Source organism: Pseudomonas umsongensis, from assembly GCF_012647205.1.
Lineage (GTDB): Bacteria > Pseudomonadota > Gammaproteobacteria > Pseudomonadales > Pseudomonadaceae > Aquipseudomonas > Aquipseudomonas umsongensis.
In genome coordinates this window covers 415,221-472,891 of sequence record NZ_CP051487.1, presented here as the reverse complement: position 1 = coordinate 472,891, position 57,671 = coordinate 415,221, and the positions used below count along the sequence as shown (strand labels likewise).

The 57,671-nt window shown below is 59.7% G+C and carries 50 protein-coding genes, 1 tRNA gene and 1 pseudogene (2 of these 52 cut by a window edge); 19 read left to right on the top strand and 33 right to left on the bottom strand.

The features are described 5' to 3' along the window. The 12 genes from pip to hutC form a co-directional block, all read right to left on the bottom strand. A protein-coding gene (pip, locus tag HGP31_RS02110; protein ID WP_033042745.1) for a prolyl aminopeptidase crosses the window boundary here: on the bottom strand, positions 1 to 536 show its 5' portion. The gene continues 436 nt to the left of window position 1, outside the view; 536 of the gene's 972 nt are visible here — the first part of the coding sequence; the start codon lies at positions 534 to 536; its stop codon lies off the left edge, out of view. 221 nt (positions 537 to 757) lie between these two features. Then, a complete protein-coding gene (hutG, locus tag HGP31_RS02105; protein WP_033042748.1) occupies positions 758 to 1,561 on the bottom strand; it encodes an N-formylglutamate deformylase in 804 nt (267 codons plus the stop codon). A gap of 10 nt (positions 1,562 to 1,571) precedes the next feature. After that, on the bottom strand, positions 1,572 to 2,777 hold the full coding sequence (gene hutI / locus HGP31_RS02100; RefSeq protein ID WP_020798512.1) for an imidazolonepropionase: 1,206 nt from the start codon (positions 2,775 to 2,777) through the stop codon (positions 1,572 to 1,574). A 133-nt stretch (positions 2,778 to 2,910) separates the two neighbouring features. Next, positions 2,911 to 4,443 carry a histidine ammonia-lyase gene (gene hutH, locus HGP31_RS02095; RefSeq protein ID WP_020798511.1) on the bottom strand — a complete coding sequence of 511 codons (1,533 nt, stop codon included), beginning with the start codon at positions 4,441 to 4,443 and terminating at the stop codon, positions 2,911 to 2,913. Between the two features lie 118 nt (positions 4,444 to 4,561). Further along, positions 4,562 to 6,085 carry a histidine ammonia-lyase gene (hutH, locus tag HGP31_RS02090; RefSeq protein ID WP_033042749.1) on the bottom strand — a complete coding sequence of 508 codons (1,524 nt, stop codon included), beginning with the start codon at positions 6,083 to 6,085 and terminating at the stop codon, positions 4,562 to 4,564. Positions 6,086 to 6,242: 157 nt separating this feature from the next. Continuing rightward, entirely contained in the window at positions 6,243 to 7,073 is an 831-nt protein-coding gene (locus tag HGP31_RS02085; protein WP_020798509.1) for a quaternary amine ABC transporter ATP-binding protein, read from the bottom strand. Then, positions 7,070 to 7,921: an ABC transporter permease gene (locus tag HGP31_RS02080; protein ID WP_008058061.1), complete on the bottom strand. Its 852-nt coding sequence runs from the start codon at positions 7,919 to 7,921 to the stop codon at positions 7,070 to 7,072. Before HGP31_RS02080 ends, HGP31_RS02085 begins: the two co-directional genes overlap by 4 nt. 70 nt (positions 7,922 to 7,991) lie before the next feature. Then, a complete protein-coding gene (locus HGP31_RS02075) occupies positions 7,992 to 8,960 on the bottom strand; it encodes an ABC transporter substrate-binding protein (protein ID WP_020798508.1) in 969 nt (322 codons plus the stop codon). A gap of 69 nt (positions 8,961 to 9,029) precedes the next feature. Further along, on the bottom strand, positions 9,030 to 10,502 hold the full coding sequence (locus HGP31_RS02070) for a purine-cytosine permease family protein (RefSeq protein ID WP_168757095.1): 1,473 nt from the start codon (positions 10,500 to 10,502) through the stop codon (positions 9,030 to 9,032). A gap of 169 nt (positions 10,503 to 10,671) precedes the next feature. After that, on the bottom strand, positions 10,672 to 12,354 hold the full coding sequence (hutU, locus tag HGP31_RS02065) for a urocanate hydratase (protein ID WP_083350018.1): 1,683 nt from the start codon (positions 12,352 to 12,354) through the stop codon (positions 10,672 to 10,674). Positions 12,355 to 12,799: 445 nt separating this feature from the next. Continuing rightward, positions 12,800 to 13,369, bottom strand: a complete 570-nt coding sequence (locus HGP31_RS02060; protein WP_020797441.1) for a HutD/Ves family protein — start codon at positions 13,367 to 13,369, stop codon at positions 12,800 to 12,802. Next, complete coding sequence (hutC, locus tag HGP31_RS02055) at positions 13,366 to 14,076, bottom strand: histidine utilization repressor (protein WP_162135916.1); 711 nt, start codon at positions 14,074 to 14,076, stop codon at positions 13,366 to 13,368. The genes HGP31_RS02060 and hutC overlap by 4 nt, the downstream gene beginning before the upstream one ends. 146 nt (positions 14,077 to 14,222) lie before the next feature. Between hutC and HGP31_RS02050 the strand changes: the two genes are divergently transcribed. Further along, the gene (locus HGP31_RS02050; protein ID WP_168757094.1) at positions 14,223 to 15,587 is read left to right on the top strand and encodes a formimidoylglutamate deiminase; all 1,365 of its coding nucleotides are present in this window, start codon (positions 14,223 to 14,225) and stop codon (positions 15,585 to 15,587) included. 120 nt (positions 15,588 to 15,707) lie between these two features. On the opposite strand, the gene HGP31_RS02045 is transcribed toward HGP31_RS02050, so the two are convergent. Both HGP31_RS02045 and HGP31_RS02040 read right to left on the bottom strand, forming a co-directional pair. After that, positions 15,708 to 16,277, bottom strand: a complete 570-nt coding sequence (locus HGP31_RS02045; RefSeq protein WP_020797439.1) for a lipocalin family protein — start codon at positions 16,275 to 16,277, stop codon at positions 15,708 to 15,710. A gap of 31 nt (positions 16,278 to 16,308) precedes the next feature. After that, complete coding sequence (locus HGP31_RS02040) at positions 16,309 to 16,563, bottom strand: hypothetical protein (protein ID WP_020797438.1); 255 nt, start codon at positions 16,561 to 16,563, stop codon at positions 16,309 to 16,311. Between the two features lie 280 nt (positions 16,564 to 16,843). On the opposite strand from HGP31_RS02040, the pseudogene HGP31_RS30855 reads away from it, so the two are divergent. Together HGP31_RS30855 and HGP31_RS30850 are read left to right on the top strand one after the other, a co-directional pair. After that, positions 16,844 to 17,878 (top strand): annotated as a pseudogene (locus HGP31_RS30855) (HAMP domain-containing protein); the annotation flags it as partial. Between the two features lie 93 nt (positions 17,879 to 17,971). Then, on the top strand, positions 17,972 to 18,736 hold the full coding sequence (locus HGP31_RS30850; RefSeq protein WP_370628229.1) for a methyl-accepting chemotaxis protein: 765 nt from the start codon (positions 17,972 to 17,974) through the stop codon (positions 18,734 to 18,736). Positions 18,737 to 18,843: 107 nt separating this feature from the next. Here HGP31_RS30850 and HGP31_RS02030 read toward each other — a convergent pair whose 3' ends face one another. From HGP31_RS02030 to HGP31_RS02010, 5 genes are all read right to left on the bottom strand, one after another. Next, the gene (locus HGP31_RS02030; protein WP_168757093.1) at positions 18,844 to 19,446 is read right to left on the bottom strand and encodes a DUF924 family protein; all 603 of its coding nucleotides are present in this window, start codon (positions 19,444 to 19,446) and stop codon (positions 18,844 to 18,846) included. A gap of 3 nt (positions 19,447 to 19,449) precedes the next feature. Then, positions 19,450 to 20,460: a class 1 fructose-bisphosphatase gene (locus HGP31_RS02025; RefSeq protein ID WP_020797435.1), complete on the bottom strand. Its 1,011-nt coding sequence runs from the start codon at positions 20,458 to 20,460 to the stop codon at positions 19,450 to 19,452. A gap of 272 nt (positions 20,461 to 20,732) precedes the next feature. Further along, positions 20,733 to 22,112, bottom strand: a complete 1,380-nt coding sequence (locus HGP31_RS02020; RefSeq protein ID WP_020797434.1) for a DUF3999 domain-containing protein — start codon at positions 22,110 to 22,112, stop codon at positions 20,733 to 20,735. Next, a complete protein-coding gene (locus HGP31_RS02015) occupies positions 22,109 to 25,312 on the bottom strand; it encodes a DUF2339 domain-containing protein (protein ID WP_168757092.1) in 3,204 nt (1,067 codons plus the stop codon). The genes HGP31_RS02020 and HGP31_RS02015 overlap by 4 nt, the downstream gene beginning before the upstream one ends. Positions 25,313 to 25,469: 157 nt before the next feature. Then, the gene (locus HGP31_RS02010; protein ID WP_033042247.1) at positions 25,470 to 27,920 is read right to left on the bottom strand and encodes a glycogen/starch/alpha-glucan phosphorylase; all 2,451 of its coding nucleotides are present in this window, start codon (positions 27,918 to 27,920) and stop codon (positions 25,470 to 25,472) included. Positions 27,921 to 28,178: 258 nt separating this feature from the next. Between HGP31_RS02010 and HGP31_RS02005 the strand changes: the two genes are divergently transcribed. Then, positions 28,179 to 28,616: a YkgJ family cysteine cluster protein gene (locus HGP31_RS02005; RefSeq protein ID WP_008058557.1), complete on the top strand. Its 438-nt coding sequence runs from the start codon at positions 28,179 to 28,181 to the stop codon at positions 28,614 to 28,616. 196 nt (positions 28,617 to 28,812) lie between these two features. Here HGP31_RS02005 and typA read toward each other — a convergent pair whose 3' ends face one another. Then, complete coding sequence (gene typA, locus HGP31_RS02000) at positions 28,813 to 30,633, bottom strand: translational GTPase TypA (RefSeq protein WP_008058555.1); 1,821 nt, start codon at positions 30,631 to 30,633, stop codon at positions 28,813 to 28,815. A gap of 139 nt (positions 30,634 to 30,772) precedes the next feature. Next, a complete protein-coding gene (thiI, locus tag HGP31_RS01995) occupies positions 30,773 to 32,227 on the bottom strand; it encodes a tRNA uracil 4-sulfurtransferase ThiI (protein ID WP_168757091.1) in 1,455 nt (484 codons plus the stop codon). 328 nt (positions 32,228 to 32,555) lie between these two features. On the opposite strand from thiI, the gene glnA reads away from it, so the two are divergent. The 5 genes from glnA (at position 32,556) to ntrC (ending at position 37,872) form a co-directional block, all read left to right on the top strand. After that, entirely contained in the window at positions 32,556 to 33,962 is a 1,407-nt protein-coding gene (glnA, locus tag HGP31_RS01990) for a type I glutamate--ammonia ligase (RefSeq protein WP_020797428.1), read from the top strand. A 177-nt stretch (positions 33,963 to 34,139) separates the two neighbouring features. Continuing rightward, positions 34,140 to 34,562, top strand: a complete 423-nt coding sequence (locus HGP31_RS01985) for a cupin domain-containing protein (protein ID WP_020797427.1) — start codon at positions 34,140 to 34,142, stop codon at positions 34,560 to 34,562. A gap of 26 nt (positions 34,563 to 34,588) precedes the next feature. Further along, positions 34,589 to 35,104, top strand: coding sequence for a DUF4124 domain-containing protein (locus HGP31_RS01980; RefSeq protein ID WP_168757090.1), 516 nt, complete (start codon positions 34,589 to 34,591; stop codon positions 35,102 to 35,104). Positions 35,105 to 35,353: 249 nt separating this feature from the next. Beyond that, entirely contained in the window at positions 35,354 to 36,439 is a 1,086-nt protein-coding gene (glnL, locus tag HGP31_RS01975) for a nitrogen regulation protein NR(II) (protein WP_020797424.1), read from the top strand. Continuing rightward, positions 36,436 to 37,872 (top strand): nitrogen regulation protein NR(I), encoded by a 1,437-nt coding sequence (gene ntrC, locus HGP31_RS01970; RefSeq protein WP_020797423.1) that lies wholly within the window; start codon positions 36,436 to 36,438, stop codon positions 37,870 to 37,872. Before glnL ends, ntrC begins: the two co-directional genes overlap by 4 nt. A 551-nt stretch (positions 37,873 to 38,423) precedes the next feature. On the opposite strand, the gene HGP31_RS01965 is transcribed toward ntrC, so the two are convergent. Beyond that, a complete protein-coding gene (locus tag HGP31_RS01965; protein WP_033044422.1) occupies positions 38,424 to 38,864 on the bottom strand; it encodes a hypothetical protein in 441 nt (146 codons plus the stop codon). Between HGP31_RS01965 and trmL the strand changes: the two genes are divergently transcribed. Further along, positions 38,863 to 39,318, top strand: a complete 456-nt coding sequence (gene trmL, locus HGP31_RS01960) for a tRNA (uridine(34)/cytosine(34)/5-carboxymethylaminomethyluridine(34)-2'-O)-methyltransferase TrmL (protein WP_020797421.1) — start codon at positions 38,863 to 38,865, stop codon at positions 39,316 to 39,318. The genes HGP31_RS01965 and trmL overlap by 2 nt on opposite strands. Positions 39,319 to 39,475: 157 nt before the next feature. On the opposite strand, the gene secB is transcribed toward trmL, so the two are convergent. From secB to HGP31_RS01945, 3 genes are read right to left on the bottom strand one after another with little or no spacing between them, the layout of a single operon-like run. Further along, complete coding sequence (secB, locus tag HGP31_RS01955; RefSeq protein ID WP_008058540.1) at positions 39,476 to 39,961, bottom strand: protein-export chaperone SecB; 486 nt, start codon at positions 39,959 to 39,961, stop codon at positions 39,476 to 39,478. Positions 39,962 to 40,003: 42 nt separating this feature from the next. Next, positions 40,004 to 40,258, bottom strand: a complete 255-nt coding sequence (grxC, locus tag HGP31_RS01950) for a glutaredoxin 3 (RefSeq protein WP_008058538.1) — start codon at positions 40,256 to 40,258, stop codon at positions 40,004 to 40,006. 1 nt (position 40,259) lies between these two features. Then, positions 40,260 to 40,673, bottom strand: coding sequence for a rhodanese-like domain-containing protein (locus HGP31_RS01945; protein WP_033043806.1), 414 nt, complete (start codon positions 40,671 to 40,673; stop codon positions 40,260 to 40,262). Positions 40,674 to 40,826: 153 nt separating this feature from the next. On the opposite strand from HGP31_RS01945, the gene gpmI reads away from it, so the two are divergent. The 5 genes from gpmI to HGP31_RS01920 all read left to right on the top strand — a co-directional run bounded on the left by gpmI (position 40,827) and on the right by HGP31_RS01920 (position 47,303). Next, positions 40,827 to 42,356, top strand: coding sequence for a 2,3-bisphosphoglycerate-independent phosphoglycerate mutase (gene gpmI / locus HGP31_RS01940; protein WP_020795730.1), 1,530 nt, complete (start codon positions 40,827 to 40,829; stop codon positions 42,354 to 42,356). Positions 42,357 to 42,547: 191 nt separating this feature from the next. Beyond that, positions 42,548 to 43,843, top strand: coding sequence for a murein hydrolase activator EnvC family protein (locus HGP31_RS01935; protein ID WP_020795731.1), 1,296 nt, complete (start codon positions 42,548 to 42,550; stop codon positions 43,841 to 43,843). Between the two features lie 34 nt (positions 43,844 to 43,877). Further along, a complete protein-coding gene (locus tag HGP31_RS01930; RefSeq protein WP_020795732.1) occupies positions 43,878 to 45,197 on the top strand; it encodes a S41 family peptidase in 1,320 nt (439 codons plus the stop codon). Position 45,198: 1 nt separating this feature from the next. Next, positions 45,199 to 45,966 (top strand): divergent polysaccharide deacetylase family protein, encoded by a 768-nt coding sequence (locus HGP31_RS01925; RefSeq protein WP_020795733.1) that lies wholly within the window; start codon positions 45,199 to 45,201, stop codon positions 45,964 to 45,966. A 113-nt stretch (positions 45,967 to 46,079) separates the two neighbouring features. Then, positions 46,080 to 47,303 carry a Vps62-related protein gene (locus HGP31_RS01920; protein WP_020795734.1) on the top strand — a complete coding sequence of 408 codons (1,224 nt, stop codon included), beginning with the start codon at positions 46,080 to 46,082 and terminating at the stop codon, positions 47,301 to 47,303. A 52-nt stretch (positions 47,304 to 47,355) separates the two neighbouring features. Here the strand turns inward: HGP31_RS01920 and HGP31_RS01915 are convergent, their stop codons facing one another. The 7 genes from HGP31_RS01915 to HGP31_RS01885 form a co-directional block, all read right to left on the bottom strand. Further along, a complete protein-coding gene (locus tag HGP31_RS01915; protein ID WP_020795735.1) occupies positions 47,356 to 48,111 on the bottom strand; it encodes a substrate-binding periplasmic protein in 756 nt (251 codons plus the stop codon). A gap of 78 nt (positions 48,112 to 48,189) precedes the next feature. Beyond that, positions 48,190 to 48,960 (bottom strand): imidazole glycerol phosphate synthase subunit HisF, encoded by a 771-nt coding sequence (gene hisF, locus HGP31_RS01910; protein ID WP_007897430.1) that lies wholly within the window; start codon positions 48,958 to 48,960, stop codon positions 48,190 to 48,192. A 9-nt stretch (positions 48,961 to 48,969) separates the two neighbouring features. Then, positions 48,970 to 49,707: a 1-(5-phosphoribosyl)-5-[(5-phosphoribosylamino)methylideneamino]imidazole-4-carboxamide isomerase gene (gene hisA, locus HGP31_RS01905; protein ID WP_020795736.1), complete on the bottom strand. Its 738-nt coding sequence runs from the start codon at positions 49,705 to 49,707 to the stop codon at positions 48,970 to 48,972. Positions 49,708 to 49,749: 42 nt separating this feature from the next. Further along, positions 49,750 to 50,007, bottom strand: a complete 258-nt coding sequence (locus tag HGP31_RS01900; RefSeq protein WP_020795737.1) for a DUF2164 domain-containing protein — start codon at positions 50,005 to 50,007, stop codon at positions 49,750 to 49,752. Continuing rightward, positions 50,007 to 50,645, bottom strand: coding sequence for an imidazole glycerol phosphate synthase subunit HisH (hisH, locus tag HGP31_RS01895; protein WP_020795738.1), 639 nt, complete (start codon positions 50,643 to 50,645; stop codon positions 50,007 to 50,009). The genes HGP31_RS01900 and hisH overlap by 1 nt, the downstream gene beginning before the upstream one ends. Beyond that, a complete protein-coding gene (gene hisB / locus HGP31_RS01890; RefSeq protein ID WP_007939452.1) occupies positions 50,645 to 51,238 on the bottom strand; it encodes an imidazoleglycerol-phosphate dehydratase HisB in 594 nt (197 codons plus the stop codon). Before hisB ends, hisH begins: the two co-directional genes overlap by 1 nt. Positions 51,239 to 51,529: 291 nt before the next feature. After that, a complete protein-coding gene (locus tag HGP31_RS01885; protein WP_020795739.1) occupies positions 51,530 to 53,194 on the bottom strand; it encodes an OFA family MFS transporter in 1,665 nt (554 codons plus the stop codon). Positions 53,195 to 53,603: 409 nt separating this feature from the next. Here HGP31_RS01885 and HGP31_RS01880 point away from each other — a divergent pair, with 409 nt between their 5' ends. From HGP31_RS01880 to HGP31_RS01865, 4 genes are all read left to right on the top strand, one after another. Further along, on the top strand, positions 53,604 to 55,829 hold the full coding sequence (locus tag HGP31_RS01880; protein ID WP_020795740.1) for an AsmA family protein: 2,226 nt from the start codon (positions 53,604 to 53,606) through the stop codon (positions 55,827 to 55,829). Beyond that, a complete protein-coding gene (gene mutY, locus HGP31_RS01875) occupies positions 55,826 to 56,893 on the top strand; it encodes an A/G-specific adenine glycosylase (protein WP_033043801.1) in 1,068 nt (355 codons plus the stop codon). The genes HGP31_RS01880 and mutY overlap by 4 nt, the downstream gene beginning before the upstream one ends. Beyond that, the gene (locus HGP31_RS01870) at positions 56,890 to 57,162 is read left to right on the top strand and encodes an oxidative damage protection protein (protein ID WP_033043799.1); all 273 of its coding nucleotides are present in this window, start codon (positions 56,890 to 56,892) and stop codon (positions 57,160 to 57,162) included. Before mutY ends, HGP31_RS01870 begins: the two co-directional genes overlap by 4 nt. 103 nt (positions 57,163 to 57,265) lie before the next feature. Further along, a tRNA-Phe gene (locus HGP31_RS01865) sits at positions 57,266 to 57,341 on the top strand. 161 nt (positions 57,342 to 57,502) lie between these two features. On the opposite strand, the gene HGP31_RS01860 is transcribed toward HGP31_RS01865, so the two are convergent. Continuing rightward, on the bottom strand, positions 57,503 to 57,671 hold the final stretch of the coding sequence (locus HGP31_RS01860; RefSeq protein WP_083350008.1) for an APC family permease. Its footprint extends 1,211 nt past the window's final position; only the last 169 of its 1,380 coding nucleotides appear in the window; its start codon lies beyond the right edge, outside the window; it ends in the stop codon at positions 57,503 to 57,505.

Below are 57,671 nucleotides of genomic sequence, written 5' to 3'. Positions count from 1 at the left end.
TGGAAAGCGTTGAGCAAATCGCCGCGCTCGTCCATCGGGATCGGCGCAACGTAGTCCTGCCAGTAATCGGGGAACAGACGGCTGGCACCCGCCTGATAAAACCATTCGATTTCCTGCGGGCGGCAGAGAAAAATCCCGCGCAGAATCAGCCCGTGCACACGTTCCGGATGGGTTTGCGCGTAGGCCAGCGCCAAAGTCGAACCCCAGGAGCCGCCGAACAGCACCCACTTGTCGATGCCCAAGTGCTCGCGGATTCGCTCAAGGTCGGCGACCAGGTCCCAGGTGGTGTTGTTTTCGAGGCTGGCGTGGGGGGTGGAACGACCGCAACCGCGTTGGTCGAAGGTGACGATGCGGTACAGGTTTGGATCGAAGTAGCATCGGCTCGCAGCATCACACCCGGCACCGGGACCGCCGTGAATGAACACCACCGGCAAACCTTGCGGTGAACCGCTTTCGTCGACATACAGCGTGTGGGTTTCATCGACGGCCAGATCGTGCCGGGCGTGGGGTTTGATCTGCGGGTACAAAGTCTGCATTGCGCACTCCGTAAGGGGTCGAGGTCATCCCTGGGGGGACTTCTATTATTCTGCCGTTGGGCATCATAAACCCGATTTACGTCAATGAGCATGCACTTGCTGGATTGTAAATTTGCCGCCGGAAAACCTGTGGGAGCGAGCCTGCTCGCGAAGAGGGCGTGTCAAGCGCTATCCATGTTGACTGACCCACCGCATTCGCGAGCAGGCTCGCTCCCACAAGGTTACGCGTTGTAATGCTTTTCGCCCCAGGCCAGCAGGCCTTGCAGCAATTCTTTCAATACCACCTGCGTCGGCCCGGCCAGGTCCGGCCGATAACGGAACGGTTCGAACTCTTCCATATAGGTGCACTGGCCCAGCTCCAGTTGCACGGCATGAATGTTTTCCGCCGGATTGCCGTAGTGACGGGTGATGTGCCCGCCCTTGAAGCGCCCGTTCAGCACATGGCTGTAGTCCGGGTGGCGGTCGCAGATCGCTTCCAGTTGAGTTGCAAGCTGTGGATCGCAACTGGCGCCGTTGAAGGTGCCGAGGTTGAAATCCGGCAGTTTGCCGTCGAACAGGTGCGGGATGATCGAGCGGATCGAGTGGGCATCGAATAACAGCGCGTAGCCGAACTCGGCTTTCAGTCGCGCCAGCTCGTTGTGCAAGGTGCTGTGGTATGGCGTCCAGATCTGCTCCAGATAGGTCGCGCGCTCTTCTTTCGAAGGCTCCATTCCCTCATGGAACAACGCAATACCATCGAACAGCGTTGCCGGGTACAGACCGGTGGTGGCGCCGACATACAAAGGCTTGTCGTCGGATGGCCGGTTCAGGTCGATGACAAACCGCGAGTATTCGGCGGCCAGGGTACTGGCACCCAGTTCGGCGGCGAAATCGTACAGCTGCGGGATGTGCCAATCGGTGTCCGGCAGGCTTTTCGCGGCGGGGATCAACCCGGCTTCGACCGCAGGGGTCAGGCGCACACCGGCGTGGGGCATGCTGATCAGCAGCGGCACGCGGCCTTGTTTGAAGTTCAGAACCTTATCCACAACTGTTCTCCTAAACGCTCGTCTCGACGCCGTGACGCACGACGCGTTTTTCCAGGTCGCCGCCCAGCCAGTAGCACAGGTCGGCCGGACGATCGATTTGCCATGCAACAAAATCGGCTACCTTGCCCGCCTCCAGCGAACCGTGGGTAGCGGCCATGCCCAATGCCGTCGCGGCATGAATCGTCGCGCCAGCCAGGGCCTCTTCCGGGGTCATACGGAAACAGGTGCAGGCCATGTTCAACATCAGGCGCAACGACAGCGCCGGCGAGGTGCCGGGGTTGAGGTCGCTGGCGATGGCGATTTTCACGCCGTGTTTGCGCAAGGCCTCCATCGGTGGCAATTGGGTCTCGCGCAGGAAGTAGAAAGCGCCGGGCAGTAACACGGCCACTGTGCCGGACTTGGCCATGGCGATGGCGTCGTCTTCGGTCATGAATTCCAGGTGGTCGGCCGACAGTGCGTGGTAACGCGCCGCGAGGCTCGATCCGTGCAGGGAAGAAAGCTGCTCGGCGTGCAGCTTCACCGGCAAGCCCAGTTCCCGGGCAGTGACGAATACGCGCTCAACCTGGGCAGGGGAAAACGCCAGGTATTCGCAAAAGGCATCCACCGCGTCCACCAGCCCTTCGGCGGCCAGGGCCGGGAGCATTTCGCTGCAGATGTGATCGATGTAATCGTCGGCGCGATCGGTGTACTCCGGCGGCAAGGCGTGAGCCGCCAGGCAGGTGCTGCGTACGCTGACCGGCAGCTCGGCACCGAGGCGACGGGCGACCCGCAGCATCTTGCGTTCGTTGGCCAGGTCGAGGCCGTACCCGGATTTGATTTCGATGCTGGTGACACCGTCGCGCATCAGGCTTTTCAGGCGCTTGGCGGCGCTGGCGAACAGTTCATCTTCACTGGCTGCGCGAGTGGCACGCACGGTGCTGGCGATACCCCCGCCGCTGGCGGCGATTTGCGCGTAGCTAACGCCTTGCAGACGCTGCTCGAATTCACCGCTGCGGTTACCGCCGAACACCGTGTGGGTATGGCAGTCGATCAGGCCCGGCGTGACCCAGGCCCCGTTCAAGTCATTGACCACCGAGTACTCGCCGGACGGCAGCTCACGGCGCGGACCGATCCACTCTATATGTGCATCGGACGTCACGATGGCCGCATCCTCGATGATCGAGTAGACGCCCTGGGCCATGGTTGCGACGTGACAGTGTTGCCAGAGGGTTTTCATTCGGATCCTCCGATGGTTGATCGTTCCCACGCTCTGCGTGGGAATGCAGCCCGTGACGCTCCGCGTCACTGGACGCGGAGCGTCCCTAGAGCCATTCCCACGCAGAGCGTGGGAACGATCGGTTGGGGGCGGGTTAGAGGCTAGGCAGCAACTTCGCCGAAACCAGCTCGTTCAAGCAACGCGAAGCCAACAACTCGGTCGCCGCATTGATGTCAGGTGCAAAGAAGCGGTCCTTCTCATAGAACGGCACTTCCTTACGCAGGATGGCCCGAGCCTTTTCCAGCTTCGGCGACGTCTTCAGGCCATTGCGCAGGTCCAGGCCCTGAGCGGCGGCCAGCCATTCCACAGCCAGGATGCCACGGGTGTTCTCGGCCATTTCCCACAGACGCTTGCCTGCGGCCGGAGCCATGGACACGTGATCTTCCTGGTTGGCGGAAGTCGGCAGGCTGTCCACCGAATGCGGATGGGACAGCGCCTTGTTCTCGCTGGCCAGCGCCGCTGCGGTCACTTGGGCGATCATGAAGCCGGAATTGACGCCGCCATTGGCCACCAGGAACGGCGGCAGTTGCGACATGTGCTTGTCCATCATCAACGAAATGCGACGCTCGCTCAGGGAGCCGATTTCAGCAATGGCCAAGGCCATGTTGTCAGCGGCCATGGCCACCGGTTCTGCGTGGAAGTTGCCGCCGGAAATCACGTCACCTTCTGCGGCAAATACCAGCGGGTTGTCGGATACTGCGTTGGCTTCGATCGCCAGCACTTCGGCAGCCTGGCGGAACTGGGTCAGGCAGGCGCCCATGACTTGCGGCTGGCAGCGCAGGGAGTACGGGTCCTGGACCTTTTCGCAGTTCTGGTGAGAATCAGAAACTTCACTGCGCTCGCCCAGCAGGTCGCGGTAGGCGGCAGCGGCATCGATCTGGCCTTTCTGGCCACGGGCGGCGTGAATGCGTGCGTCGAATGGCGAGCGCGAACCCAGGACCGCTTCAACGGTCAGGCCACCCAGAGCCAGGGCTCCAGCGAACAGGTCCTCACCTTCGAACAGACCGCGCAAGGCGAAAGCCGTGGATACTTGCGTGCCATTGAGCAATGCCAGGCCTTCTTTCGCAGCCAGGGTCAGCGGAGTCAGGCCAGCGACTTTCAGCGCTTCGCTCGCTTCCATCCACTCGCCTTTGTAGCGCGCCTTGCCTTCACCCAGCAGTACCAGCGACATGTGCGCCAACGGGGCCAGGTCGCCGGACGCTCCGACCGAACCTTTCAGCGGAATGTGCGGATACACCTCGGCGTTGATCAGGGCGATCAGCGCGTCGATGACTACACGACGAATACCGGAGAAACCACGGCTCAGGCTGTTGACCTTGAGCACCATGACCAGGCGCACCAGCGCGTCGCTAATCGGCTCGCCGACACCAGCCGCGTGGGACAGCACCAGCGAGCGCTGCAGGTTTTCCAGGTCTTCGCTGGCAATGCGGGTCGAGGCCAGCAGGCCGAAACCGGTGTTGATACCGTAGGCGGTGCGGTTTTCGGCGAGGATCTGCTCCACGCAGGCGACGCTGGCTTCGATCTGGGCCGCGGCGCTGTGGTCGAGGGTGATTTTGACCGGTTGCTGATAAACATCACGCAATTGGGCAAGGCTCAGTTGGCCAGGAATCAAGTTAAGCGCAGTCATTTCATGCTCCTTTTGAGAGTTTGTTATTAACTACCAGACGCTCCGGATTAATCCGTTGTCCGTCGCTTCCCTCTTTTTGAAAGGGCTGGCGCCTTGGCACGCTGGTTTGGTATGGAAATCAGTTCAGATTCGGTAAAGCCTTTTGCAACAAAGCCGGGTCTTTCAATACGCCGGCAGCGGCGGCGATGTCCGGCGCCAGCCAGCGGTCCTGATCGTAGGCCGGAACGCGTTCGCGCAGCAGGCGCCACGCGGCATCGGTGCCGGCCCCGAAACGCTGTTCTTTCAGGAACTCGAAAGCCTGGGCCGCCAGCAAGTACTCGATGGCGAGAATCTGCGTGCAGTTTTCCAACGCGCGGTGCAGCTTCAATGCGGCGTTGGTGCCCATGCTCAGGTGGTCTTCCTGCAAGCCCGAGGTGACGTAGTTGTCGAGCACCGCCGGTTGCGCCAGTTGGCGATTTTCCGCACACAGCGACGCGGCGACGTACTGCACGATCATCATCCCGGAGTTCACCCCCGGGTTGGCCACCAGGAACGCCGGCAGGCCGCTGACGTGCGGGTTGATCAAACGGTCCAGGCGCCGCTCGGCGATGGAGCCGATTTCGGCCATGGCAATCGCCAGCAGGTCTGCCGCCATTGCCACGGACTGGCCGTGTGGATTGGCTTGGGACATGACGCGGAAGTTGTCCGGCGTACCCAGCAACAACGGGTTATCCGTGCAGCCATTGAGTTCGGTTTCGATTTGCTTGATCGCGTGCTCAAGCTGATCGCGAGCGGCGCCGTGCACTTGCGGAATCGAGCGGATACTCAATGCATCCTGCGTACGAATGCCTTTGCTTTGGGCAATCACTTCACTGCCATCGAGCAGCGCCCGCAAGTTGATCCCGACCTGTTGCATGCCCGGATGCGGCTTGAGGGCGATGATCTCGGCATCGAACGCTGCAATCTGGCCACGCTGGGCCTCGAAGCTCATGGCGCTGATCACATCGGCCCATTGCAGCAGGCGCGTGGCGTCGGCAATGGCCAGGCAACTGAGGCCGCTCATGCACGGCGTACCGTTGACCAGGCACAGGCCGTCCTTGGCGCCGAGTTGAACCGGTTGCAGGCCCTCTTCGGCCAACGCTTGTTGCGCCGACACGACTTGCCCGCGATAGCTGACGTTGCCGACACCCAGCAGGGCGATGCTGATGTGGGCCATGTGGGTCAGGTAGCCCACCGAACCCTGAGACGGCACTTGCGGAGTGATGCCGCGATTGAGCAACGCCAGCAAGGCTTCGACCACTCGGCGATGAATGCCGGATTTGCCGTGGGAATAGTTGCGGATCGCCGCGCACATGATCGCGCGAGTCTGCTCGTCGGCCAGTGGGGCACCCACGCCACAGGCGTGACTGAGCAAGGTATTGCGCGACAGTTGGCTGAGTTGTTCGTCTTTGAGCGAGACGTTGCACAAAGCGCCCAGCCCGGTATTCACGCCATAGGCGCGTTCGCCGCTGGTGACGATGCGCTGGACGATCGCCTGGGCATTTTCGATGCGTGCCCAGGCCTGCTCCGACAGCTCAAGCTGTGCGCCATGGCGGGCTACGGCAACCACATCCTGCCAACGCAACGGGGCATCGGCGATAACGATTTTTTCAGCCTGGGACATCTTCAACCTCTTGATCCTGATCGTTCCCACGCTCTGCGTGGGAATGCCGCCTGGGACGCTCCGCGTCCCGAAATCAACGTAAGGCTCGAGCCCTGCGCATGGGTGACGCAGAGCGTCACGGGATGCGTTCCCACGCAGAGCGTGGGAACGATCATCTTTAAACCACCGCCGCCCGTCGCTGCACGAACCGGTCGACATACTCATCCGCTGGCGAATGCAGGATCTCTCGCGGCGTGCCGACCTGGATCAGGCGGCCGTCCTTGAGGATCGCGATGCGGTTGCCGATGCGCACAGCCTCGTCGAGGTCGTGGGTGATGAAGACGATGGTCTTGTGCAGGGTCTTCTGCAGTTCCAGCAACTGGTCCTGCATCTCGGCGCGAATCAGCGGGTCGAGGGCACTGAAGGCTTCGTCCATCAGGATGATGTCGGTGTCCGCCGCCAAAGCACGGGCCAAACCCACACGTTGACGCATGCCGCCGGAGAGCTGGTGCGGGTATTTGTTCTCGTAGCCCTTGAGGCCCACGGTGTTGATCCAGTGCAGCGCGCGCTCGGCGCACATCTGCTTGCTTTCGCCACGGATTTTCAAGCCGTAGGCGACGTTGTCCAGCACGCTCTTGTGCGGCAGCAGGCCGAAGCTCTGGAACACCATGCTGATCTTGCGCCGGCGAAATTCGCGCAGGGCTTCCATGTCGTATTGCAGGATGTCCACACCGTCCACCAGGATCGCGCCGCTGGTCGGGTCGATCAGGCGGTTGAAGTGACGTACCAGGGTGGATTTTCCGGAACCCGACAGGCCCATGATCACGAAGATCTCGCCGCTGCCGATGCTCAGGGACAAATCGTTTACCCCGACCACGCAGCCGGTTTCGGCCAGCACCTGATCCTTGGTCTTACCCTGGCCAACCATCGCCAGGGCATCCTTGGCGCGGTTGCCGAAAATCTTGAAGACGTTCTTGACTTCAATCTTGCTCACGGTTGCGTTGTTCATTTGCTCACCTCATGCCGTGCGCGACCGTACGCTTGTGTAATGCGGTCGATCACCACTGCCAGAATCACGATCGCCAGACCGGCTTCCAGGCCGCGTCCAACGTTGAGGGTCTGAATCCCCACCAACACGTCTTCGCCCAAGCCACGGGCACCAATCATCGAGGCGATCACCACCATCGACAGGGCCATCATGGTGGTCTGGTTGATCCCGGCCATGATGCTAGGCAGGGCCAGCGGCAGTTGCACGCCGAACAGTTGCTGCCAACGGTTGGCACCGAAGGCGTTGATCGCTTCCATCACCTCGCCGTCAACCTGGCGAATACCCAGGTCGGTCAAACGGATCAGCGGTGGCGCGGCGTAGATCACGGTCGCGAAAATCGCCGGAACCTTGCCCAGGCCGAACAGCATCAGCACCGGGATCAGGTACACGAAGCTCGGCATGGTCTGCATGATGTCCAGCAACGGCATCAGTACCGAACGCAGGCGATTGCTACGCGCCGAGAGGATGCCCAACGGGATGCCGATCAGCACCGAAATGACCGTGGCCACCATCATTAGCGCCAGGGTCTGCATGAGCTTGTCCCAGAGGCCAACCGCGCCCACCAGGAACAGCAAGCCGACGATCACGGCGGTGGTCACGACTTTGCGGGTGGCATGCCAGGCAACGCCCGCCACGATTGCCAGCATCAGCCACCAGGGCGCCGCACGCAGCAGCCCTTCAAGATTGACGATGGCCCACAACAGAGTGTCGGAGATGCTGCGGAACACATCGCCGTAGTTGGTGACCAGCGAATCGACCCAACCGTTGACCCAGTCGGCGATGGAAAAGGTAAAGCTTTCGGGAAACATAAGAGACTCTCAATCAAGGGGTTGCGATCAAGCATCCGACAGCCGTTACCGACCGCCGGAGAAGCCCAACCTACAAGGCCGCGTCGATTTTCTTGGCTGCGTCTTCACTTACCCAGGCGTGCCAGACTTCAGGATGTTCCTTCAAGAAGATCTTGGCCAGTTTTGGCGACTCGATCCGCTCTTTGGTCATGCGACCCAGATTCTGGTTCAGCAGGTCGATCGGAATGTTGACCTTGTCCAGCACGGCCACCAGTTCCGGTGCTTCGTCGTGGAAAGTCTTGGACAGGCCGACCTTGATGGTCACGGTCTTGTTCACACCGGGTTTCTCTTCGAGCTTCACTACGTCGACCTGGCCCATCAATGGCGTTGGCGACCAGTAGTAGAAAAGGATCGGCTCGCCGCGCTTGTAGCTCGACAGTACGGCGGCATCCAGCGCCGGGCCGGTGCCAGGGCGGAAGTTGGTGTAGGTGCTTTCCAGGCCGTAGCTCTTGAGCATTTCGCTGTTGTCCAGCTCACAGGTCCAGCCGGCCGGGCAGTTGTAGAAACGCCCTTTGGATGGCTCTTCAGCGTCCTTGAACACGGCGGAGTATTTGCCCAGGTCAGCGATGTTTTTCAGGTCCGGGGCCTTGGCTTCCAGCTTGCGCTTGGCATCGCCTTCGATCACGTAGCGCGGCACGTACCAGCCTTCGATCGCGCCGACGACGGGAGCGCCGACACCGACGACCTTGCCGGCCTTCTCTGCCTTGTTCCAGACCTCGCTGCGGCCGACCCACTCTTCGGCGAACACCTGGATATCGTTGCTGCTCAGGGCGTTTTCCATGGTGATGGAGTTGCCCGGCAGGCTGTCGGTCTTGCAGTCGTAGCCTTTTTCCAACACGACTTGCATCACGTCGGTCAGCAACATGGCGCTTTCCCAGTTCAGGCCGGCGAATTTCACCGGTTTGCCCGACTCGCACCAACCCGCCGCCTGAGTGGCGCCGGCACTGGCGAGCAGGCCCATGGAAAGCAATGTGGTCAGCAGGGTCTTGTTCGATTTCATTGTAATGACGCTCCTAATCATGAATTGGCTTACGGCAGTCAAGAGGCATCCAGCCCTGTCCACGTCCAATCAGGCCTGCGCCGCAGCACGACCGGCCCTGCTTGTTATAGGTTTTACAACGCTGTCCTGCTCGACCGGCAGGATCAGGTGATCGGGCACTGAGCCGTGCCATTTTTTCGCACACACGTAGTACAGGGCTGCAGGGATCACCAGACCGATGATCCAGGAGATATCCACCCCTCCGAGGGCATTCACCAGCGGACCGGTATAGAACTTGGTGGCGATGAACGGCAGCTGCACCAGCACACCGAAAACATAGACGCTGATACCAAGGGCGTTCCAACGACCGTAGCGACCGTTCGGATCGGCCAGCGCAGGCACGTCATAACGCTCGCGGGTGATGCAGTAGTAGTCCACCAGGTTGATCGCGCTCCATGGCGTGAAGAACGCCAGCAGGAACAGGATGAAGGACTTGAACGCACCAAGGAACGAGTGCTGGCCGAGCAATGCCATCAGGGTCGCAGCACCGACGATGCCCAGCACGAACACCAGACGCTGCAAGCGCGTTACTTTCAGCTCACCACGGAAACCGCTGAGGATGGTCGCGATGCACATGAAGCTGCCGTATGAGTTCAGTGTGGAAATGGTGACCTTGCCGAACGCGATGCTGAAGTACAGCAGCGCAGCAGTGGCACCGGTACCGCCCAGGCCGACGATGTAGGCCACTTCGTGACCGGCGAATTGCCCGTTGGCCGAAGCGGCAGCGAACACTCCGAGGATCATCGCCACCTGTGCACCAATCACCGAACCTGCGCCAGCGGCAAAAAAGGTTTTCACCGAGGAAGTCTTGCTCGGCAGGTAACGTGAATAGTCGGCCACGTAAGGGCCGAAAGCGATTTGCCAGGACGCCGCAAGCGACACCGCGAGCAAGAAACTGCTCCAGCTGAAGTGGCGGATCTGCAACAGTGCGCCAACGTCAACCTGGCTCATCAGACGGCTGAACAGGTAAACAAAGGCAATCACACCAATGACACTGGCAACACGGCCGATCCAATGGATCACCCGATAACCGAGCACCGTGACCAGCACGATGACACTGGCGAAGATGAGGATCCCGACGCTGTCGCTGACGCCAAACAACTGGCCCAGCGCCTGGCCGGAAAGCACGGTCCCTGTTGCGGTGAAACCGAGGTACATCAGGCACACCAGCACGATCGGGATCGCCGCACCATACACGCCGAACTGCACGCGGCTGGAGATCATTTGCGGCAGGCCAAGCTTGGGGCCTTGCGCGGCATGCAACGCCATTACGCCGCCGCCGAGCACTTGCCCGATCAGCAAACCGATCAACGACCAGAACACGTCACCACCCAGCACCACGGCCAGGGCCCCGGTGACAATCGCGGTGATTTGCAGGTTGGCACCCATCCACAGGGTGAACTGGCTAAACAGACGACCGTGTCTTTCCGCTTCCGGGATGTAGTCGATCGAACGTTTCTCGATCAACGGTTTGTTGCCTGCACGCTCGCTGCTGACAGCCATGATTCAACCTCTGTGGATTGTTTGTCGATGTCGTTTTTGTTCTATGTAGGAGCTGCCGCAGGCTGCGATCTTTTGATCTTCGGCGTCACTGATGACGCCAAAAGATCGCAGTCTGCGGCAGCTCCTACAGGTTATGCGTCGGGCCACCCATTACAGGCGGCCCGCATTTTTATTTACCGGTGATCATCGGCAGGTTCAGCCCCTGCTCCTTCGCGCAGTCGATCGCGATCTGGTAGCCGGCATCGGCGTGGCGCATGACGCCCGTCGCCGGGTCGTTGTGCAGGACGCGGGCGATACGCTCGGCCGCTTCATCGGTGCCGTCGCAGACAATCACCATGCCCGAGTGCTGGGAGAAGCCCATGCCGACGCCGCCGCCGTGGTGCAGGGAAACCCAGGTCGCGCCGCTTGCGGTGTTGAGCAGGGCGTTGAGCAGTGGCCAGTCGGACACGGCATCGGAACCGTCCTGCATCGATTCGGTTTCGCGGTTCGGGCTGGCAACAGAACCGGAATCCAGGTGGTCGCGACCGATCACGATGGGCGCCGACAGCTCACCGCTACGCACCATTTCGTTGAACGCCAGGCCCAGCTTGGCGCGCAGGCCCAGGCCAACCCAGCAGATACGTGCCGGCAGGCCCTGGAAGCTGATGCGCTCGCGCGCCATGTCCAGCCAGTTGTGCAGGTGGGCGTCGTCCGGAATCAGCTCTTTTACCTTGGCGTCGGTCTTGTAGATGTCTTCAGCGTTGCCCGACAGCGCAGCCCAACGGAACGGGCCGATGCCACGGCAGAACAGCGGACGGATGTAGGCCGGTACGAAACCCGGGAAGTCGAATGCGTTTTCCACGCCTTCTTCCTGGGCCATCTGACGGATGTTGTTGCCGTAGTCGAAGGTCGGGATGCCTTGTTTTTGGAAGGCGAGCATCGCCTTGACGTGCACGGCCATCGATTGCTTGGCGGCCTTGATCACCGCAGCCGGTTCGGTCTTGGCGCGGGCGCGATACTCGTCCCAGGTCCAGCCAGCTGGCAGGTAACCGTTGAGCGGGTCGTGAGCGCTGGTCTGGTCGGTGACCATGTCCGGGCGCACGCCGCGCTTGACCAGTTCCGGCAGGATTTCAGCGGCGTTACCCAACAGGGCGATGGAGATCGCCTTGCCTTCCTTGGTGTATTTGGCGATGCGCGCCAGAGCGTCGTCGAGGTCTTTGGCTTGCTCGTCGACGTAACGGCTTTTCAGGCGAAAATCGATGCTGACCTGCTGGCATTCGATGTTCAGCGAGCATGCACCGGCCAAGGTGGCAGCCAGAGGCTGCGCACCACCCATGCCGCCCAGTCCGGCGGTCAGTACCCACTTGCCTTTAAGATCATCGTTGTAGTGTTGGCGACCGGCTTCGACGAAGGTTTCGTAGGTGCCCTGGACGATGCCCTGGCTGCCGATGTAGATCCAGCTGCCGGCGGTCATCTGGCCATACATGGCCAGGCCTTTGGCGTCGAGCTCGTTGAAGTGCTCCCAGCTCGCCCAGTGCGGTACCAGGTTGGAGTTGGCGATCAGGACGCGCGGGGCGTTGGCGTGGGTCTTGAACACGCCGACCGGCTTGCCGGATTGCACCAGCAGGGTCTCGTCGTCATTCAGGTTGGTCAGGCTCTCGACGATCTTGTCGTAGCACTCCCAGTTACGTGCCGCACGACCGATACCACCGTACACCACCAGTTCCTTGGGGTTCTCGGCGACTTCCGGGTCGAGGTTGTTCATCAGCATGCGCAGCGGCGCTTCGGTCAGCCAGCTCTTGGCGGTCAGCTTGTTACCGCGGGCAGCGCGGATTTCAACGTCACGAAACTTGGTAGTTTTATTGTCAGTCACGAAAAAGACTCCTCAGCGATCAATCCAAACCAACCCTGGCGGTGGGTAAGCCAGCCTGTGCGCGTCAACGCGCCACAAGCGAATCAGTGGACGTTGCGGGGAGTCTCGACCGACTCATACGCATACGTCTTTACTTGTACATACAAGCATATGCAATCAAGCGGCCAACTTGTTGGATGAGCATTCAAGAAAAATTCTGAAATGGCTGGAGAGCGCCTGGATCAAGGGCTGCGGCGTAGATGAAAATTTTCGAGGGGATTTTTTGAAGAGGGGTGGCGTTGTTACTTGAACGTGGTTTTGCGCCACGCTGGGGCGTTCGGTAACAAAGTGGTGCGCGTTCGGGAACGCTGGAAAGCAAAAGATCGCAGCCTTCGGCAGCTCCTACAGGGTTTACACCATTCAATGTAGGAGCTGCCGAAGGCTGCGATCTTTTAAGGATTTTGAATCAGCGTGCGGTGAGCTCGATCACGCAGCAGGCACCATTACTGGAGACTTCCAGCAGGCCGGTGTTACCGATGAGTTGCAGGCAATCATGACGACCGAGTTGCGAAGCAGCGTTACCGACCTTCACCTCAAGCGCATCGCTGACGCTGAACACCAGCACAATCCCCGCCTCACTGAAAAACCGTTGCTCACCGCTCAGCCATTGCAGCCGTGCGCTGTAACGTTGCGGCGCGTATATCAGGTTGAAATCGCGGATCGGCCCACCCAGCAAGGTGCACGACACCTGGCTCTCGCCGCTGAAGGCAAATGGATCGATCGGTAACAATGGCCGCGTGACCTGACCGTCGACCGACAGGGTCATGCCATCGCCCTGCAACACGGTGATGATTCGCTCATAGCCGGCGAAGGTGGAAAACCCGCCCGACTCGCCAATGTCGGCAATCGACAGGCGCCAGCCGAAACCGTCCAGGCCAGTCCCGGCATCACGGGTGATCTCTTCGGTGCTGCCGCCGCCGTTTTTCCACGGCATGCGCGGGTAATCTTTGGCGCGTAAAACTTTCAAACTGCTCATTTATGAAAGCGTCCTTCCAGACGATGACGGGAACCGGGGTGGATCAGGCGGGCGGCGGTCACCGGCTGACGGCCGGACCAGGTGCGGCGACGGATCAGCAGGCACGGCTCGCCTTTTTCAATCTGCAGCAACTTGCATTCGGACGGCTCGGCCAGAATCGCCTCGACCACGTGTTCGCCTTCGGTCAGCGGCGCGACCTGGTTCAGATAGGCGTACGGCGTTTGCAAGGTGAAGTCCTGCTTGAGGTAGTCAGGCGCCACCAGTGCGTTGACGAAACGGTCTTCGATTTGCACCGGGATATCGTTTTCGAAATGCACGATCAACGAGTGGAACACTTTCTGCCCTTCACGCATGTCCAGCGCCAGGGCACGTTCGGAGCCTGCGGCCTCTTCTTCAAGAGTGATCACCTTGCAGGTGTGGCGATGGCCACGGGAGGCGATTTCGTCGGCAATGTTGTGCACTTCAAACAGCGCGGACTGGCTTTTTGGCTCGGCGACGAACGTGCCGACACCCTGCATGCGCACCAACAGACCGTCGGCGGTCATTTCGCGCAACGCGCGGTTGATGGTCATGCGGCTGAAACCCAGCTGGCTGACCAACTCGCTTTCCGACGGAACGCGGTAATGCGGCGGCCAGTTACCGCTGTCGATTTGCTGGGTGATCATCTGTTTGACGCGGGCGTACAAGGGCGCCGGACTGTCGCCCATGTTCGCGGCCAACGGAGAGACTGGAGGCGGAGTCGGCACGGTTAATCCTTGGTCGTTTGATTGATATCGCTAGCTTGCCGGAGTTTACCGGGCAGGCAAACGTCTGTATATGTATATACAAATAACACACGATGGGGTGCTGAACCATGTCCGCCTTCTTTGCCGAACGCGCGCTGCTGCCTAACGGATGGGCCAACAATGTACGTCTTGAGGTCAGCGCCGATGGCGTCTTGACCCATATCCAGGCCGATTCCCATGCAGATGACACCGAACGGTTGAGCGGTCCGCTGCTGCCAGGCATGCCGAACCTGCACTCCCACGCCTTCCAGCGGGCCATGGCCGGGCTGGCGGAAGTGGCAGGCAACCCGAATGACAGTTTCTGGACCTGGCGCGACCTGATGTATCGCCTCGTCGGAAAAATCAGCCCGGAACAACTCGGCGTCATTGCCCGCCAGCTGTACATCGAAATGCTCAAGGCAGGCTACACCTCGGTGGCCGAATTTCATTACGTGCACCACGACACCCACGGCCAGCCTTACGCGGATCCCGCCGAACTGGCGCTGCGCATCAGCCAGGCCGCCAGCGCCGCCGGTATCGGCCTGACCCTGCTGCCAGTGCTCTACAGCCACTCAGGTTTCGGTGGCCAGACGCCAAACGACGGTCAGCGTCGCTTTATCAACAGCACCGAGAACTACCTCAAGCTGCAATCGCGACTGCAGCCGATACTGGCGCAACAACCCGCACAGTCCCTGGGTTTGTGTTTCCACTCATTGCGTGCGGTCACACCGCAGCAGATCAGCGAAGTGCTGGCGGCCAGCGACAAGCAATGCCCGGTGCACATTCACATTGCCGAACAGCAAAAGGAAGTGGACGACTGCTTGAGCTGGAGCGGTCGTCGTCCACTGCAATGGCTGTATGAAAATACCGAAGTCGATCAACGCTGGTGCCTGGTCCACGCCACCCACGCCAACCCGGAAGAAGTCACGCTGATGGCCAAGAGCCGGGCCATTGCCGGCTTGTGCCTGACCACCGAAGCCAACTTGGGCGACGGGATATTCCCGGCGGTGGATTTTCTTGCTCAGGGCGGGCGCATGGGCATTGGTTCCGATAGCCATGTGTCGTTGAGCGTTGTGGAAGAACTGCGTTGGCTGGAATACGGGCAACGCCTGCGTGATCAACGGCGCAATCGCTTGTATGGCGCGGATCAGCCGATGGTCGGCCGCACGCTATTTGATGCTGCACTGGACGGCGGTGCGCAGGCGTTGGGGCAACCGATAGGTGCATTGGAGGTTGGCAAGCGTGCGGACTGGCTGGTACTGGACGGCAGTGATCCATACCTGGCCACTGCGAGCGGCGATGGAATCCTGAATCGCTGGTTGTTTGCCGGTGGAGATCGTCAGGTGCGTGATGTGCTGGTCAATGGCCAGTGGGTCGTGCGTGACGGGCGTCATGCCGGGGAAGAGGAAAGCAGCCGCGCCTTCACTCAAGTCCTGCGCGAACTCCTGGGCTGACCCCAAAACAACTGTGGGAGCGAGCCTGCTCGCGAAAGCGGTGTCTCAGTCAACAGCTCTGTCAACTGACACGCCCTCTTCGCGAGCAGGCTCGCTCCCACAATGATTATGCGCTAACCGTCAGTTGGAGGTCTTGGCCATCTGCGTATCCGACGCTCGCCAGATCAGCCGCGTGGTGTCGTAACCCTGCTGACGCGCCTTGCTCAGCAACTCTTCACGCACCACACCGTTGACGGTCGGGGTGCGCGCTAACAACCACAGGTAACGGCGGCTAGGATCGCCAACGATGGCAGTCTTGTAGTCATCGCTGACGTACAACACCCAGTATTCGCCCTTCGCCACACCCGGTATCAACCTTGAAAACCAGGTATCGAATTCAACCCACAATTTGTCGGTCTTGCCTGGCACCTGTGGATAAGCCGTGCCCCTGACCTCTTCCCATTCCCACTGCGGGGTCAAGCAGCGATTCAACACCGCGACGTTACCGTCAGGCTTGAGTGTGTAGTGGGCTTCGGACTGCGCACAGTCGCGCTGGAAGTACATCGGCAGTCGCGCCAACTCGTACCAGGTACCTTGATAGCGCTTGAGATTGACACTGTTGGCGGTTTTCGGCGCCAACGGGTCCTGGCCAGAACTGGCACAGCCGGCCAACACCAGGCCGGCAAAAAGCATGATCAATAACCGCTTCATTGTTTTTCTCCCGCGGGCACGTGGCCCCGGTTTACTTCAGGCCTTGGCCGGAAAACATCAACACTTTGTCACCGGCGAACTGCACGCTGATAAAGCTCTTCTGGTCGCCCCATGTGCAACTGGACATTCCAAGCGCGCCTGAGCAATCGGTAGGTTTGCCCAAGAGGGTCTCGACCTCGGCCTTGGCCATTCCTGACGACAGCTTTGAGTAGTTTTCCTGATTGACCTTGCTGCACGCAGCCAACAACACGCAAAACGATAGCAGGGCGATGGATCGCAGCGACATGTGAAACTCCACGGACGAGGGTATTGGCATGACTGCCAAGCTGAACCTTAGAAGAGAAAAGCCCTATCTGGTTCCCTGCCCGACGGGCTATTTATCAGGCCGCTCGTCTGTCTTTTCACAAAAATTAGGAACTTCGTCCCGCCGTCCGGGTATTTCATCGGTTTTTGCATAAAGCGTCTAATCTTTGGCGCCGTTCTGTCGACATACAAGCAACGCTAAGCCACGCCCGTGGCATTTGCTTCCCCTTTTGTAGACCCGATCTCCTGCGGTAGCTCATCCAATGACCAGAAACATGAAATTCAGCCACAAGATCTTGTTGGCTGCCGCCCTCGTGGTGGCCGTCGCATTCGCTTGTTTCATCCTGTTCAACGACTATCGCCAGCGCCAGACCTTGCGCAGCAGCACCGAAGCCTCGATGCAGGAACTTGGCAGCCTGACCACCAGCAATATCCAGACCTGGCTGGAAAGCCGCATGCAATTGCTGCAATCAATGGCCCAGCAGGTCAGTGCCGACGGTAACGCCCCCGCCAGCCTGAAACGAATCATCGACCTGCCCGCCTACACCGGCAACTTTCAGTTGAGTTACTTCGGTGGCGCCGATGGCGTGATGTTCTCGGTCCCGGCGGGCAATCGCGCGCCGGATTACGACCCGCGCACCCGCGGCTGGTACAAGGCTGCGAACAGCGCGCAACAGACCATCGTCACCGAACCGTACATCGCCGCCTCTTCCGGCAAGCTGGTGATCACGGTGGCAACCCCGGTTCAGCGCCAGGGCCAGATGATTGGCGTTGCCGGCGCCGACATCGACCTGTCGAGCGTCAGTGCGATCATCAACTCGCTGAACTTCGGCGGCCACGGCCATGCCTTCATCGTGGGTGCCGACGGCAAGATCCTGATTCACCCGGACAGCAAATGGGTACTCAAGAACCTCACCGACGCTTACCCCAACGGTGCGCCGACGGTCAGCCCGGGCATGAAAGAAGTCGAGATCGACGGCAAAAGCCAGTTCATCTCCTTCACCCATGTCAACGGGGTGCCGTCTGCAGACTGGTACGTGGCACTGGTGCTGGACCAGGACACCGCGTTCTCGATGCTGAGCGAATTCCGCACCTCGGCGATCATTGCCATGGTGATTGCAGTGGTGATCATCATCACGTTGCTGGGCATGTTGATCAGTTTCCTGATGCAGCCGTTGCTGACCATGGGCCGTGCCATGCACGACATCGCCGAGGGCGAAGGTGACCTGACCAAACGCCTGACCATCCACGGCCATGACGAATTCGGTGCACTGGGGCTGTCATTCAACCGTTTCGTTGAACGCATCCACACCTCGATCAGCGAAGTGTCCTCGGCCACGGGCCAAGTCAACGAAGTGGCCCTGCGCGTTGTCGCCGCGTCCAATTCGTCGATGTTCAACTCCGATCAGCAAGCCTCCCGCACCAGCAGCGTCGCCGCCGCGATCAATCAGCTCGGCGCCGCCGCCCAGGAGATCGCCCAGAACGCCGCCCTCGCCTCACAGCACTCGAGCGATGCGCGCGCGCTGGCCGAAGAGGGCCAGCAGGTGGTGGATAAAACCATCTCGGCGATGCACCAGCTGTCGGCAAAGATCAGCGACTCGTGCGGCAACATCGAGACGCTAAACAGCAACACCGTCAACATCGGGCAGATTCTGGAGGTGATCACCAGCATCTCCCAGCAAACCAACCTGCTGGCGCTCAACGCGGCGATTGAAGCCGCGCGCGCCGGTGAAGCCGGACGTGGTTTTGCGGTGGTCGCCGACGAAGTGCGCAACCTCGCCCACCGCACACAGGACTCGGCGCAGCAAGTGCAGAAGATGATCGAGGAACTGCAAGTCGGCGCCCGGGAAGCGGTCACCATCATGACCGACAGCCAGCGTCAGAGCGAAAGCAGCGTCGGTATCGCCAACCAGGCCGGCGAGCGCCTGGGCAGCGTGACCCAGCGCATCGGCGAGATCGATGGAATGAATCAATCCGTTGCGACCGCAACGGAAGAACAGACAGCCGTGGTGGAATCGATCAACGTCGACATCACCGAGATCAACACGCTGAACCAGGAAGGCGTGGAGAACCTGCAGTCGACTTTGCGTGCATGTGCTGATCTTGAACAGCAGGCGGCGCGGTTGAAGCAGTTGGTGGGTAGTTTCAGAATCTAAATCGCTCTTGCGGGCCGCTTCGCGAGCAGGCTCGCTCCCACAGTTGAAACACATACCCCTGTGGGAGCGAGCCTGCTCGCGAAAGCGGCATCAGCCGCGATGAAGATTCAGAACCTTGAACCCGGTTTCGACAGAAACTCCAATTCCTCAGCCGTAGACTCGCGCCCCAACACCGCATTGCGATGCGGAAACCGTCCAAACTGCGCAATCACCTTCTGATGCCGCTCGGCAAAATCCAGATAATCGGCAAACAATGCCCGATCACTCTCCGGCTGTTGCGCAACCAGTTCGATATGACGCGAAACGCCTTCGTTCTGCACCGCAAGGTTCTCGCTGTGCTCGAATACCAGCAGGATGAACACTCGCTGAATCGGTAATAACTGCCGGTCAAAATCCGCAGCAATGCCTTGGGCGACCAGTTTCTGGGCCCGTAGATCACCGGAAAAGGCTTTGGGGGTCTCGCGAAAGATCATGCGGGGGAGTTGATCAAGCAACAGCACCAGTGCCAGCCAACCTTCGGGACATTGCATCCACTTGGTCAATCCGCCGGCCAGTGCCTGCTCGACCTGGTCCCCGAAACGCTCTCGCGCCTCGAGGTCCTGGCTGTCACGCTTGCCGAACCACAACTTGCCCTTGTCAGCCGCGATTGCCCTGGCTTCTTCGGCTGTACCGAACCACCAATCGAGCAACGGCTGCCAGGGCGCGTTCATGGTTTATTCCTTGTGGTAAGCCGTAACGCGTGCAACTTCTTCTTTCGAACCGAGGAACACCGCTACGCGCTGGTGCAGACCTTCAGGCTGGATGTCGAGAATACGTTGGTGACCATCGGTGGACGCGCCGCCCGCCTGTTCCACCAGGAACGACATCGGGTTGGCTTCGTACATCAGGCGCAATTTGCCTGGCTTGGACGGCTCGCGGTTGTCGCGCGGGTACATGAACAAGCCACCACGGGTCAGGATGCGATGCACATCGGCGACCATGGCCGCGACCCAACGCATATTGTAGTTCTTTTTCAACGGGCCTTCATCGCCTGCCAGCAACTCGCCAACGTAGCGCTGTACCGGTGCTTCCCAGTGACGCTGGTTGGACGCGTTGATGGCAAATTCCTGGGTCGCTTCAGGAATGGTGATGTTTTCGTGGGTCAGTACGAAGCTGCCCATTTCACGGTCCAGGGTGAAACCTTTCACGCCGTCGCCCAGGGTCAGGATCAACATGGTCTGAGGACCATAGATCGCGTAACCGGCGGCTACTTGCTGGGTGCCTGGCTGCAGGAAAGCCTTTTCATTCAAAGGCTCGTTCTGGCTCAGGTATTCGTTCGGGCAACGCAGTACCGAGAAGATAGTGCCGACCGGGGCATTGATGTCGATGTTCGACGAACCGTCCAGCGGGTCGAAAACCAAAAGGTACGCGCCTTTCGGGTATTTGCCCGGGATCTGGTAGGCATTGTCCATTTCTTCGGAGGCCATGCCGGCCAGGTGACCGCCCCATTCGTTGGCTTCGAGCAGGATCTCGTTGGAGATCACGTCGAGCTTCTTCTGCACTTCGCCCTGGACGTTTTCGGTGCCCATGCTGCCCAGAACGCCACCCAGGGCGCCCTTGGACACGGCGTGGTTGATCTCCTTGCAGGCACGCGCCACCACTTCGATCAGGAAGCGCAGATCGGCAGGAGTGTTGTTGCTGCGGGTCTGCTCAATCAAATAGCGACTCAAGGTAACGCGGGACATGGAAGGCTCCGGTGGAATGGGGGACTAAAAACCCGCGCAGTTTAACGCGAGTCGGGGCGCATTTCCTCCTATCAGACGTGATCGGCTGAAGAGAGTTCAGGCGCGGGGTTCAGCGTAGTAGGAAATGGGCTGGATGTGAGCAGGAAAGTAGCGGTCAAATCAGCATTTTTATTGACTGATCGACCGCCTTCGCGAGCAGGCTCGCTCCCACATGAAACGCATAACCTGTGGGAGCGAGCCTGCTCGCGAATGGTGCGTAGCGCCAGCGATTTTCAGGTGTTGGCGGGCGGCTTGCGCAGCAGGCTGAATGCCATAGCCGCCAGAAACAAAACCCCAAGCAGCAACACCGCCCACAGGCCAAACTTCTTCCAGTCGGTGCCCACCGCCGCCGGCAGTGTCGAAACAGCCGGCGTCGTCACCACCCCACCATCAACCGACGCCTGACCCAACGTCGCCAGCTTAGCCGGGCTGTAATCCGGAATCAGCGTCGACAATGGCAAGTTCGCCGCCTTAACCGTCGCATTGCCCAGTACCAGCGTATAGGGCTCTGACCCGCGCGCCAGAAACACCAGTTGCGTGGCCCGCACGGCAAACTTCACGGTTGGCGCCTGTGCGCCCAGGCCACCACCGCGCTCGTCCACGGTCAGTTTCAACTGTTGTATGGCTTGCCCCGGCAACTGCAACTCGTTCTGCACCACGTCCTCGCCATTCTGGGTCAGGCGATAGAGCAAGCCACTGCTCAACGGTTGCCACGGCAAGCTGCTGTCACGCCGTCCAGACAGGATGACCGGCGCCAGGCTGTTAGGTTGACTCAATTCAACCTGCACTCGCTCGACGTTCAGCCCCCTCGGTAATTGCCAGGTGTATTCACCTGCCTTCACGCTATTGCCGTCCAACGCGTGGGACCAGGTCAACGGCAGCGGTAAGCTACGCACGCTTTGCAACTGCGCCGATGTCAGTATCGGCGCCGATTGCGGCGAGTCCCACAGCAAGCGCAGATAGCGTGCAGACTGCCCCGGCAGGCTGACCTCATGCTGCTCGACCCGCTCATCGGCAAACGTCAGCCGCGCCAGTTGCCCCTCGCCCCAAGACTGCCAATGCTGCAAATCGTCGCTGGCCTCGATGCTGAACCGCTGGAAGCCATCACGCTCACTGGTCCAGTCGAGGATCAACTGCTGCAGCGGCGCCTTGATCGCGCTGGCATCCAGTAGCCAGCCACGTAACGCTTCCTCCCCCACCTCCAACTCAGTGGAAGGCTGCACCTGGACCAGGGTGCCATTGGCGCTCGCTTGCACGCGAACGCTCGGGGCATGCCCGGTGGCATCCGCCGAGTCATAAAGCGGGAACCATTTGACGTCAGTCAACGTAGGGTTGTCGTCAGCTTGTGCGTTTGCCCGTGACAGGGCATAGGCTTGCGGTTCGCCAGCGGCGTTGAACACGCGCACATCACTGAGGTCGGTCTGGCGTGCGCTCAGTTGCACAGCCAGGGGCAGCTCAACGCGATACCACGGACCTTCACCGCTCACGGACAACGGCACATGCGTGGCAAAGTCCGCCGGTGATTCCTGGGCCCACGTTTCCTGGAAAGAGACAGAGAGTGCCATGCCCATTGCAAAGATACCCAACCAGGCCCGGTTCAGCTTTTGACTCAAGACGACACTCCTTCGGTTTGCGGCGCCGGCTTTTCGGGGGCCCCGGCAGTTTCGACGCGCCTGGGTGGCAACGGGGCGAAATAGCCCACTACCAGCAGCAGCACGCCCACGCCGATAAACGACACGATCCGCGCCAACCCGCCACGGTTGCTCAATTCGACGAAGAACAGTTTCGCTACCACCACGCCAATCAGGGCCGCACCGATCAACCAGACTTCACGCCGATGACGCAAATGGCCACCAATCATCAAACCCAGCGCCATCAAGGTCCAGACGATGGACAGGCCGGCCTGGACCCGCATCGACTCGAGCAAGGCGGGCAGCTCGAACGGTACGCCGCCCCAATGGTGAGCCGTGCGCATCACCAGGGCAGTGAAGAACGTGAACAGCGAAGCGCCGACGATCGCTTGCACAGCGGCCGCCACAGCAGCGCTGTAGCTCCCGGGAATCACCTGTTGCGCTGCCTCACTGCGGGACCAGGCGTAGACACCGAACAACGCAAACAGCAGGCCCAATTCCAGCGGGTTGACCAGCGGTAAATAGGGCAAGGGATCAGCCTTGCCATCACTGACCGTATTGGCCAGCCAGAACCAGCCCAGCATCAACAATGCCAAAGGCGCGGCGGCATACACACGGTATTCGCGAGCGTAGACCGACACCGGCCAGGGCCAGGCACGCGGTGCCGCCATCAGCACCAGGTATAAGCTCGGCAGCAGCGCCCAGCCCAGCCAGCGCCAGGCGTTGTAGTGCTCGGACAACAGCAGCAAGCCATAACGCAGCTCCAGGGCCAGCACACCGATCAGCAACCAACAACCGAGTACGTGAGCGCTGCTCAGGGCAGCGCTCGGCAGGATCGGCGCCAAGCGTCGCAAGGACAGGAAATGCACGATGAACACCACGGCCCACAGCAGCCAGCCGGCGTTGGCGGCCGGATGAAAGCGCGGATGCCAAGCGGCGAGCAACACCAGGCCGGCAGCCGGGATCAGCAAGGTGCAGAGCACGCCCAGCGCGGGCCACGCCAGGCGCAGCGCCAACATGGCCCACAGCGCCACACTGGTTGCCGCGGCTGCCAGCAGCAATGTCGCCTGCAGGGGCAACGGTGCAAACAGCAGCACTTCACTGACCCAGGCCAGCGCCCACCACCCTGCTCCCCACGCCAGCAACACCCGCGACAAACGCTGCAGGTTCACACCATCGATCACCGTGACAGCAAAGCCGACTTGCAAACGCCACGCCCCGATCAATGCGACCAGGCCCAGCATCAGCGGTGACCAGAAGCCAGCATGAGCCAACGGCCGCACGCCTTCGCTGACCAGAGGTTCAGCCACCAGGAACAGCACGGCGCCCAGCAACTGAACGACAAACGCGCTCAGCAGGAATGTAGCCGAGCGCAGGTGCAGACCGACGAACAAAGTCAGCAGCCCGGCCATTGCCCAACTGATTGACGTGCCATGGGCGAAAAAGAACATCGGCGCCAGCAAGTAGACAAATGCCAGGCCGAGAGCGGCCAGAACCGGCAAGACATGACGCTCCCAGGACGACACCTGCCCAGGCAAGGCCTTGTGCAACTGATGGAAACTGAACAGCAGTGCGCCGCCGAGCAACAACGCTCCCAGCGGCGTGCCATCAAGCAGGCTATTCTCACCGCTGCGCAATTCACTGAGAAACACCAGCGCCGCGCCCGCTTGCAACAACAAGGCAAATGCACGAGCGAGCGAGCGCTGCTGACGCAGGCCCAGCCAGAAAATCCCCGCGCCTTCCACCGCCCAGGCGCCACTCGTCCACCGCGCATCCAGCCCCAAGGGAATCGCCAGGCTGGCGAAAATAACGCCCAGCGCCAGGCAGGTTTCCCCCAACAGCAATGCTCGTCCCATCAGCATCCGAGCCAAGCCCATGTAGATCATGCCGAGCGCCAGGGCGCTGAACGCGGCAGCGAACTCCAGATGCTGAACCACGGCGAACTGCAATCCAAAGCCAACCAGAGGCGGACCGAACAGCAGTGTGCCGTCGACGTAATCACCCTTGCGCGCGGACCAGCGCAACAGCGCCTCACGGCTGTCATCCTCGGGCGCGCCCCCCAAATGCAGCAATTTACGTCGGGAGAACAACAAGCCAATGGCCAAGTACATCACGAAGAAAAGAATCAGGAACGGCTCGGTGCTCCACAGCAACTCTGGCGTATAGGAGCGCAAACCCCAGGCGAACCCGATACCGAAGGTGCCGGTGAAGCCGATCACGTTGAGCAAGCGCCAGGCCTTGAACCAGGCGATAACGAGGATGCCGGCGTTGAGCAAGGCGAAGTAACTGAACAACGCGACGTGACTGCCAGCCCCCGTGGAAGCCAGCAGAGGCGCGGCAAATCCGCCCAGCGCGGCGGCGGCGGCCAGGCCCAGTGCGTCCTGCGTAATGGCCAGGATCGCCGAAAACACCGTCACCGCCACCAACAGGCCAAATGCCGCTGTGGGATCGAGCAACGGATGCAGGCGCATCGCGGCAAACACCGTCAGGTACAGTACGGCAATGGCGGCGCCTTGCAGCATCAAGGCGTAAGCACTGTTACGCGTTCGCAGCCACCAGCCCAGGCCCAGCAGGCCCATTGCTACCGCCGCGACACCGGCATAGCGCAATTCGATCGGCACCACCATGCCCTCGGTGGCGTAGCGCAGCAGGAAGGCCAGACCGAGGAACAACAGCATCACACCGACCCGCAGCACGGTGTTGCCACCCAATAACCACGCACGCGCCGCGTTGATGGCGCGCTCGAAGAGGCTTGGTTCGGGGGGATTGGCGCGTTCGCGGTCGGCTGGCGCGGGTTTCCATGCATCGAAGGGCTGTGTATAGCTGGACTGGGTAGCCGCAGCGGTGGCCGTCTCCAGATCGGGCGGCAGTTCCCAGATCAGCTCAGGGGTTTCGACGGGGGCTTGAGTGACCGCGATGTCAGCAACTGGAGCGGCAGCGCTGGCTTCAGGCACCTTGATCCCGGGCCCCTCAAGCAAAGCCAAGCGTTGCTCGACCGCGCGCAGTGCAAGTTGCGCCTGTTCGAGCAGGCGACGCTGCTCAATGGCCTGCGATCCCAGCCTGCCAATGTGAACGGCCTGCCCGATACCCAACCCGAGTAACGCGCCCAGCAACGCATCGCTGAACGACTCGTCGAGTATCCAGCCCAGCACCAGGCCCACAAGCATGAACATCCATTGCATGGTCGATATCCCTAAGCGCAATCCAGGAAGATTAGCGCAGCCAGCTCCAAAAAGATCGCAGCCTCCGGCAGCCCTTACAAGGACATACAAATCCCTGTAGGAGCTGCCGGAGGCTGCGATCTTTTACGGCTGCCAGTATATCGACCCGCTGGAAAAGTTACTCCAACGCCTTCCAGATATCCGTGGCGTACTCGCGAATCGTCCGGTCAGAAGAAAACCAGCCCATGCGCGAGGTGTTCAACACCGCCGATCGCCACCATTCCTGGGAATCGTGCCAAAGGGCTTCGACGCGCATCTGCGCATTCCAGTAGGAGTCGAAATCGGCGCAGACAAGGAAGCGGTCGTAATCCACCAACGAATCGATCAAGCCGGTGTAACGGGACGGATCATCCGGCGAGAACACCCCGCCGCGAATGGCTTGCAATACATCATTGAGTCGATGGGACGCGGCAATGTCCGGCACTGCGCTGAACTCGTGGTTCTGCTTGCGCGCTTCGACCTGCTGGGCACTGAGACCAAAGATGAACATGTTCTCCGCGCCGATGCGCTCGGACATCTCCACGTTGGCACCGTCCAGCGTGCCGATGGTCAATGCACCGTTGAGGCCGAATTTCATGTTGCTGGTCCCCGAGGCTTCAAAGCCGGCAGTGGAGATCTGCTCGGACAGATCCGCCGCCGGAATAATGCTCTCCGCCAGGCTGACGTTGTAGTTGGGCAGGAACACGACCTTGAGCAATCCGCGTACAGTCGGGTCGTTGTTCACCACCCGGGCGATGTCGTTGGTCAGCTTGATGATCAACTTGGCCTGGTGATAACTGGCCGCCGCTTTACCGGCGAAGATCTTCACCCGTGGCACCCAGTCGATTTCAGGTTCCGCACGAATCGCCTGGTACAACGCCACGGTGTGCATCAGGTTGAGCAGTTGGCGCTTGTATTCGTGGATCCGCTTGACCTGCACGTCGAACATCGCCGCCGGGTTGACCGCCACCCCCAAACGTTCGTGAATCAGGTAGGCCAGGGCCTTTTTGCTGTGCAGACGCTGTTCGGCGAAGGCCTTGCGGAACGCAGGCTTGTCGGCGAATGGCTGCAGGTCGAGCAGTCGCTCCTCGGGCTTGTCCAGCAAGTCCGGGCCCAGGGCATCGACCAGCATCGAGGTCAGCTCCGGGTTGGCCTGGTACAGCCAGCGGCGGAACGTGATGCCATTGGTCTTGTTGTTGATCCGTTGCGGATAGAGCTTGTGCAGCTCGGAGAACACCGTCTTGCGCATCAGTTGCGTGTGCAAGCCGGATACGCCGTTGACACTGTGGGAACCGAGGAACGCCAGGTTGCCCATGCGCACACGTCGACCGTTGTCTTCCTCAATCAAGGACACCGCGCGCAACACATCAAAATCATGGATGCCCTTGGCCCGCAGCGAGTCGATGTGCTGGGCATTGATCAGGTAAATGATCTGCATGTGCCGTGGCAGCATGCGCTCCATCAGGCCTACCGGCCAGGTTTCCAGCGCCTCGGGCAGCAACGTGTGGTTGGTGTAGGAAAGCGTGTCGACCGTCACCTGCCAGGCCGCGTCCCACGCCACGTCATAGACATCCACCAATTGGCGCATTAACTCGGCCACGGCAATCGAGGGGTGGGTGTCGTTGAGCTGGATCGCTGCGTGATCGCCCAGGGTCAGGACGGAGGTGTGCATGTTGCGATGACGGCGCAGCAAGTCCTGCAGGGAGGCGGCAACGAAGAAATATTCCTGGCGCAACCGCAGTTCCTGGCCGGCCTCGGTGCTGTCTGCCGGGTACAGTACTCGAGAGATACTTTCGGCCCGGGCCACTTCCGCCACCGCCCCCAGGTGATCGCCGGCATTGAAGCGTTCCAGGTGCAAATCTTCCATAGCCCGCGCACGCCACAGCCGCAACGTGTTCACGCTTGCCCCGCGCCAACCGACCACGGGTGTGTCATAGGCAATGGCCCGTACGGTTTCCGCCGGGTGCCAGACTTGCTTGGATTTGCCTTCGCTGTCGGTCACGGTCTCGACGCCGCCACCGAAGCCGATCGGGTAAACCACTTCTGGGCGCTCGAACTCCCACGGATTGCCGAAGTCCAGCCAGTGCTCGGTCTGTTCCTGTTGCCAACCGTCGACGATGGCCTGACGAAACAGGCCGTGCTCGTAACGAATGCCGTAGCCATGACCCGCGATGCCCAGGGTCGACATGCTTTCCATGAAGCATGCAGCCAGTCGTCCAAGACCACCGTTGCCCAACGCCGCATCAGGCTCCAGCAGGCGGATGCGTTCAAGATCGACGCCGAGTTCGGTCAGGGCTTCGCGTGCCACGTCGAGCAGGCCGAGATTGCTCAGGCTGTCGTAAAGCAGTCGGCCGATCAGAAATTCCAGGGAGAGGTAATAAACCCGTTTCTGTCCTTTGCGGTAAATCTGCCGAGTGTGGTCCATCCAGTGCTCGACCATGTGATCACGCGCTGCCAGGGCAATGGCTTCGAACCAGTCATGATCGAAGGCGTGATCCGGGTCTTTGCCCACCGCGTAGGTGAGTTTGGTCAAGACGGCGTCGCGGAATGCGGCCACCTCTGCTTCGCGAACAAGTGGTTCTTGAGTCATCGATAGGACCTCGAGCGAGCTTGGAGTTGTCTGAGACTAGACGGTCTGACAAACGGTATAGACTCTGGTTCGGCAGTTTTTCCTGTTAATGCGCATCAAGCCGGCAATACATTGTCATGTACCTGATTCAATGCAGGGGCCGTGCCGGATTAGTGGTGCTGCGTGGATGCCCATGAAAAAAAACTGGCGAAAGGTTGTTCAAAAATCCACCAGTCCCGGTATGATCGCGCGCCCTGATGCACACGCTGGTAACAACCGATGATGAAGCCCAACCTGATCGCCGCCGCGGAGATCGACCGACTCGACACCTGGGCCAAGTACTCTGCCCCAATGTGCGGCTCCTGCCTATCGAGCTGCTGCACCCTGCCGGTCGAGGTCAAGATCAAGGACCTGATCCGCATCGGCATCGTCGACGAGTTCGAACGCGGCGACCCGCCAAAGAACATCGCCAAGCGCCTGCAGAAGGAAGGGATCGTCGAGCGCTATAACCAGAAGTCCGAGATCTTCACCCTCCAGCGCATGAGCAACAACGATTGCCTTTATCTGGATCGTAAGAGCCGTCTGTGCACTATTTATGAAAAGCGCCCGGATACGTGCCGCAACCACCCGAAAATCGGCCCGCGGCCGGGGTATTGCGCGTACAAGCCCAAGGAAGTGGTGCGTGAAACCAATTCCCGGAGTATCGAGCGGTTCTGATCTGATCGTTCCCACGCTCCGCGTGGGAATGCAGCCAGGGACGCTCCGCGCCCCAAAAGCGTGACGCAGAGCGTCACAAGAGGCGTTCCCACGCAGAGCGTGGGAACGATCAACCTGGCACCGCACAAATCGCAGACAAACAAAAACGCCCCCGATCTCTCGACCGGGGGCGTTTTCGTTCAGCCGGGGCTAAATCTTATGCCTTGGCTTTCTTGGCAGCGCGGGTACGCTCGCTTTCGTCCAGGATCTTCTTGCGAAGACGGATGGACTTAGGAGTCACTTCACACAGCTCGTCGTCCTGGATGAATTCCAGGGCCTGTTCCAGGGTGAAGCGAACAGGTGGAACCAGGGCGATGGTTTCGTCTTTACCCGAAGCACGCATGTTGTCGAGCTTCTTGCCCTTGGTAGGGTTGACGCCCAGGTCGTTGTCACGGCTGTTCAGACCAACGATCTGACCGTTGTAGATTTCCTGACCGTGTTCAACGAACAGCTTGCCACGCGCCTGCAGGGTTTCCAGGGAGTAGGTCAGTGCCTTGCCGGTTTCAACCGAAACCAGAACGCCGTTCTGACGGCCGGACATGTCGCCGGACTTCATCACGTCGTAACGGTCGAAGATCGAGGTCAGGATGCCAGCACCGTTGGTCAGGGTCAGGAACTGGTTACGGAAACCGATCAGACCACGAGCAGGGATGTTGTATTCCAGACGCACACGGCCCTTGCCATCCGGCACCATGTTGGTCAGGTCACCCTTACGCAGGCCCATCTCTTCCATCACCTTGCCTTGGGATTCTTCCGGCAGGTCGATGGTGACGTTTTCGTACGGTTCGTGCTTCACGCCGTCAACCAGACGGATGATCACTTCCGGACGGCCTACAGCCATTTCGAAACCTTCGCGACGCATGGTTTCGATCAGAACCGAGAGGTGCAGTTCGCCACGGCCCGATACCTTGAACTTGTCAGCCGAGTCGCCTTCTTCAACGCGCAGTGCAACGTTGTACAGCAGCTCTTTGTCCAGACGTTCCTTGATGTTACGGGAAGTCACGAACTTGCCTTCTTTACCGCAGAATGGCGAGTCGTTTACCTGGAAGGTCATGGAAACGGTTGGCTCGTCGACGGTCAACGGCTTCATCGCTTCGACGTTGTCCGGGGTGCACAGGGTGTCGGAGATGAACAGCGATTCCATACCGCTGATGCACACGATGTCGCCTGCAGCAGCTTCTTCAACGTCTACACGGTGCAGACCGTGGTGACCCATCAGCTTCAGGATACGACCGTTACGCTTCTTGCCGTCGGCGCCGATAGCCACAACCGGGGTGTTCGGCTTGACGCGACCACGAGCGATACGGCCAACACCGATAACACCCAGGAAGCTGTTGTAGTCCAGTGCGGAGATCTGCATCTGGAACGGACCGTCACGGTCAACAGCCGGCGCTGGTACGTTGTCGACGATCGACTGGTACAGCGGGGTCATGTCTTCAGCCATTTCGTTGTGGTCCAGACCGGCAATACCGTTCAGGGCCGAGGCGTAGACGACTTTGAAGTCCAGCTGTTCTTCGGTGGCACCCAGGTTGTCGAACAGGTCGAAGATCTGGTCCAGAACCCAATCCGGACGCGCGCCTGGACGGTCAACCTTGTTGATGCACACGATCGGACGCAGGCCGGCTTCGAAAGCCTTCTTGGTCACGAAACGGGTTTGCGGCATAGGGCCGTCTTGAGCGTCAACCAGCAGCAGAACGGAGTCGACCATCGACATTACGCGTTCTACTTCGCCGCCGAAGTCGGCGTGGCCCGGGGTGTCCACGATGTTGATGTGGTAGCCGTTCCAGTTGATGGCGGTGTTTTTCGCCAGAATGGTAATACCGCGCTCTTTCTCCTGGTCGTTGGAGTCCATCACGCGCTCGTCGTTGAGCTCGTTGCGCTCCAGGGTGCCGGATTGACGCAGGAGTTTGTCTACCAGGGTGGTTTTACCATGGTCAACGTGAGCAATGATGGCGATGTTACGTAGATTTTCGATCACTTGTGTATCTCGATCAGAGGATTCGGTGCGCTGACAAGTCTTGGCAGCGATTTACAGTAGAGTCAGGCCTTGCCGTTACAGCTTGACGGCGGCGTCGGGGGGCCGGTGACGCAAGCCACAGGCAAACAGCCCCGGGCACTTAGCTCGGTCGATAAACGCGCACATTGGCATGTCCCTCACTGAGCAAATGGTGGGCATGCAGGCGACTCATCACGCCTTTGTCGCAATAAAGCAGGTACTGGCGAGTAGGGTCCAGTTCCTTGAAACGAGCGTTCAGTGCATAAAACGGCATCGTTTGTACCTCGATGCCAGCAAGGTCCAGCGGGTCGTCTTCAGCGGCATCCGGGTGACGGATGTCGATCACGATCTGACCGGCCAGCGCTTCGCTGACTTCTTCAATTTGCAGGTCCTGGCCCAATTCGTCGATCACGCGATCGATCGGTACCAGTTTGGCGTTCTCGAGCGCACGCTCAAGGACTGCCATGTCGAATTCTTTCTCTTCGTGCTCCACCCGATGGCGCTTGGCAGCAGTCTTGGGGTTCACCGAGATGACCCCGCAGTACTCCGGCATGTGCCTGGCGAAGTCGGCGGTGCCGATTTCGTTGGCCAGGTCGATGATGTCCTGCTTGTGGCTGGCGATCAGCGGACGCAAGACCAGCTTGTCGGTCACGCAATCGATCACGGACAGGTTCGGCAGGGTCTGGCTCGATACCTGGGAGATCGCCTCTCCGGTGACCAACGCGTCGATGTGCAGTCGATCGGCAATTTGGGAGGAAGCGCGCAACATCATACGCTTCAATACTACGCCCATATGACTGTTATCGACTTTGCCGAGAATTTCTCCCAGCACTTCTTCGAACGGCACACTGACAAATAACACGCGTTGCGAGCTGCCGTACTTCTTCCAGATGAAATGCGCGACTTCCATGACGCCCAATTCGTGTGCACGCCCACCCAGGTTGAAGAAGCAGAAATGCGCCATCAGGCCGCGGCGCATGATCTGGTAGGCGGCGACGGTGGAATCGAAGCCGCCGGACATCAGCACCAGCGTCTGCTCCAGCGCACCCAGCGGATATCCGCCAATACCGTTGTGTTGGCTATGGATCACGAACAACCGTTGGTCGCGAACTTCGATGCGCACTTCGATTTCAGGCTTTTTCAGGTCAATCCCGGCGGCACCGCACTGTCGGCGCAACTGGCTGCCGACATATTTCTCGATGTCAATCGAGCTGAACGGGTGCTTGCCGGCACGCTTGCAACGCACCGAAAAAATCTTCCCGGCCAGCGCATCACCGTAGTGCTGCTTGCACTTCTCGACGATGTCATCGAAGTCACGCAGCGGGTACTCGTCGATTTGCAGGAAATGCGCAATGCCCGGCATGCAGCTCAGGCGCTCACCCATCTCCTTCAGGGCCTTGGGCTCGCTGACACGGGTCTCCAGCTCGAGATTGTCCCACACGCCGTTCACCACCACAGCCGGGTCCAGATCGCGGAGCACGGCACGGATGTTCTTGGCCAACTGGCGGATAAAACGCATCCGTACCGGGCGGCTCTTGATGGTGATCTCTGGAAAGACTTTTACGATTAATTTCATGGAAACAGCGCGCGCGAGGCCTGCCGAAAAAGGGGGGCGCGGATTATAGCGGAAATTGCTCAAGGTTTAACCAGTTAATATGCAGAAGGTTTTGCGCGCACCAAAACGGGTCATTTATTGAAACGAGCGCCACATTGTAGGGCGGTATTTTCCGCATTAAGGTGCTTTACCGCCTTAAAAGCGTGAATTCGGGGCAAAAATCCCATGGTGGGGCACTGGCATGCAATTTGCTCCCTTGTGAGGCAGGTTGCCTTGGCAGAGTATTCGCGCCGGCATCACAAACATCTAAGGGCATCCACTACCAGCCCTAATCCACCCGGAGGACACTATGTCGAAGTCGGTTCAACTCATCAAAGATCATGACGTCAAGTGGATTGATCTGCGCTTCACAGACACCAAGGGCACTCAGCACCACGTGACCATGCCGGCTCGCGACGGGCTGGATGAAGACTTCTTCGAAGTCGGCAAGATGTTCGACGGCTCCTCCATCGCTGGCTGGAAAGGCATTGAAGCTTCCGACATGATCCTCATGCCGGACGACAGCACTGCCGTACTGGACCCGTTCACCGAAGAGCCGACCCTGATCCTGACCTGCGACATCGTCGATCCTTCGAGCATGCAAGGCTACGATCGCGACCCACGTGCGATCGCCAAGCGCGCTGAAGAACACCTGAAAGCCTCCGGCATTGGCGACACCGTATTCTGCGGTCCGGAGCCAGAGTTCTTCATCTTCGACCAGGTGAAGTTCAAGTCCGACATTTCCGGTTCCATGTTCAAGATCTACTCCGAACAAGGTTCGTGGATGTCTGACCAGGACATCGAAGGCGGTAACAAAGGTCACCGTCCAGGCGTCAAAGGCGGCTACTTCCCGGTTCCACCGTTCGACCACGACCACGAAATCCGTACCTCCATGTGCAACGCACTGGAAGAAATGGGCCTGACCGTCGAAGTTCACCACCACGAAGTGGCAACTGCCGGCCAGAACGAAATCGGCGTCAAGTTCAACACCCTGGTGAAGAAAGCCGACGAAACCCAAACCCTGAAGTACGTCGTGCACAACGTAGCCGATGCCTACGGCCGCACCGCTACCTTCATGCCTAAGCCCCTGTACGGCGACAACGGTTCGGGTATGCACGTTCACATGTCCATCTGGAAAGATGGCAAGAACACCTTCGCAGGCGAAGGTTATGCCGGCCTGTCCGATACCGCCCTGTACTTCATCGGCGGCATCATCAAGCACGGTAAGGCCCTGAACGGCTTCACCAACCCGGCGACCAACTCCTACAAGCGTCTGGTTCCAGGTTTCGAAGCTCCGGTCATGCTGGCCTACTCGGCCCGTAACCGTTCCGCCTCGATCCGTATTCCTTACGTGTCGAGCCCGAAAGCCCGCCGTATCGAAGCGCGCTTCCCGGATCCGGCTGCCAACCCGTACCTGTGCTTCGCCGCACTGATGATGGCTGGCCTGGACGGCATCCAGAACAAGATCCACCCTGGCGACGCAGCTGACAAAAACCTGTACGACCTGCCGCCTGAAGAGGCGAAAGAGATCCCACAAGTTTGCGGCAGCCTGAAAGAAGCCCTGGAAGAGCTGGACAAAGGTCGTGCGTTCCTGACCAAAGGCGGCGTTTTCAGCGACGACTTCATCGACGCCTACATCGCCCTGAAAAGCGAAGAAGAAATCAAGGTTCGTACCTTCGTACACCCACTGGAATACGAGCTGTACTACAGCTGCTGATCCGGTAGCGCCTGCGCAAGCGGCGTGACAAAGAGGCCTCCTTCGGGAGGCCTTTTTTTTGTAGGCAACTTCTCACGCAGGGGGTCCATGTTTCCCCGGGCATTCACGGCAACGTCCGGCATAAAAAAATATCGGCTAACCGTAGCCTGTACCGTCTTGAACTCAAAGGACGGCAACATGAAACCCTCCATGCTCACCCCCCTATTTACCGCCCTCATCGCCCTTGCCCTACAGGGCTGTAGCAACTCAGCGTCCACAGTAGCGATCGAACGCAAAGTCCTGTTGCAAAGCAGCGCCTCCTGGGACAGCACGCCTTACACCCATTACCCTTACGCCGAACCACAACTCTCGGTGCTTAAACTGAAAATTCCGGCCAATACGCAACTTCCATGGCATCGCCACGCCATGCCAAATGCGGCGTATGTCCTCAGCGGGGAGCTGACGATAGAAAGCAAGGAAAGCGGCCAGGTTCGACGCGTCAAGCAAGGCGAAGCGGTGGCCGAAATGGTCAATATCACCCACCGCGGAGTCACCGGCGAGGAACCGGTAGAACTTATCGTGTTCTATGCTGGCAGCGAGGGTATTCCTTTGTCGGAGTAATTTTTTGCTGCTCACAGGGAGCCTGAATGCGACCATTCTTATTATTTCTTGGGCTTTTATCAGGCTTCCCTGCAACGGCCCAGATCTACAAATACACCGATGCTGCCGGCAACACGGCCTACAGCAATCAACCACCCGATGGAGTAAGCGCTCAGACGGTTGATTTACCCCCGCTTAACAGCGTCGATCGTCAACCGCCCAACGAACCTCCTGCGCCCACCCCCATCCGCAACCGCGAGCAGATAAACAGCACCTACGAGACTCTTGAGCTGACTGGCGTGCCCAACGACGGGGCCTTGCGCGCCAACAACGGCACCTTCACGGTCAACGTGCTGATCAAACCACGCCTGCAAGGCTCGCATCTGTTCAGGTTGTTACTGGACGAGCAACCCTATGGCCAGCCAGGCAACGTTCCGAGCCTTCAACTGGTAAACATCGATCGCGGTCTGCACAGGCTCGCCGTTCAAGTGATCGACGGCGACACGGTCATACAACAAAGTCCCACCGTGACCTTTACCTTGCAGCGGGTGCACAAGCATTGAAAGCCTGGCCGCGTTTTCGCTTCTTTTAACCTTGCACAGGTTTATGCACTATATTGGTGCGATTAGTTGCACGACGTTCCAATCACAGCCCATTTTGGTTCGAAACTACCCGCGAAAGCTGGCAGAACGCCACGCAATCGAGCGTCAAACGCCTGTTTCAGGGGTTTAGCGCTTCTTTTCGGAGCCTTGGTTTGGTTTTTGCATTTTCCTCGCATCAGCTCTTTATTCATGCGCCAAAAGAGGTCCTGAATGACCATCAGCGACGCACTACACCGCTTGCTGCTCGACAACCTGACCACCGCCACCATCCTGCTCAACGCCGAGTTGCGCCTTGAGTACATGAACCCCGCGGCGGAGATGCTCCTGGCCATCAGCGGCCAGCGCAGCCATGGGCAGTTCATCAGCGAGCTGTTTACCGAATCCACCGAAGCGCTCAACTCTTTGCGCCAGGCGGTCCAGCAGGCGCACCCGTTCACAAAACGCGAAGCAATGCTCACTGCCCTCACCGGCCAGACCTTGACGGTCGATTACGCGGTAACACCGATCCTGAGCAATGGCGACACGCTGCTTCTGCTCGAAGTCCATCCTCGCGACCGCTTGCTGCGCATCACCAAGGAAGAGGCCCAGCTGTCGAAGCAGGAAACCAGCAAGATGCTGGTGCGGGGCCTGGCCCATGAAATCAAGAATCCGCTGGGCGGTATTCGCGGCGCGGCACAGCTGCTGGCCCGCGAACTGCCGGAAGAAAGCCTGCGTGACTACACCAACGTCATCATTGAAGAGGCCGACCGCCTGCGCAACCTGGTCGATCGCATGCTCGGCTCGAACAAGTTGCCATCACTGGCCATGTGCAACATTCACGAAGTGCTGGAACGCGTCTGCCATCTGGTCGAGGCCGAGAGCCAGGGCTGCATCACGTTGGTGCGCGACTACGATCCGAGCATTCCAGACGTCCTGATCGATCGTGAACAAATGATCCAGGCCGTGCTGAATATCGTGCGCAATGCGATGCAGGCCATCAGCAGCCAGAATGAGCTGCGCCTGGGCCGCATCAGCCTGCGCACCCGCGCCATGCGCCAGTTCACCATTGGCCACGTGCGCCACCGCCTGGTGACCAAGATCGAAATCATCGACAACGGCCCGGGCATTCCTGCGGACCTTCAGGAAACCATCTTTTTCCCCATGGTCAGCGGCCGTCCGGACGGTACCGGGCTGGGCCTGGCCATTACCCAGAACATCATCAGCCAGCACCAGGGCTTGATCGAATGTGACAGCCACCCCGGCCACACCACATTCTCGATCTTTCTGCCACTGGAACAAGGAGCCACATCGACATGAGCCGTAGTGAAACCGTGTGGATCGTCGATGACGACCGTTCTATCCGTTGGGTCCTGGAAAAAGCCTTGCAGCAGGAAGGCATGACCACGCAAAGCTTCGACAGCGCCGATGGCGTGATGAGCCGCCTGGCGCGCCAGCAGCCGGACGTGATCATCTCCGACATCCGCATGCCTGGCGCCAGCGGCCTGGATCTTCTGGCGCGGATTCGCGAGCAACACCCACGGCTGCCAGTGATCATCATGACAGCGCACTCCGATCTGGACAGCGCTGTCGCGTCCTATCAAGGCGGAGCGTTTGAATACCTGCCCAAGCCGTTCGATGTCGACGAAGCGGTTTCCCTGGTCAAGCGTGCCAACCAGCACGCTCAGGAACAACAAGGCCTGGAAGTGCCGGTCACACTGACCCGCACCCCGGAAATCATCGGCGAAGCACCCGCGATGCAGGAAGTGTTTCGCGCCATCGGGCGCTTGAGCCACTCCAACATCACCGTGCTGATCAACGGCGAATCCGGCACCGGTAAAGAACTGGTGGCGCACGCCCTGCACCGCCACAGCCCGCGCGCCGCTTCGCCATTCATTGCACTGAACATGGCAGCGATCCCCAAGGACCTGATGGAATCCGAGTTGTTCGGCCATGAAAAAGGCGCGTTCACCGGTGCCGCCAACCTGCGCCGCGGTCGATTCGAACAGGCGGATGGGGGCACGCTGTTCCTCGATGAAATCGGCGACATGCCGGCCGACACCCAGACTCGTTTGCTGCGGGTCCTGGCCGATGGCGAGTTTTACCGCGTCGGTGGTCACGTCCCGGTCAAAGTCGATGTGCGGATCATTGCCGCCACGCACCAGAACCTGGAAACCCTGGTGAATGCCGGGAAATTCCGTGAAGACTTGTTCCACCGCCTCAACGTGATCCGCATCCACATACCGCGCCTGTCGGACCGTCGCGAAGACATCCCGACCCTGGCCAAGCACTTCCTCAGCCGTGCAGCGCAGGAACTGGCGGTCGAGCCGAAGCTGCTGAAAAACGAAACCGAGGAGTATCTGAAAAACCTGCCATGGCCGGGCAACGTGCGCCAACTGGAGAACACTTGCCGCTGGATCACCGTGATGGCCTCGGGTCGCGAAGTGCATATCGGCGATTTGCCACCGGAGTTGCTGAGCCTTCCGCAGGATTCGGCCCCGGTGACCAACTGGGAACAGGCGCTACGCCAGTGGGCCGACCAGGCACTGGCTCGCGGTCAATCCAGCCTGCTGGATAGTGCCGTACCGACTTTCGAGCGGATCATGATCGAAACTGCCCTCAAGCACACCGCCGGCCGCCGCCGCGATGCCGCCGTGTTGCTGGGCTGGGGGCGAAACACCCTGACTCGCAAGATCAAGGAACTGGGGATGAAGGTTGATGGTGGGGATGATGATGAGGGGGATGAGGGTTAATCAGCCTTAGTTCTTCACTGACCGTCACACCCAATTCGCGAGCAGGCTCGCTCCCACAGTGGATTTGTAGTGTTCTCACTATCGAGTGAACGCTACCGAACCTTGTGGGAGCGAGCCTGCTCGCGAAGCTTTTTGGGCTCACGTGCACCGCCGGAAGGCACCGTGAACCGCAATCGCGCACGGCAACTGCTCCGAAATCCCGCCTCCGTTCGCAATCGAACCCCTATCGAAGAAACACGAAAGCCCCGGATTACGGGGCTTTCAGCTTTTCTACGCGTCTTTCTGTTTCAACTTGTTAAAACCTGGCACGCCCCCTGCAATAGTCTCATCAGTGATGCAGATCACCACCCAGTTTCGGGGACCTTGGTACAGGCAGGCCGGGGATTCCCCTCTTTACACCGGGCTCATACCGCACAAGCGACGAGCCTCCCAGTTTTGGGGTCCTTGGTACAGGCAGGCCGGGGATTCCCTCTTTACACCGGGTTCAAGCGCAATGCGCGAGCCCTCCCGTTTTGGGGACCTTGGTACAGGCAGGCCGGGGATTCCCTCTTTTATTGCTCCCGGAGATGGATCTCCAGCCGCCAGCGGTCATCGACCTCGCTACCGGCCCACTCACCCTGAAGGGGACGGGCCGCCACCAGCGTCAACAACAATCCCCCGTCACTCAAGCGCACCCGCCAGTTCACATCCTTGCCATTGAGCTTGAGCTGGCCTTTTTGCGCCTTGCCTTGAGCTTCGAACAACAACGCAACACTGCCTTCCACGATCTCGCCGTGGGTCTTGGGCTCATTGTTGAACCACACCACCAAGCCGTCGCTGGTCACTTCGATCTGTTGCAATTCGCTGGGGTCTGGGGTGGTCAGACGACCGATCATCAACCCCACCATGACCCCCACAATTGCCAGCGAAGCCATCACACGCGGGAATAGTTTCGAACGAGGGTCGGCTTGCGGCGTAGAATGCCGCTCATCTCTACCTTCGGAGCCGTGCATGTTTCACGTCATCCTTTTCCAACCAGAAATTCCGCCGAACACCGGCAACGTTATCAGGCTGTGCGCCAACAGTGGCTGCCACCTGCATTTGATCGAACCGCTGGGCTTTGAGATGGACGACAAGCGCCTGCGCCGGGCGGGCCTCGACTACCACGAGTATGCCACCTTGCAACGTCACGCGGACCTGGCCAGCTGCCTGGAAAGCCTCGGTCATCCACGCTTGTTCGCCTTCACCACAAAGGGCTCGCGGCCGTTTCACGACGCCAGCTTCACCCCTGGTGACGCCTTCCTGTTCGGTCCGGAAAGCCGCGGCCTGCCAGCCGAGGTGCTCGACGCTTTGCCCGCTGAACAACGCCTGCGCCTGCCGATGCGCGAAGGCTGCCGTAGCCTGAACCTGTCCAATACCGTGGCCGTCGCCGTGTACGAAGCCTGGCGGCAGAACGACTTCAAGTAACACCACGCCCCCCTGTAGGAGCTGCCGAAGGCTGCGATCTTTTGATTTTTAAGATCAAAAGATCGCAGCCTTCGGCAGCTCCTACTCGAAGGTTTCGTTTGCTCCATGAAAAAAGCGCCTCTAGATAGGCGCTTTTTTCATGGAGCAAACGAAGCTTTTATTGGACGGTCGGAGTCTCGCCCGCCGCTTGCATGCGTTGCAGCTCTTGCGCGTACAAGGCATCGAAGTTCACCGGAGCCAGCATCAGGGCCGGGAACGAGCCGCGGGTCACCAGGCTGTCCAGCGCTTCGCGAGCGTACGGGAACAGGATGTTCGGGCAGAACGCGCCCAGCGTGTGACTCATCGAAGCGTCGTCCAGGTTCTTGATCAGGAAGATACCGGCCTGTTGCACTTCGGCGATGAATGCCACTTCTTCACCGTTCTTCACGGTGACCGACAGGGTCAGCACAACTTCATGGAAGTCGCCTTCCAGCGCCTTTTGACGGGTATTGAGATCCAGACCGACACTCGGCTCCCACTGCTGGCGGAAGATCGCCGGGCTTTTCGGGGCTTCGAAGGACAAGTCACGTACGTAGATGCGCTGCAAGGAGAATTGCGGTGCGGTTTCTTCTTCGCTAGCTGCAGTGTTCTGTTGGTCAGTCATCTCAGATCCTTTCTGATCTTGGGCTTTTATAGGGTATGGAATTCAGGCCTTGAGCAGCGCGTCGAGCTTGCCGGCGCGCTCCAGGGCAAACAAATCATCACAACCGCCAACGTGGGTGCTGCCGATCCAGATCTGCGGCACGGACGTACGCCCGGCCTTCTGAGCCATTGCGGCACGCACCTGCGGCTTGCCATCGACCTTGATCTCTTCGAAGGCCACGCCTTTGTTCTCGAGCAGGTATTTGGCTCGGGAGCAATAAGGGCAGTAATCGCTGGAATAGACGACGACGTTGCTCATATCACTTCACCAGCGGCAGATTGTCGGCTTTCCAGCTGGAAACACCACCGGACAGTTTGGCGGCGGTGAAGCCAGCCTTTACCAGTTCGCGAGCGTGAGTCCCGGCCGTCTGGCCCATGGCGTCGACCAGGATGATGGTCTTGGCCTTGTGCTTTTCCAGCTCGACAACACGGGCAGCCAGTTTGTCGTGAGGAATATTCAACGCACCAACAATGTGACCGGCAGCGAAATCCTTGGCAGGACGAATGTCGATTACCACGCCCGCGTCTTTGTTGACCAGGCCAGTCAATTCCCCAGTGCTCAGGCTACGGCCGCCGCCCTGCATCTGATAGGCAATCAGCAACGCCAGCAGTACGACGAAGATACCGACGAGGATGTAGTGGTTAGTGGCAAATTCAATCAGGTGAGCAACCATCGAAGGAGGTTCCAGGGCGTTAAAATGTCGGCCAGTATACACAGCCACTATGGTGGGCCAAACCCCGTCCGGCGGTGACGTGGCCGGAACTTCGCTTTAAACTGCCACTCCCTTTTCCATCGCCCTCTTTTATCTCAGCCACGAGTGGACTCCATGACTACCACGCCTAAACCTTTGGTCCTGATTATTCTCGACGGCTTCGGTCACAGTGAGAGCCCTGAATCCAACGCGATCTTTGCCGCCAAGAAGCCTGTATTGGACCGCCTGTGGGCCACCGTGCCCAACGGCCTGATTTCGGGCAGCGGCATGGACGTCGGCTTGCCGGACGGCCAGATGGGCAACTCCGAAGTCGGCCACATGAACCTCGGTGCCGGTCGCGTGGTGTATCAGGACTTCACCCGTGTGACCAAATCGATCCGCGACGGCGAGTTCTTCGAGAACCCGACCATCTGTGCCGCGGTGGACAAAGCTGTCGCTGCCGGGAAGGCCGTGCACTTCATGGGCTTGCTGTCCGATGGCGGTGTGCACAGCCACCAGGATCACCTGGTCGCCATGGCCGAACTGGCCGCCAAGCGCGGCGCCGAAAAAATCTACCTGCACGCCTTCCTCGACGGCCGCGATACCCCGCCGAAAAGCGCGCAATCGTCGATCGAACTGCTGGACGCTACCTTCAAGGCCCTGGGTAAAGGCCGGATCGCCAGCCTCATCGGTCGTTATTTCGCCATGGATCGCGACAACCGCTGGGACCGTGTCTCCCAGGCCTACAACCTGATCGTCGAAGGCCAGGGCGAATTCAACGCCGCCACCGCCCAGGAAGGTCTGCAAGCGGCTTACGAGCGCGGCGAAAGCGATGAATTCGTCAAGGCCACTTCCATTGGCGAGCCGGTGAAAGTCGAAGACGGCGACGCCGTGGTGTTCATGAACTTCCGCGCCGACCGCGCGCGCGAGCTGACCCGCGTTTTCGTCGAGGACGACTTCAAGGAATTTGAACGTACCCGTCAGCCAAAACTGGCCGGTTTCGTCATGCTGACCCAATACGCCGCCAGCATTCCCGCACCTTCGGCCTTTGCCGCCGGCAGCCTGGAAAACGTGCTGGGCGACTACCTGGCGAAAAACGGCAAGACCCAGCTGCGTATCGCCGAAACCGAGAAATACGCCCACGTGACCTTCTTCTTCTCTGGCGGTCGTGAAGAACCGTTCCCGGGCGAAGAACGCATCCTGATCCCGTCGCCTCAAGTCGCTACCTATGACTTGCAGCCGGAAATGAGCGCGCCTGAAGTCACCGACCGCATCGTCGACGCCATCGAAAACCAGCGTTACGACGTAATCGTGGTCAACTACGCCAACGGCGACATGGTCGGCCACAGCGGTGTGTTCGAGGCAGCGGTCAAGGCTGTTGAGTGCCTTGACCAGTGCGTCGGTCGCATCGTCGATGCCCTGGAAAAAGTCGGCGGCGAAGCGCTGATCACCGCGGACCACGGCAACGTCGAGCAGATGTCCGACGAAACCACCGGCCAGGCCCACACCGCGCACACCACCGAACCGGTGCCGTTCATCTATGTGGGCAAGCGTGACCTGAAGGTTCGCGAAGGCGGCGTGCTGGCAGATGTGGCGCCGACCATGCTGAAGCTGCTAGGCCTTGAAAAACCGGCGGAAATGACCGGGACTTCGATTCTGGTGTAACCCGCACGCTCAAACGCCACAAACCACTGTGGCAGCTGGCCTGCCAGCTCCCACAGTGGTTTGTGGTGGTTTTACAGACTAAATCCCCCTTACCTCCCCTTCCAGTCATCACACAGTCAGAAATGGGCATTTTTTTTGCTGCTCATGGCGGGCATACTAGGACGTCCCTTTCTTTGGTGTCGCCCGCCTCTATGCTCCGCGTCCTGATAGCCCTCGCCCTGACTTGCCTGCTCCAGCCGGCCTTCGCCGATGAGCGCGCGCAAACCCAGCAACAATTGGACGCCACGCGTCACGACATTGCCGAGTTGAAAAAACTGCTGGGCAAGCTGCAGGAAGAAAAGTCCGGCGTGCAGAAAGACCTGAAGGGCACTGAAACCGAGATGGGCAAGCTCGAGAAGCAGGTCGACGCCCTGCAAAAAGAGCTGAAGAAAAGCGAAACCGAGTTGCAACGACTCGATGCAGAGAAAAAAAAACTCCAGAGCGCGCGCACTGAACAACAGCGACTGATTGCCATCCAGGCCCGCGCGGCATATCAGAACGGCCGGCAGGAATACTTGAAACTGCTGCTCAACCAGCAGAACCCAGAGAAGTTCGCCCGCACGCTCACCTATTACGACTACCTGAGCCAGGCTCGCCTGGAGCAGCTGAAGAATTTCAACGAAACCCTGCGCCAGCTCGCCAATGTCGAAAAAGACATCGGCCTGCAGCAGGCGCAATTGCTGGTACAGCAAAGCAGCCTGGAAACCCAGCGTGGTGAGCTCGAGAAAGTACGTCAGGAGCGCCAGCAAGTCCTGGCCAAGCTCAACGACGACGTGAAGGCTCGCGACCAGAAACTGGCAGCCCGTGAGCAGGACCAGGCAGACCTGTCTAAAGTCCTTAAAACTATTGAAGAAACCTTGGCCCGCCAGGCTCGTGAGGCAGAAGAGGCGCGACAAAAAGCGCTGATCGCCCAGCAGGAAGCCGAAAAAAAGCGTTTACGTGAGGCCCAGGCGCTGGCAGATGCCAACGACGATGCCCCACGCAAACCGGTTAAATCGACACCCGGCCCACTGGTTTCCAGTTCCGGTGAAACCTTTGGCGGCGCATTTGCTTCAACTCGCGGCAAACTTCCATGGCCTGTCGATGGTCGACTGTTGGCGCGCTTCGGTGAAAGCCGTGGCGACGACGCCCGGACCAAGTGGGACGGCGTAATGATCGGCGCTTCTGCAGGCAGTGCGGTGCATGCGGTGCATGGCGGTCGAGTGGTGTTCGCCGACTGGTTGCGCGGGGCCGGGCTGCTGGTGATTCTCGACCACGGCAACGGTTTCCTGAGTCTTTATGGTCACAACCAGACACTGCTCAAGTCTGCGGGTGACGTGGTAAAAGCCGGTGAATCCATCTCCACTGTCGGTAACAGTGGCGGGCAGGACACACCAGCGCTGTACTTTGCTATTCGTCAGCAGGGTCACCCGAGTGATCCGGCGCAATGGTGCCGCGCGCAAGGATAGGCGCTGAGTCACCTACATTAGGAGTTCGTTCGACATGCTGCATTTGTCCCGCCTTACCTCGCTGGCCCTGGCGATCGCCCTGGTGATCGGCGCGCCTCTGGCGTTCGCCGCTCAACCGGCCCCGGCAGTCGCGCCTGCGGGCACTGCCGCGACCACCAAGGCGCCACTGCCGCTGGAAGAGTTGCGCACCTTTGCCGAGGTCATGGATCGGATCAAGGCCGCGTATGTCGAACCGGTAGACGACAAGACCCTGCTGGAAAACGCGATCAAGGGCATGCTCAGCAACCTTGACCCGCACTCCGCCTACCTGGGACCAGAAGACTTCGCTGAACTGCAGGAAAGCACCAGTGGCGAATTCGGCGGCCTGGGCATCGAAGTCGGCGCCGAGGACGGCTTTATCAAAGTGGTGTCGCCAATCGATGACACACCGGCCTCCAAGGCTGGCATCCAGGCAGGCGACTTCATCGTCAAGATCAACGGCCAACCCACCCGCGGACAGAGCATGACCGAAGCGGTGGACAAGATGCGCGGCAAGATCGGCCAGAAAATCACCCTGACCCTGGTACGTGACGGCGGTACGCCATTCGATGTGACCCTGGCCCGCGCCATCATTCAGGTGAAGAGCGTGAAGAGCCAGCTGCTCGAATCCGGCTATGGCTACATCCGCATCACCCAATTCCAGGTCAAGACCGGCGAAGAAGTGTCCAAGGCCCTGGCGAAGCTGCGCAAAGACAACGGCAAGAAACTCAACGGCATCATCCTCGACCTGCGCAACAACCCGGGCGGCGTACTGCAATCGGCGGTGGAAGTGGTCGACCATTTCATCACCAAGGGCCTGATCGTCTACACCAAGGGTCGCATCGCCAACTCCGAACTGCGTTTCTCTGCCACCGGCAAGGACGAAAGCGAAGCCGTGCCAATGGTCGCGCTGATCAATGGCGGCAGCGCCTCGGCCTCGGAAATCGTCGCCGGCGCCCTGCAAGACCAGAAACGCGCGGTGATCATGGGTACGCCGAGTTTCGGCAAAGGCTCGGTGCAAACCGTGCTGCCACTGAACAACGACCGAGCACTGAAGATCACCACCGCGTTGTACTACACGCCCAACGGCCGCTCGATCCAGGCCCAGGGTATCGTCCCGGACATCGAAGTGCGCAAGGCCAAGATCACCAACGAGCAAGACGGCGACTACTTCAAGGAAGCCGACCTGCAAGGTCACTTGGGCAACGGCAACGGTGGCGCCGACAAACCAAGCAGCTCCGGCGGCAAGGCCAAGCCGATGCCGCAAGACGACGATTATCAACTGGCCCAGGCCCTGAGCCTGCTCAAAGGGCTGAGCATCACATCCGGTCGCTGAGATGCTTGCGCGGGTAGTCCTGGGGCTGTTGTGTTGCCTGGCGGGTGTTGTTCACGCTGCACCCGCCCCTCAAAAGGCTTATATCAGCCTGATCATCGATGACCTGGGGCAAAACCTGCCCCGGGATCGCCAGGTGCTGGCCCTTCCGGGGCCGGTGACGGCGGCGATCATGCCCGACACCCCTCACGCCACCGAATTCGCTCGCGAAGCCCATCGTGCCGGCAAGATCGTCATCCTGCACATGCCCATGGACCCGGCCACCGGTCCGTTCGCCTGGCATCCCGACTTGCCTGTCGAAGAGCTCGAGAAACGCCTGAACGCAGCACTCAAGGTCGTACCCTATACCGCTGGCATCAATAACCACATGGGCAGCCGCATGACTGCCCAACGCCCAGCCATGGCCTGGTTGATGGCTGACCTGCAGCGTCGGCACAAGCTCTTCGTGGATAGTCGCACCAGCGCGCAGACTGTGGCAGCGGCCGAAGCGCAGAACATTGGATTGGCGAGTATTTCGCGTGATGTGTTTCTGGATGATGAGCGCACTGAAGCGGCAATCTTCACCCAGTTGCAGACAGCAATCAGCCTTGCGCGTAAGCAGGGTTCGGCGGTGATGATCGGGCATCCGTATCCACAGACGCTGGCGGTGTTGGAGCGTGAACTGCCCAAGCTCAAGGCTCAGGGCATCGAGTGGATTGATATAAAGCAGATGGTCAGTGTGCGCGGCAATCGCGCCATGGTTGCCCATGGCAAAGACGGAATTTACCGGTAACAACTCGCCACGCACCTATACATAGCTACCGCCCGACACCTCTTCCAATTCCAGATATTGAGACCTGCAACAGGTCGCGGCCCTGAGTCGCCTTTTACATATCAGGAATAACCATGAACACCGAGAACAGCGCTACAAAACCAATAGGCTCGATAAAAGTCGATAACTTGCTAATCAACTTTACGACAGAGTTTCAGCGACTCTGGGACAGCGGGCGATCACAAGCGAAGCCCGCAACCTTTTGGCGCGCTGCGCCAGCCCCTGATTTGCTGCCGGGCTATTTCTCTCTGGGCGATTTAGTCATTCCTGGACATGACAGTATTAATAGTAAAAAAGTGGCCGTGGTCGTCTGCGAAGGACCAAAAAGTGGAGAAAGCACCAAAGTTAATGCACTCAGCCCACCTATCGACTTCGAACAAGTCTGGAGAAGTGCAGGCTCAACAACCGTTGCGGACTGCACGATTTGGCGCCCGATCCCTCCCGATGGCTACGTTGCAATGGGGATGGTGTGTTCCGACCGTGAAAAACCTTCGCTCAACGTGGTTCGATGCATCAGGGAGGACCTGGTAGTAGCCTCAACTGTCGGCAACTTGATCTGGAGCGATAAAAGCAGTGGTGCGCGACAGGATCTCAGCGCTTGGAGCATCTGCCCACCCATCGCGCAAAACGGTGAAATCTACCTTTCACCCGGTACCTTTGCCGGTGTTAGAGGCTATTCCAAACCGACGACACTCACTACTTATTCATTGCGAATGAGCATCCCGCTTCAAATCAACCCCCAGCTGCAGGCACCAGTACTGTCCGGGATCGGGCAGCCTACACAACTCGAAAAAGCCGAAACCACTTACATCGCCAAACTTCCCTGGTTTACCGTAATAGACCCGGTTCTGAGCCCGATTGAGCAACTACGCACAACGCCTTCATACCTCTTGGAGAGGACAGACCAGTATGTGCTCGTGGGAAGCGGCCATAATGAAGACGCCGCGAGTAAAACCTTCAAGTGGATAGTACACAGAGTTCAGACACGTCAAAGCCTGACGGCATTCGCCCTCGTCACGTCTATCGAATTCGATAGTGAATGGCCAATCAACGTGCAGGCGCCTCTCATCAACTTTTCGGGGAGATTGGACAAGAAATTTGCTCATTCTGATGAGTCAGGCGGATGGTCCGCCCATGCTGCCACAGAAGTCTTTATCGTCGTCTCGAAAAACAGAACTGTGGCGGTATATCAAATGCAGAGTAACTACAGACTGCTGCGCGAAGACAGAACTCAAGTCACTACAGAGCTTAATTACACCGACATGAGCAATTTACACCTGACTGAATTCTCATCTTAAAAGACGGATGAAGTCACACCCACCCTTTAACCAGTAGAAATTCCAGCAGCAACTATAGATACCGCCCCATGATCTCGTCGACCACGCCGTCCTTGCGCATCTGATCCAGTGCAGCCTGTAACTTGGCGACGGTTGCCTGCGGTACGTCCTTGTTCAGCGCCAGGTACAGCTCGGCGCTGTTGAAACGCAACACGGTCTTCAGCCCGTTTACCCCGTCCTGGCGCGCCAGATAGCGCCCGGCCGGGTCGCCGGTGGCCCACAGGTCGATCTGTCCGCTGACCAGCTTCTTCGCATTATCCTGATCGCGTAGCACCACGATTGGCTTCAGGCCCTGCTTGGCGAGCGTCTCGGCAATCGCATCGCCCTTGTACGCGCCAATCCTGTATTTGCGCGCGTCCTCCAGGGTCTCGAGGGAGATTTTGCTGTCAGCCTTGGCCAGCATGATCCAGTCATCCGGACCGATCGGCCCGACCCATTTGAAAAGCCGCTCGCGGTCCGGCAAACGGGCCATCACGAATGCTCCGTAACCGGGGTTTTCCAGCGCGAGTTTGTAGACACGCTCCCAAGGGAAACGCAGGGTCAGGCTATAAGTGACGTTGGCGCGCTTGAACATCTCGCGGACGATGTCCACGGCGATCCCATTGATGTTCTCGTCCTGAGCGAAGTTCTTGCCGTTCTTGGCCATGTTGTACGGCGGGAAGTTTTCCGTCAGCAACACCAGTTCCGTGGTGGAGCTGTCGGCGGCGCGTGCGCTACTGATGAGCAACAAGGAAGCGCTGGCGAGGACAAGAAGAATGCGTTTAAACATGTCTGGCTACCGAAATCCATGGCGTACTCAAGAGTGCCCTGAGCCCGCCATGATGTCCACTGGCCTGTACTGGTTTGTTCAGCGCATCACAATACCGCGGTGGGCCATATAGGCCTTGGCTTCTTGAACGGTGTATTCACCGAAGTGGAAAATACTCGCTGCCAACACTGCACTGGCGTGGCCCTCGAGAATGCCGTCGGCCAGGTGCTGCAGGTTGCCGACACCGCCGGAAGCGATCACCGGAATGCCCAATGCATCGCTGATGGCGCGGGTGACACCCAGGTCGAAGCCATTTTTCATGCCGTCCTGGTCCATGCTGGTCAGAAGGATCTCACCGGCACCCAGGCCTTCCATCTTCTTCGCCCATTCGACCGCGTCGAGCCCGGTGGGCTTGCGCCCGCCGTGGGTGAAGATTTCCCAGCGCGGGGTTTCGCCAGGTCCCGAGACCTTCTTCGCATCAATGGCAACCACGATGCATTGCGAACCGAAGTGCTGCGCCGCTTCACCGACGAATTCCGGGTTGAACACAGCAGCGGTGTTGATCGAGACCTTGTCCGCACCGGCATTCAGCAAATTGCGAATGTCCTGCACGGTGCGTACGCCACCGCCCACGGTCAGCGGGATAAACACCTGGCTGGCCATGCGCTCGACGGTATGCAGCGTGGTGTCGCGACCGTCGACGCTGGCAGTGATGTCGAGGAAAGTAATCTCGTCGGCACCCTGTTCGTCATAACGACGGGCGATCTCCACCGGGTCGCCCGCGTCACGGATGTTCTCGAACTTCACACCTTTGACGACCCGGCCGTTGTCCACGTCCAGGCAAGGGATGATGCGTTTGGCCAGCGCCATGGTCAGTCCTCAGCCTTTGTACGAATCGCAGAAAGCTTGCGCTTCAGCGACGTCGAGGGTGCCTTCATAAATCGCGCGACCGGTGATCGCACCGATGATGCCTGGCGCCTTGGCGTCGAGCAGGGTCTTGATGTCACCCAGGTTGTGGATGCCACCGGAAGCGATCACCGGGATCTTCGTGGCAGCCGCCAGCGCAGCGGTGAACGGCACGTTGCAACCCTGCATCATGCCGTCTTTGGCGATGTCGGTATAAACGATGGCGGACACGCCGTCGGCTTCAAATTGCTTGGCCAGGTCGATCACCTGGATGGTGCTGATTTCAGCCCAGCCATCGGTAGCGACGAAACCGTCCTTGGCGTCCAGGCCGACAATTACCTTGCCCGGGAACGCGCGGCAGGCTTCGGCAACGAAGGCCGGATCTTTCACGGCCTTGGTGCCGATGATCACGTAGCTCACGCCCGCTTTCACGTAGTGTTCGATGGTTTCCAGGGAACGGATGCCACCGCCGATCTGGATCGGCAGGTTCGGGTAGCGCCTGGCAATCGCGGTGACCACTTCGCCGTTGACCGGCTGGCCTTCGAACGCACCGTTCAGGTCGACCAGATGCAGACGACGGCAACCGCCCTCCACCCACTTGGCAGCCATGCTCACCGGGTCATCGGAGAACACTGTGGAATCTTCCATGCGGCCCTGGCGCAGACGAACACAGGCACCGTCTTTAAGATCGATAGCGGGAATAATCAGCATCTGTCAAACCTTCAAATTTGAATGTTCAGCTTGGCTCGGAAATCAGTTTTTCTCGAGCGCCCACAGGTCGCTTTCGATGCTTTCGAACCTCTCCTTGAGGTGCGCCTGCACATCGAATATCGCCCTGTTGTAATAGTGAGGAGCAATTTCGCGGGTGAACAGCTCAAGGATTTCGGCCGCTTCGAACGAACCCAGGTCCAGTTCGAAGCGATCCTCCATGAAGCGCTTGATCTTGTGATTGGCCTCACTCTCCTGTTCAGGAGTGAGGGTCAGGATCGGCGGCTTCTTCTTGACCGCCATTACCAGCGACCGTCCCACGCGGCGAAGTTCTGCAGCAACTGCAGGCCATGGGTATGGCTTTTCTCCGGGTGGAACTGCACGGCGAAACGCGAGCCTTCGGCCAGCGCTGCGGCAAAGTCGACCCCGTAATGACCGCCACCGACCACCTGCCGCGCATTACCGGCGGCGATGTAGTAGCTGTGCACGAAGTAAAACCGCGCCATGTCTGGAATGTCGTGCCACAGCGGGTGACTCACCTTCTGCTTTACTTCGTTCCAGCCCATGTGCGGGACTTTCAGGTGTTCGCCGTCCTCGACAAGATCCTTGCCGAAGAACTTCACCTGGCCCGGGAACAGGCCGATGCAGTCGACACCGTCGTTCTCTTCGCTGTGCTCGAGCAAGGCCTGCATGCCAACGCAGATGCCGAGGAACGGACGATCCTGGCTGACCTCACGTACCAGTGAATCGAAACCCAGTCGACGGATCTCCGCCATGCAGTCGCGGATCGCGCCAACACCGGGGAAAACCACCCGGTCGGCTTCGCGAATCACGTTCGCATCGCTGGTGATCAGGACCTTGCCAGCCCCCACGTGCTCGAGGGCCTTGGCCACCGAGTGCAGGTTGCCCATGCCGTAATCGATAACCGCGACTGTCTGCATTACAGGACGCCCTTGGTCGAAGGCATTTGCCCGGCCATGCGGTCATCGAGTTCCACGGCCATGCGCAGGGCGCGGCCGAAAGCCTTGAACACGGTTTCGATCTGGTGGTGGGTGTTGTGCCCACGCAGGTTGTCGATGTGCAGGGTGACGTTGGCGTGGTTGACGAAGCCCTGGAAGAATTCCTGGAACAGGTCAACATCGAAACCGCCGACGGTGGCGCGGGTATACGGCACATGCATCTGCAGGCCAGGGCGGCCGGAGAAGTCGATTACCACGCGCGACAGCGCTTCATCGAGCGGCACGTAGGCGTGGCCGTAGCGACGGATGCCTTTCTTGTCGCCGATGGCTTTGGTGAATGCCTGACCCAGGGTGATACCGACATCTTCCACCGTGTGGTGGTCATCGATATGCAGGTCGCCTTTGCTGACGATATCCAGGTCGATCAGCCCGTGACGGGCGATCTGGTCCAGCATGTGCTCAAGAAAAGGTACACCGATATCAAATCGGGCCTTTCCGGTGCCATCCAGGTTGATCGAGGCTTTGATCTGGGTTTCCAGAGTGTCGCGCTCGACTGACGCCATACGTTCGGCCATCACCAGCTCCGCAAAATCATTGGGCGAAAAAGGCAACCATTATAGGGGCGCGGGCGCGAAACAGAAACACGGGAGGTGATATCGCTGACGGATAGAATCCCCGGTCGTCGGGGATAGACATGTCCATACAAGCCATTTCAAGCACCACCAGACAAATGTGGGGGCGGGCTTGCTCGCGAAAGGGGCTGCACATGCAACATATTTGTCGACTGTCAGACCGCAATCGCGAGCAAGCCCGCTCCCACAGGGGTTGGTGTTGGCCTGAAGATGTCAGGCCAGACCCTCAGCTTCTTAGTGGAACAGTACCGCTGTTTTTTGCAGCGTCACCCACACACCCCATGCCAACGGAATACCCACCACCAGCCAGGCAGCTACCGCCAACGGCTTGGTGCCGGCATCGGCTTTCCACTCCAGCACGGTGCTGCTGTCAGCCCCTTTGTCGTGACCCAGAGCCTGTTCGGCAGCCAGCTCGGCGTCGGTCATGAAGTACTTGTCGGCCACCGGACGCACCAGCAGGTTGCAGATAAAGCCCAGTACCAGCAGGCCCGCCAGGATGTACAAGGTGATGTCGTACGCCGCTGCACGCTCGACGCCGATGCTCAGCTGATATTCACGCAGGTAGTTCACCAGCACCGGACCCAACACACCTGCCGCCGCCCATGCCGTCAGCAGGCGACCGTGGATCGCACCGACCATTTGCGTGCCGAACAGGTCCGCCAGATAAGCGGGGACCGTGGCAAAACCACCGCCGTACATCGACAGGATGATGCAGAAGGCTGCCACGAACAGCGCGACACTGCCCAGATGCCCAAGGTTCGGAATCAGTCCGTATAAAGCAAAGCCCAGGGCGAAGAACACGAAGTAGGTGTTTTTACGGCCCAGGTAATCCGAGAACGAGGCCCAGAAGAAACGCCCGCCGATGTTGAACAGGCTCAGCAAACCGGTGAAGCCCGCAGCGATGGCGGCAATCGAAGCCAGTTGCGAGGCGTCCAGTTGGCCAAATGTCAGGTCATTGCCCAGCAACTTGCCGGCAAAAACCTCCTGCAACAGTGGCGAAGCCATGCCGAGGATGCCGATACCGGCGGATACGTTCAGGCACAACACCAGCCATACCAGGCGAAATTGTGGCGTCTTCCACGCCACGTTCACGTGCACGTGACGGTGGGTGATCATCGCGTTCGAGGCTTTTTTCGCAGGTGCCGTCCAGCCTTCAGGCTTCCAGCCGGTCGGCGGCACTCGATAGGACAGCGCGCCGCCGATCATGAACACGAAATAGATCGCAGCCATGACCAGGAAGCTTTGCCACACGCCGACACTGGTGGGCGAGGCAAAATGACTCATCAACGCCGCCGCCAAGGGCGCACCGACCATTGCACCCCCGCCGAAACCCATGATCGCCATGCCGGTCGCCATGCCGCGCTTGTCCGGGAACCACTTGATCAAGGTCGACACCGGCGAGATGTAGCCCAGGCCCAGGCCGATACCGCCAATGACCCCGGAGCCGATCCACATCAGCCAGATCTGGTGGGTATAGACCCCCAGCGCGGAAATCAGCAGACCGCCGCACCAGCACAGCGCCGAGACGACACCCGCCTTGCGCGGCCCGGCATGCTCCAGCCAGCCACCCCAGATGGCGGCCGAGCAACCCAGGAAGATGAAGAACAGGGTGTAGATCCAGCCGAGCATCGAAATCGGCCAGTCGCATTGCGAAGAAAACACTTGAGCGATGAAGCTCATGTCGGGCGCACAAGCCACTGGTGCGGTGATGCCGAGCGCTTTGGACAGCGGCAACCAGAATACCGAGAAGCCATACGCCATGCCGATACACAGATGGATAGCCAGCGCGGCCGGTGGCACCAGCCATCGGTTGAAACCGGGCCTGGCGATAATGCGCTCCTTGGAAAGGAACGCGGGCTGGCCGGCTTGAAGGCCGTCTGCCGTGATGCTCGTGGTCATTGTTTATCCCCCAATTGTCAGTAGTGTTCGCCAGCCACTTTTCACCCTCAGCCTTAATGCACGCAGACATGACCGTTTTTTAGGGAAAAGCTCGTTTTTCCTGCGACATCACGTCGCAGAGGGGCGGACGAACCGGTGCAGGGTAGCATTTGCCAATGGTCGAAAAACCAAACTGACATCACGTTTTCGAAGTTGTCCGTTTTCGTACCACCTGAAGGAACCTCCCTTGCGATCATTGTCGAACTGATTAACCACTTCTTCTCCGGTACAGATCCTGTCTACACGCAGGCAAAATCACTTTTTGCCTGGATGCTCGACGCTCTGTCCTTGTGATCTGCCCGGTCGGGCGCTGCGGAGCGCTATACTCCCCGGCTAAATTTCGAATTCGACTAACTACAAGGACTCGCCCATGAAAGCGTTCGGCAAAATCCTGGGTCTGGTACTTCTCGGGCTGTTGCTGATCGTAGTGGCGCTGGGCTTTGCCCTGACCCACCTCTTCGATCCCAACGACTACAAAGACGAGATACGCCAGATTGCCCGCGACAAGGCCCACATCGAGCTGACGCTCAATGGCGATATCGGCTGGAGCCTGTTCCCTTGGCTGGGCCTGGAACTGCACGATGCAGCGGTCGCTACCCTGGCCAAGCCCGCCGAGCCCTTCGCCGACCTGCAGATGCTCGGCCTGTCGGTCCGCGTGCTGCCATTGCTGCGCCGCGAGGTGCAGATGAGCGATGTGCGCGTCGAAGGCCTGAACCTGCGCCTGAACCGCGACAAAGATGGCCACGGCAACTGGGAAGACATCGGCAAGGTGCCCAAGCCTGCAACCACGGCCACGCCTGCCGATGCCACCAGCGAACCTGAGCAGCCAACCACCGCCCAGGCGGAAAAACCGGCACAGCCCATTCGCCTGGACATCGACAGCCTGACCGTCAACAACGCCCGCGTGGAATACAGCGACGAAAAAACCGGCAAGCAATTCAGCGCCGAAAGCATCCAGCTCAGTACCGGGCCGGTGCACGACTCCACCAACATCCCGGTCAAGCTCACCGCGTTCCTGGGCACCAACCAGCCGGTTCTGCGGGTGCGCACCGAGCTCAACGGCGAATTGCGTTTCGAACGCGCGCTGCAGCGCTACAAGCTCGAAGACATGAAGCTGTCCGGTGAAGTCGCCGGCGATCCGCTGCAAGGCAAGACCGTGACCTTCGCTGCGCAAGGCCAGCTGTTGCTGGACAAGGCTGCCAACGTCGCCGAGTGGACCGGGATCAAGGTCTCCGCCAACCAACTGCGAGCGCTGGGCGAGCTGAAGGTCAATGACCTCGATAAAACCCCGCAGGTTAACGGCGGCTTGTCGATTGCCCAGTTCGACCTGGCGAAATTCGTCGACAGCATCGGCCAGAAACTCCCGGCGATGGCCGAAGGCAGCCTGAGCAAGGTCGAACTGGCCACGCGCCTGACCGGCACGCCCTCCAGCCTCACGCTCGATGACATCAACCTGAAAGTCGACGACAGCACCTTTACCGGTCGCATCGCTGTCGAGGATTTCGCCAAGCAATCCCTGCGCGCAACCCTCAAGGCGGACACCTTCAACGTCGACCGTTACCTGGCGCCGAAGTCGGCCGAGGCTAACAGCGCCAAGCAAGTGCGTCAGGCCGAAGTCGCCAGCACCGAAGCTGATGCCATGGCCGGGGCCGGCAGCACACCCCTGCCGCAATCCCCAACCAAAGAAGCCTGGAGCAACGAACGCCTGCTGCCGGTGGAACGTCTGAGCAAGCTGGATGTAGACGCCGACCTGACCTTCGGCCAGTTAACCCTGGAAAAACTGCCGATCCACAACGCGGTGCTCAAGGCCAACGGCCAGGGTGGATTGTTGACGCTGAGCAGCCTGCGCGGCGACCTGTACGAGGGCAACTTCGAAGCCAAAGGCACCCTTGATGTGCGCCAGCAGGCGCCGGTGCTGAACATGCAGACGCAAATCAGCCGGGTGCCAGCGGAAAAAATCCTCGAAAGCCAGGGCAAGGAGCCACCGGTCAAAGGCCTGGTAACACTCAACAGCACCCTCACCGGTAGCGGCAACAGCCAGAAAGCGCTGATCGAAACCCTTAATGGCAACGCCAGTTTCGTCATCAACAATGGCGTGCTGCTCAATGCCAACCTCGAACAACAGTTGTGCAAAGGCATCGCCACGCTCAACCGCAAGTCCCTCAGCGGCGAGCCAAGGGGCAAGGACACACCGTTCCAGGAGCTCAAGGGTAACCTGACCTTTCGAAACGGCGTCGCGAGCAACCCGGACCTGAAAGTGCGCATCCCGGGCATGACCGTCAACGGCGACGGCGACATCGACCTGCGGGTCTTGGGCATGGATTATCGCGTGGGCATCATTGTCGAAGGCGACAAGAGCGACATGCCGGACCCGGCCTGCCAGGTGAGCGAGAAATTTGTCGGCATCCAGTGGCCGTTGCGTTGCCGCGGCCCACTGGAGCTCGGCGCCAAGGCCTGCCGCCTGGATAACGAACGCATGGGCCAGGTCGCGAGCAAACTGGCGGGCGAGCGCATCAGCGAAAAAATCGACGAGAAACTGGGCGACAAGGTCAGCCCGGAACTCAAGGACGCACTCAAGGGGCTGTTCAAGCGATGAGAGCCGAGCAGTTTTCATTGGCGGTGCTGGAATGGTTCGACCGCCACGGCCGTCACGATTTGCCCTGGCAACAGGGCATCACCCCTTATCGGGTGTGGGTCTCGGAAATCATGCTGCAACAAACCCAGGTCAGCACCGTGCTGAATTATTTCGATCGGTTCATGGCCTCGCTGCCGACGGTCGAAGCCCTGGCGGCGGCGCCCGAGGACGAAGTGCTGCACCTGTGGACGGGCCTGGGGTACTACACCCGCGCGCGTAATCTGCAGAAGACTGCGAAAATCGTCGTCGAGCAGTACGGCGGTGAATTCCCCCGGGACGTGGAAAAACTCACCGACCTGCCCGGCATCGGCCTGTCCACGGCGGGTGCGATCGCCAGTATCAGCATGGGCCTGCGCGCGCCGATCCTCGACGGCAACGTCAAACGCGTTCTGGCACGCTTTACCGCGCAAGAGGGTTACCCGGGCGAGCCGAAGGTCGCCAAACAGCTATGGGCGAACGCTGAGCGCTTTACGCCGCACGATCGGGTGAACGCCTACACCCAGGCGATGATGGACCTGGGCGCCACGCTCTGCACCCGCAGCAAGCCGAGCTGCCTGCTCTGCCCGCTGGAAAAAGGCTGTGAAGCGCACATGCTCGGCCTGGAAACCCGCTACCCGATTCCCAAGCCACGCAAAGCCATCCCGCAGAAACGCACGCTGATGCCGATGCTTGCCAATGCCGAAGGTGCGATCCTGCTTTACCGTCGACCTTCCACGGGCCTGTGGGGCGGCTTGTGGAGCTTGCCGGAACTCGATGACCTCGACGACCTGCAACATCTCGCCTCGCAGCACTCGCTGGAGTTGGGCAACCCGCAGGCACTGCCGAACCTGGTGCACACCTTCAGCCATTTCCAGTTATCCATCGAACCCTGGCTGGTTCAGGTCCAGGAGGCCGGCCAGCACGTGGCCGAGGCCGACTGGCTCTGGTATAACCTCGCCACCCCGCCGCGCCTGGGCCTTGCCGCCCCGGTCAAGACCTTGCTCGAACGCGCGGCTGCCGTATTGAACGCAGGAGAGTCGTCATGACCCGCACCATCATGTGCCGCAAGTACAAAGAAGAATTGCCCGCCCTGGAGCGCGCTCCATTCCCGGGTGCCAAAGGCCAGGACATTCTTGACCACGTCTCGGCCAAGGCCTGGGCCGATTGGCAAAAACACCAAACGCTGCTGATCAACGAAAAGCGCCTGAACATGATGAACGCCGAAGACCGCAAATATCTTCAGGGCGAGATGGACAAGTACTTCTCCGGCGAGGATTACGCCAAGGCCGAAGGCTACGTTCCGCCTGCCGAGTAAGCCCGTGAAATCGGGGGGTCGGATCGTAAGCGACGGTAATAATTAAATTTTTTTGATAACTTGCTTGACGACCCTCTGAAAAACCCGTTTAATGCGCCCCGTTGCCCAGATAGCTCAGTCGGTAGAGCAGGGGATTGAAAATCCCCGTGTCGGCGGTTCGATTCCGTCTCTGGGCACCACCTTCCGTTTTCAGGTGATGCCAAGCACACCTGGAAGCACACAAAAAACCCGCCTAGTGCGGGTTTTTTGCTTTTCAGGGTTTGTACCCTTGCATGCCCCCGTGAAAGCTTGGCAAGCGATCACAAGGGGCGGCTGGAGTAGCCCGGCCTCAGCAGTCCGCTCACTCCGCCATCTGCAACTCCGGCAGCTTCATCCGGAACCCACGCGTAACGCCCATCAAACAAAGTAACCCTAACCCCATCCAGCCAAGACCAATCATGAACGACATGCTGGACAGGCTGGTCCACAGCCAAATGGTGCTGAGGAAGCCCAGGGCCGGCACCAGGCCG

What these genes read in the sequence shown, in the direction of transcription:
- hutI (WP_020798512.1), bottom strand. Translation starts at nt 2,777, where the DNA reads ATGAAAACCCTCTGGCAACACTGTCACGTCGCAACCATGGCCCAGGGC.
- hutH (WP_020798511.1), bottom strand. Translation starts at nt 4,443, where the DNA reads ATGACTGCGCTTAACTTGATTCCTGGCCAACTGAGCCTTGCCCAATTG.
- hutH (WP_033042749.1), bottom strand. Translation starts at nt 6,085, where the DNA reads ATGTCCCAGGCTGAAAAAATCGTTATCGCCGATGCCCCGTTGCGTTGG.
- HGP31_RS02085 (WP_020798509.1), bottom strand. Translation starts at nt 7,073, where the DNA reads ATGAACAACGCAACCGTGAGCAAGATTGAAGTCAAGAACGTCTTCAAG.
- HGP31_RS02080 (WP_008058061.1), bottom strand. Translation starts at nt 7,921, where the DNA reads ATGTTTCCCGAAAGCTTTACCTTTTCCATCGCCGACTGGGTCAACGGT.
- HGP31_RS02075 (WP_020798508.1), bottom strand. Translation starts at nt 8,960, where the DNA reads ATGAAATCGAACAAGACCCTGCTGACCACATTGCTTTCCATGGGCCTG.
- HGP31_RS02070 (WP_168757095.1), bottom strand. Translation starts at nt 10,502, where the DNA reads ATGGCTGTCAGCAGCGAGCGTGCAGGCAACAAACCGTTGATCGAGAAA.
- HGP31_RS02060 (WP_020797441.1), bottom strand. Translation starts at nt 13,369, where the DNA reads ATGAGCAGTTTGAAAGTTTTACGCGCCAAAGATTACCCGCGCATGCCG.
- hutC (WP_162135916.1), bottom strand. Translation starts at nt 14,076, where the DNA reads ATGGGCGACAGTCCGGCGCCCTTGTACGCCCGCGTCAAACAGATGATC.
- HGP31_RS02050 (WP_168757094.1), top strand. Translation starts at nt 14,223, where the DNA reads ATGTCCGCCTTCTTTGCCGAACGCGCGCTGCTGCCTAACGGATGGGCC.
- HGP31_RS02045 (WP_020797439.1), bottom strand. Translation starts at nt 16,277, where the DNA reads ATGAAGCGGTTATTGATCATGCTTTTTGCCGGCCTGGTGTTGGCCGGC.
- HGP31_RS02040 (WP_020797438.1), bottom strand. Translation starts at nt 16,563, where the DNA reads ATGTCGCTGCGATCCATCGCCCTGCTATCGTTTTGCGTGTTGTTGGCT.
- HGP31_RS30850 (WP_370628229.1), top strand. Translation starts at nt 17,972, where the DNA reads ATGTTCAACTCCGATCAGCAAGCCTCCCGCACCAGCAGCGTCGCCGCC.
- HGP31_RS02030 (WP_168757093.1), bottom strand. Translation starts at nt 19,446, where the DNA reads ATGAACGCGCCCTGGCAGCCGTTGCTCGATTGGTGGTTCGGTACAGCC.
- HGP31_RS02025 (WP_020797435.1), bottom strand. Translation starts at nt 20,460, where the DNA reads ATGTCCCGCGTTACCTTGAGTCGCTATTTGATTGAGCAGACCCGCAGC.
- HGP31_RS02015 (WP_168757092.1), bottom strand. Translation starts at nt 25,312, where the DNA reads ATGCAATGGATGTTCATGCTTGTGGGCCTGGTGCTGGGCTGGATACTC.
- HGP31_RS02010 (WP_033042247.1), bottom strand. Translation starts at nt 27,920, where the DNA reads ATGACTCAAGAACCACTTGTTCGCGAAGCAGAGGTGGCCGCATTCCGC.
- HGP31_RS02005 (WP_008058557.1), top strand. Translation starts at nt 28,179, where the DNA reads ATGATGAAGCCCAACCTGATCGCCGCCGCGGAGATCGACCGACTCGAC.
- thiI (WP_168757091.1), bottom strand. Translation starts at nt 32,227, where the DNA reads ATGAAATTAATCGTAAAAGTCTTTCCAGAGATCACCATCAAGAGCCGC.
- glnA (WP_020797428.1), top strand. Translation starts at nt 32,556, where the DNA reads ATGTCGAAGTCGGTTCAACTCATCAAAGATCATGACGTCAAGTGGATT.
- HGP31_RS01985 (WP_020797427.1), top strand. Translation starts at nt 34,140, where the DNA reads ATGAAACCCTCCATGCTCACCCCCCTATTTACCGCCCTCATCGCCCTT.
- HGP31_RS01980 (WP_168757090.1), top strand. Translation starts at nt 34,589, where the DNA reads ATGCGACCATTCTTATTATTTCTTGGGCTTTTATCAGGCTTCCCTGCA.
- glnL (WP_020797424.1), top strand. Translation starts at nt 35,354, where the DNA reads ATGACCATCAGCGACGCACTACACCGCTTGCTGCTCGACAACCTGACC.
- ntrC (WP_020797423.1), top strand. Translation starts at nt 36,436, where the DNA reads ATGAGCCGTAGTGAAACCGTGTGGATCGTCGATGACGACCGTTCTATC.
- trmL (WP_020797421.1), top strand. Translation starts at nt 38,863, where the DNA reads ATGTTTCACGTCATCCTTTTCCAACCAGAAATTCCGCCGAACACCGGC.
- HGP31_RS01965 (WP_033044422.1), bottom strand. Translation starts at nt 38,864, where the DNA reads ATGCACGGCTCCGAAGGTAGAGATGAGCGGCATTCTACGCCGCAAGCC.
- secB (WP_008058540.1), bottom strand. Translation starts at nt 39,961, where the DNA reads ATGACTGACCAACAGAACACTGCAGCTAGCGAAGAAGAAACCGCACCG.
- grxC (WP_008058538.1), bottom strand. Translation starts at nt 40,258, where the DNA reads ATGAGCAACGTCGTCGTCTATTCCAGCGATTACTGCCCTTATTGCTCC.
- HGP31_RS01945 (WP_033043806.1), bottom strand. Translation starts at nt 40,673, where the DNA reads ATGGTTGCTCACCTGATTGAATTTGCCACTAACCACTACATCCTCGTC.
- gpmI (WP_020795730.1), top strand. Translation starts at nt 40,827, where the DNA reads ATGACTACCACGCCTAAACCTTTGGTCCTGATTATTCTCGACGGCTTC.
- HGP31_RS01935 (WP_020795731.1), top strand. Translation starts at nt 42,548, where the DNA reads ATGCTCCGCGTCCTGATAGCCCTCGCCCTGACTTGCCTGCTCCAGCCG.
- HGP31_RS01930 (WP_020795732.1), top strand. Translation starts at nt 43,878, where the DNA reads ATGCTGCATTTGTCCCGCCTTACCTCGCTGGCCCTGGCGATCGCCCTG.
- HGP31_RS01925 (WP_020795733.1), top strand. Translation starts at nt 45,199, where the DNA reads ATGCTTGCGCGGGTAGTCCTGGGGCTGTTGTGTTGCCTGGCGGGTGTT.
- HGP31_RS01920 (WP_020795734.1), top strand. Translation starts at nt 46,080, where the DNA reads ATGAACACCGAGAACAGCGCTACAAAACCAATAGGCTCGATAAAAGTC.
- HGP31_RS01915 (WP_020795735.1), bottom strand. Translation starts at nt 48,111, where the DNA reads ATGTTTAAACGCATTCTTCTTGTCCTCGCCAGCGCTTCCTTGTTGCTC.
- hisF (WP_007897430.1), bottom strand. Translation starts at nt 48,960, where the DNA reads ATGGCGCTGGCCAAACGCATCATCCCTTGCCTGGACGTGGACAACGGC.
- hisA (WP_020795736.1), bottom strand. Translation starts at nt 49,707, where the DNA reads ATGCTGATTATTCCCGCTATCGATCTTAAAGACGGTGCCTGTGTTCGT.
- HGP31_RS01900 (WP_020795737.1), bottom strand. Translation starts at nt 50,007, where the DNA reads ATGGCGGTCAAGAAGAAGCCGCCGATCCTGACCCTCACTCCTGAACAG.
- hisH (WP_020795738.1), bottom strand. Translation starts at nt 50,645, where the DNA reads ATGCAGACAGTCGCGGTTATCGATTACGGCATGGGCAACCTGCACTCG.
- hisB (WP_007939452.1), bottom strand. Translation starts at nt 51,238, where the DNA reads ATGGCCGAACGTATGGCGTCAGTCGAGCGCGACACTCTGGAAACCCAG.
- HGP31_RS01885 (WP_020795739.1), bottom strand. Translation starts at nt 53,194, where the DNA reads ATGACCACGAGCATCACGGCAGACGGCCTTCAAGCCGGCCAGCCCGCG.
- HGP31_RS01880 (WP_020795740.1), top strand. Translation starts at nt 53,604, where the DNA reads ATGAAAGCGTTCGGCAAAATCCTGGGTCTGGTACTTCTCGGGCTGTTG.
- mutY (WP_033043801.1), top strand. Translation starts at nt 55,826, where the DNA reads ATGAGAGCCGAGCAGTTTTCATTGGCGGTGCTGGAATGGTTCGACCGC.
- HGP31_RS01870 (WP_033043799.1), top strand. Translation starts at nt 56,890, where the DNA reads ATGACCCGCACCATCATGTGCCGCAAGTACAAAGAAGAATTGCCCGCC.